Raw genomic sequence first — 55,202 nt, forward strand, 5'->3', positions numbered from 1 at the left:
GGTCTCGACGCCGAGTAGGTTTGCGGTCATGACGGACCGCACCCTGCTCGACGAGCTGATCGCCCAGGAGCAGCGCCTGGTCTTCGACGCCTTCAACGAGGACGTCGCCTGGGATCTCGGCCTCGCGTTGCGGGAAGCCGCAGCCGCCGCCCGCCTGCCGGTGGCGATCTCCGTGCGCCGCAACGCCAGCGGCTCTTCCATGCCGCGCTTCCCGGGGCCTCCGCCGACAACGACGGCTGGCTGGCCCGGAAGTACGCGGTGGTGGACCGCTACGGCTGCTCGTCCCTCCGCGTCGGAGAGCAGTTCCGGGTCGCGGGCAAGTCGTTCGACACCGACTCGCGGCTCGACCCCGGCGAGTACGCCGCCCACGGCGGCGCCTTCCCGATCCTGCTCCGCGGCACCGGTTGCATCGGCACGGTCGCCGTCTCCGGCCTGCCCCAGCGCGACGACCATCGTCTGGTCGTCGAGGCGCTCGAGCAGCTGCTGTACGGCGCCGCGGGCTGACGCTGTCTCAGGAGATGACGGCGTCGATCGTCTTCTTCAGGGCGCTCGGCTGCGAGGGCCGGGTGGGCGCCTTCTGCCGCGCCTCGACCATGGCGGCACCGATCTCCTGGAGGACCTTGCGGCCGAGGGCTTCGCGCACCTCGGGGAACCACTCGTCCTCCTCCTCCTTGATGTGGTGGCGCACGTTCTCGATGAGGACAGTCGTCTTGGCGGTGAAGCGCTCGTCGTCCGGCTTCATCGTGGACAGCTCCATCACCAGGACGTCGGCGACGTGGTGCTCCTCGTAGGACTCGAGGACGTCGTCCTCCAGCTCCGGGACGAGCTCGCGGACGCGCGGGTACATCACCTCGTTCTCGATGTAGGTGTGCACCGTCAGCAGCTCGATGATCCGGTCGACCAGGCGGCCCTTCGCCACGAAGGCGTCGTCGCCGGCGTCCTCGAAGTCCTTGAAGGTGCGCAGGATCTGCTTGTGGTCGTCCTTGAGCAGGACGATGGCGTCAGTGGACATGGTGGGTCTCCTCGGTGGTGGGGCTGGTGTCCGCGCGCGATCGTCGGGCGCGGACGTAGGCGGGCGCTCGGAGCCGTCGTACGGACGGGTACTGGCGAAGCCCAGGGATCTGGTGCTGCACGGGGTCGAACGAGATCGCGGTGTCGTCGCTGCGGGTCGTCGACAGCAGCAGCACCCCGAACAGGTGCCACTCCCCCGACGGCCGCGCCCACGAAAGGTCGTAGGACCCGGACTCGACGCCCTCCGCCGCGAGCAGCAGAGCACCCGAGTCGGTGTCGTAGGGCAGCAGCGTGGTCAGCGGCCGGCTGCGCGGCTGTCGGCTCGCCGTGAGCACGAAGCGCGTCACCCGGCCGAACCCGGTCGTGGCGAAGAGGATGTCCCCGTCGCCGGCGGCGGTCGGTATCCGTACGGCGAGGCCGTGGATGTCAGGCAGGCCCAGCGGCAACCCGATCGCGCGCGACCGGCGTACGACGACGTCGTCCTCACCCTCCTCGTCGATCCAGGCGACGCCGGTCGGGAGGTCGGAGCCGCAGCGGTAGATCCGGCCCATGACGACCTCGCCGTCGGGGTGGAGCGGCTTGCGGGCGGGGCGCAGCGAGGCGACACCCTGGGTGGCGGCGGCCAGGACCGTGCCGCCGACCGAGGATGCCGCCCGCCGCAGACTCAACTCAGCACCGTGCCGAACCGCTCCCAGACGCGGTGGGCACCCAGTGCGGTGTGGACCCCGGCGAAGACGGCCTCCGGGTCGTCACCGCCGAGGACACCCGGAGCGTCCGCCGCGACGCCGGCGACCTCGAGGGCGTCGATGCCGGCGCCCCAGGCACCGATCGCCTTCGCGTGCCGGAAGCACTCCTGCAGCAGCAGCGCCACGCGTGGGTCGAGCAGCGGCGCGCCTTCCTCGCCGGCCTTGCTGTCCCGGACGACGAGCGCGTCGGCGCCCGGCGCCGGACTACCCGCGACGAGCACGGCGTCGTACTCGACGGACCGGGTGGCGGCGAAGGTCCGCTGGATCGTCGTCCCGTCCGGCAGCTTGCCGCCGTACGGCGCGACGACGAGTGGGACCATGCCCGCCGCCGAGACGGCCGCGCGGACGGCGTCGAGGCCGCTCAGGTCGCCGTCAGGGTCGACGATGATCCCGATCATCCGACCGTCGGTCGGCCAGACGTCGCCGAGCTGCGACAGCGCCGGGCTGGGGTCGAGGTCGACCAAGGGCTCGCTCGGCTTCGGGGCAGGCAGCCCGAGGCCGGCCGCCACCTGGGCGCACAGGTCCGAGTCGATGTTGGCCAGCGCCAGGAGCTGGCGCTCCTTGACCGACTGCTCGAAGCACTTCGCGAGCTCGAACGTGTACGCCGCCACGATGTGCTCCTTCTCGACCGGGGTCATGCTGAGCCAGAATTGGCGCGCCTGGCTGTAGTGGTCGTCGTACGACGCCGGGTTGGCGCGGATCTTGACGGCATCGGCGACGTGGGCCGGGATGTCGACGAACGCCCCGTCCTTGGCGCCGCCCGCGAAGAACGGGCAGCCTCCGTCGAGCGAGTTCGGCTTGTACGGCGCCACCCCACCGTGGACGGCGTCCTGGTGGAAGCCGTCGCGCAGCATGTCGTTGACCGGCGCGTGCGGCCGGTTGATCGGGATCTGGTGGAAGTTCGGTCCCCCGAGCCGGGTGAGCTGCGTGTCGATGTAGGAGAAGAGCCGCGCCTGCAGCAGCGGATCGTTGGTGACGTCGATCCCGGGCACCAGGTTGCCGACGTGGTACGCCACCTGCTCGGTCTCCGCGAAGAAGTTCGTCGGGTTGTGGGTCAACGTCAGCAGCCCGATCGCCTGGACGGGCGCGAGCTCCTCGGGGACCAACTTCGTCGGGTCGAGCAGGTCGATGCCGGCGAACAGCTCGTCCGGGGTGTCCGGGAGGACCTGGACGCCGAGCTCCCACTGCGGGAAGGCTCCGGCCTCGATGGCGTCGTACAGGTCGCGCCGGTGGAAGTCCGGGTCGGTGCCCGCGAGCAGCTGTGCCTCCTCCCAGGTGAGCGAGTGCACGCCGAGGACGGGCTTCCAGTGGAACTTGACCAGCGACGTCTCGCCGTCGCTGTTGACGCAACGGAAGGTGTGGACGCCGAAGCCCTCCATGGTCCGGTACGAACGCGGGATGCCCCGGTCGGACATGTTCCACAGCGTGTGGTGCTGCGCCTCGGTGTGCAGGGACACGAAGTCCCAGAACGTGTCGTGGGCGCTCTGCGCCTGCGGGATCTCCCGGTCCGGGTGCGGCTTGCCCGCGTGGATCACGTCGGGGAACTTGATGCCGTCCTGGATGAAGAAGACCGGGATGTTGTTGCCGACCAGGTCGAAGGTCCCCTGGTCCGTGTAGAACTTCGTCGCGAAGCCGCGGGTGTCCCGCACGGTGTCCGCGGAGCCTCGTGAGCCGAGGACGGTGGAGAAGCGCACGAACACCGGCGTCTCGACGCCCTTGGCGAGGAAGCCGGCCTTCGTCACCGAGCGGGCGTTGCCGTAGCCGATGAAGGTGCCGTGAGCACCGGCCCCGCGCGCGTGGACGACGCGCTCGGGGATGCGCTCGTGGTCGAAGTGCGTGATCTTCTCCCGCAGGTGGTGGTCCTGCAGGAGCGTCGGGCCGCGCTCGCCTGCCTTGAGCGAGTGGTCGGAGTCGCGCAGGCGCGCGCCCTGAGACGTGGTCAGGAACGGGCCCTGGCCCGACACTGCCTCCGCCGGGGCGTCGGTCGGAGCGCCGGTCGCCGTACGACGGTCCGGTCCGGCCTGGTCGGGCTTGGGAGGCAGCGGCCCCCGGGGCTTGGTGGGCTCGGCGAGCGACGGCGTACCCGACCCCGGCGATCCGGGCACCGGCGGCGCCTCACGTTCGGCGAGCAGCTCGGCGGCCCGTGCCGCCGCACTCTCGACTGTTGCCTTGACGGCCTTCTTCACGGCCTTGGCCGGACTGCTGGCTTCCACGCTGCCTCCTGGGTAGGTACTGGCAGTACCCCCGCGACCGCGCACCGACCTCACCCAGAAGGGGGTGCATGCAACGAGGACCAGCGGGCACCGGATCAGTAGTGCTCACGCACGCACGACCGAGGCTCGGGAGGGCACCATGGCAGGCAAGCTCACGTTGTTGGCAGGATTCGGAGCCGGATACGTGCTGGGCGCACGCGCCGGACGCGGCCGCTACGACGAGATCGTCGGCAAGGCACGCGGCGTCTGGCAGGACCCCCGTGTCCAGGAGAAGGCAGGACAGGCCGAGCAGCTGGTCAAGGACAAGCTGCCCGGGACGTCACAGCCTGCGGCCTCGATGACGGCTGACTCCCCGGCGACGTCATGACCGACGCAGCAGTCAAGGAAGGCGCACACCGATGACGACCCATGTCAATGGCACCGCGGCGGAGAGCACCCAGAGTGCCGAGCAGATCGAGGCCGACATCGCCCGCACCCGCGCGGAGCTGGCGCACACCGTGGACGAGCTGACGGGTCGGTTCGACGTCAAGGCCCGCGTGCAGGAGCGCGTCCGGGAGGTTCGTGACCGGGCGACCGACGACCAGGGCCGCCCGACCCCGGGGACGATGGCCGTCGGTGGAGCAGCGCTCGCAGCCGTCGTGGCCATCGTGGCCACCGTTCTCTGGCGCCGGAGACGATGACGTCCACGCAGCCCGACGCGGAGGACAGGAAGGTCCCCGTCGAGCCGGACTCCGACATCAAGCCCGACTCCCCCACCGACCTGACCAAGCCGTCGTGGCTCTACATCGCACGCAAGACGGTGCGGGAGTTCTCCCAGGACCAGTGCACCGACCTGGCGGCCGCGCTCACCTACTACTCCGTGCTGGCGCTGTTCCCGGCAGCCATCGCGCTGCTGTCGCTCGTCGGCCTGGTCGGCAAGGGCCCCAAGACCGTCGACACGCTCCTCCAGATCCTCACCGACGTCGGCGCGTCGTCGGCCGCAGACACGCTCGAGCCCACGCTGACCGAGCTCAGCACGACTCCGAGTGCCGGCCTGGCCCTGGTCATCGGCCTGGCGACCGCGCTCTGGTCGGCGTCCGGGTACGTCGGGGCGTTCGGCCGTGGCATGAACCGGATCTACGAGGTCGAGGAAGGCCGCCCGATCTGGAAGCTGCGGCCGGTCATGCTGCTGGTCACCGTGATCACCGTCGTGCTGACCGCGGTCGTCGCGCTCGGCCTCGTCGTCACCGGCCCAGCCGCCCAGGCTGTCGGTGACGCCATCGGTGTCGGGTCGACCATCGTCACGATCTGGAACATCGCGAAGTGGCCGGTGCTGCTGGTGATCGTCGTCCTGATCGTGGCCCTGCTCTACTACGCGACGCCGAACGTCAAGCAGCCGAAGTTCAGGTGGATCTCTGCCGGCGCTGTCGTGGCGATCGTGGTCTGGCTCGTGGCGTCGGCGGCCTTCGGCTTCTACGTCGCGAACTTCTCCAGCTACGACAAGACCTACGGCTCACTCGCCGGCGTCATCGCCTTCCTGCTCTGGCTCTGGATCACCAACCTGGCGCTGCTCTTCGGAGCCGAGCTCGACGCCGAGCTGGAGCGCGGCCGCGAGCTCCAGGCCGGCCTGCCCGCCGAGGAGCTCATCCAGCTCCCGCCTCGCGACACCCGCAAGAGCGACAAGGCGCAGGCCAAGGAGCGCGACGACATCGAGCGCGGCCGACGGCTGCGCGCCACCCGCGGCGAGGACCGGTAACCGCCGTACCACGTCTCCGGAAGGAAGCAGATGCAACCCGAGCAGCACGCCACCAAGACCGCGAAGATCCTCTACCGACCCTGGGGACTCATCGGGAGCCTGGTCGGCGGCCTCATCGCCGGGCAGGTCTTCCAGCAGGTCTGGAAGCGCCTGGTCCCCGGCGACCAGGAGGACCCTCCGAAGCCGCTGCAGTCGGAGTATCCGCTCCCCCAGATCCTCGTCGCCGCCCTGATCCAGGGTGCGATCTTCTCCGTCGTACGAGCACTCATCAACCGCGGCGGAGCTCGGGTGTTCCAGCGCTGGACCGGCGAATGGCCGGGTGACTGACGGCCACCGGGCCGATCACGGAGAACAGGACGAAGGGGAGGTAAGGCAGTGGGAGGGGCAGTAGAGACCTATTGCGAGGACGAGGCGTGGCGCAACCGCATCCGCGGGAGCGAGCCGCTGCCCGGGACGTACACCACCCGCGAAGCAGCCCTCGAGGTTGCTCGCAACGAGGCGCGGATCCGCGGCGTGGACCATGTCGTACGCCGCGCCGACGGCACCGTGGCCGAGCGCAACCGCTACCCGCGCAGGTCCGAGGAGATTCCGGGCTGAGTCTCGCGCAGGCAGGTGTCGACGGCGCTGCCGCTCTTGCGGACCAGGGTGACGCGACACCTGTCAGCGGCCTCCTGGGCTGACAGCAGCGCGCGGCCGACCTCGCTCGTCACGTCCGTGACGGCAGTGAGGTCGACGATCAGGATGTCGCCCTTCCGGGCGTAGGTCAGCACCGCGTCACGGAGCCGGGTGGCGTCGTCGTCCCCGCACGACCCGGTCACCCGCAGGCGCCGATGCTGCGCCTCGTAGGACAACGTGCTCATGGCTCCACGCCTCCTCGCCCCTGGGAACAGACCCGGGATCCGCGACAGCGTGAGGGCGGCTCCCGAGGCCTGCCTCTTCCCTGCCCACAAGGTAACCGGACCCGCCGCCGCGAGAAATACCCTTCCGGGTGAAAGTGCGCCGATCACGCGATGCCTGGCCTCCGGCATGCGCCAGGCGTGGCGGGGTACCCCTCCCCCATGGCAGACCGAGAGCACACCCAGCAGCCAGTCGAAGAGCGACGCCCGGTCGAGGTCGACGGCGCGCCGTCGGAAGAGGACCTGTCCGGGGCCGACGTGGCTGAGCGAGTGGACCTCGACCCGGAGGAGCAGCTCAACCGCCCCGACCAACCCGACGCGAGTCCGGACGAGCGGCGGCAGTACGAGCACCCGACCGGCCCACCGATCGCAGAGACGGGCCGCCCCGAGGACCGATGACGGAGGCAACCACCGTCGAGGTGCTCCTCCGTCGACACGGCACGACGTACGCAGCGGACGCGGGAATCCGGCTCACGAACGAGCCGGCCCCGTTGTGGCAGCTGCTGGTGCTGACCCAGCTGCTCTCCGCGCGGATCACCTCCCACGTCGCCATCGCTCCCGCGCGGGAGCTGTTCCGGGCTGGCTACCGGACACCACAGGAGATGCAGGCCGCCTCGTGGCGGGAGCGCGTCCGTGCGCTCGGCCGCGACGGGGCCGTGGCCGAGGACGTGCGTCGTGGTTGAGGAAGCCACCCCTGGTCGACTGCGCGACCCGGTCTTCTGGAACGACGGCATCCAGCTCGTCAAGACCGGCCTGGCCGCGGTGCTCGCGTGGGTGCTGGCCACCGAGGTGTTCTCGCTCTCCCAGTCATTCCTCGCGCCGTGGGCGGCTCTGCTGGTCGTGCACGCGACGGTCTACCGGACGTTCTCCCGCGGCCTGCGGCAGGTGGGCGCGGCAGTCGCCGGCGTCCTGCTGGCCTGGGTTGTCGGCAACGCACTCGGGCTCGACACCGTCTCGGTCGCGCTGGTCATCGCGTTCGGCCTCGCGATCGGCGCACTCCCCTGGTTCGGCGAGGAGGCGATCACGGTCGCGGCGACCGCGATGGTCGTACTGACGACCGGCTTCTCGAGCGACGACTCGCTGCTGCTGGACCGGCTGAGCGACACGGCCATCGGCATCGTGGTGGGCCTGCTGGTCAATGCCGCGGTCTGGCCACCCTTGCGGCGTCGTACGGCGATCACGGCGATGAACCACATCGATGACGACATCGGCGAGCTGCTCGCCGACATCGGCGCACGACTGGTCGACGGTTGCGAGGACGAGGACGTCGCCGACTGGGTCGATCGCACCCGCTCGCTCGACGGCGACCTCGACCGCGTCTGGTCGCTGGTGCGGCAGGCGCAGGAGAGCAGCCAGATGAACCCCCGGCGCTCGGCCCGGGGCCTGCGCGATCCACGGCAGTGGCGCGCTCTCCTGCGTCGTATGGAGCAGGCGGTCGCCGAGACCCGGAGCATGGCACGCACGCTCGGCTACCACTCGGCAGGTCGCGCCCGGTGGCACCCCGTGTTCCGCGAGCGCTGGCCCGTCCTGGTCCGGGACGCCGGCCGCGCGTTCGCCGACGCCGACCCGCAGGCGATCCGCGAGATCCGCGAGCAGCTCAGTGCGTTGGTCGAGGAGGTCGGCGCCGTCGACCCGTCGTCGACGCAGTGGCCCGTGTACGGCGCGCTGATCATCAACCTGCGCAACACTCTCGATGCCATGGACGAGGTCGCCGCGGCCAACCCGCTCGGCCAGCCACCGCTTCCGATCGCGCCGTTGCAGCGGCTCGGGTCAAGCGGTCGTGCCCGGCTCCAGTCGCGCGCCGCCGGGGATGGTGACACCCGCCCCGATCCGTGAGCCACGGCCGACCAGGGCGATCGCGTCCGAGTCGTCCGGATCGGTGTCCCCCGACCCGACCTCCGCGCCCGGCTCCACCACGCAGTCGCGGTCGACGACCGACCAGTCCAGGCGCGCACCCTCCTGGATCCGCGTGTCCTGGAAGACGACGCTGTCGCGCACCAGCGCACCCTGCTCCACGACCACGCCCGGACCCAGGACGCTGCGGATGACGGTCCCGCTGACGGCCGCGCCAGGACTGAGCAGGCTGTCGGTCACCCGCGCCCCGTCCAGGACGCGCGCGGCCGCGCGCTGCTGCTGGTGGCCCATGATCGGCCAGTCCGGGTCGTCGAAGACCCCTAGGTCCCCGGTGATGACGTCGCGGTGCGCTGCGAGGTACTTGTGAGGCTGGCCCAGGTCCTTCCAGTAGCCCTTCATGGCGTGCTCGAACACCTTGCCGCGGCCCACGAGGCGCGGGAGCAGGTGCTCTCCGTAGTCGCCGAGACCGGTGTCGCCCTCACCGGCGTCGGCGCCCAGCTCGCGGTGCAGCTCCTCCAGGACACGCACGAGGGCAGCCGGCTCATAGACGCAGATCTCAGTCGCAACCGTCCCGGTGGTCGGCGACTCGGGCTTGTAGGCGAATCCGGTCACCCTGCCGTCGTCGTCGCTCTCAACCGTGGCGTGGTCGGTCGCCTCGGCGGTCGGGATGATGGTCGTGACGATCGTGCACTCGGCACCGGTACGGCGGTGCGTGGCGACGGCGTCCATCACGTCGAAGGTGTAGACGTGGTCGGCGCTCATCACGACCAGCGCCTCGGGCGCCTCGGCGACGACCTGGTCGCGGAACCGATAGAGCTCGTCGGCGTTGCCCTTCGCGAACCCCTCCTCGTCGGTGCCCCCGGTGCCCTCCTGAGGCATCAGCAGCCGCAGCCCTCCCCGGTTGCGATCGAGGTCCCACGGCCGGCCGTTGGCGACCTCTTCGCCGAGCCCGGCGCCCTGGAACTGCACCGACAGCCAGACATCGGTGATGCCGCTGTTGGCCAGGTTGGACAGCGGGAAGTCGACCAGCTGGAAGACCCCTGCGAAGGGAAGCGCCGGCTTGGCCCGCTCCCGCGTCAGGACGTCCATCCGGCCGCCGGCACCGCCGGCTTGGACGAGGGCGAGCACATGAGATCGGGCCACATCGGCACAGTGCCCGGGAGGCGCTCCGTGCACACGTGCCGACGGCATGGCGACCAGCGAGCGGGGTACCGCCGCCACGACGTCGTCGACCTGAGGAGATCCCATGCGCATCGGCTACTTCCTCTCCACCGAGGAGTACTCCCCCATCGAGCTCGTCGCCCAGGCGGCAGCCGCCGAGCGGGCCGGCTTCGCGGGTCTGTGGATCAGCGACCACTTCCATCCGTGGAACAACGAGCAGGGCAACAGCCCCTTGGTATGGAGCGTCATCGGGGCGATCAGCCAGGTCTGCGAGCTGCACGTGACGACCGCCGTGACCTGTCCGACAGTGCGAGTCCACCCCGCGATCATCGCCCAGGCGGCGGGCACCTCTGCCGAGCTGCTCCAAGGTCGCTTCACTCTCGGCGTCGGCACCGGCGAAGCCCTGAACGAGAGCATCCTGGGCGGGCCCTGGCCGCCGCTCGACGTACGTCTGGAGATGCTCGAGGAGGCCGTGGCGCTGATCCGCAAGCTGTTCACCGGCGAGGTGGTCACCGCACACGGCCGCTACTACTCGGTCGACCACGCCCGGATCTACAACGTGCCCGACACCCCGCCCGAGATCTACGTGTCGGCGTTCGGGCCCAAGGCCACGGAGGTCGCCGCGCGGATCGGCGACGGCTACATCGGCACGGCGCCGGACGCCGAGCTGGTCACGCGCTTCAAGGAAGCCTCGGGCGGGCGGCCCGCACAGGCCGGCGCCAAGGTCGCCTTCGCACCCACCAAGGAGGAGGGCTGGGAGCACGCGCACCGCCTGTGGCCCAACGCCGGGCTCCCCGGTGAGCTCGCGCAGATCCTCCCGACCCCGGAGCACTTCGAGCAGGCCACCGAGCTGGTGACCATGGAGTCCACGCGGAGCTCGGTGGTCGCGGGCAACGATCCTGCCGACCACCTCCGCCAGATCCAGGAGTATGCCGCCGCGGGCTACGACGAGCTCTACCTCGCCAACATGGGCCCGCACGCCCTGGAGATGATCGAGTTCTACGGCGAGGAAGTGTTGCCGGCTCTCGGCTGAGCTACCCCATCGTGGGCCGGTCAGTGCTCCACGACCTCCCCGGCCGCGTCGTCGGCACGCTCACCGTCCTCCGCCGTCTCCGGCGGTCCCTCGGTGCCGGCTTCCTCCTCCTCGGTCGCGACCATGATCGCGGTGATCTCCTCCCGGTCGTCCTCGGACGGGTAGCCCCAGCCCGGCTCGTAGCCGTACACGCACTCCAGCAGGCGTCCGTCGCTCAGGTTGTCGAGGATCTCGACGCTGTCGGGGCCGATCAGGGCCGGGTGCTCCACGCCGCATGTCTCGGACACCTTGAGCAGGTCGCGGCGCAGGGTCTTCACGTAGTTGGCCACCCGCTCGCCCTTCGAGATCGGGTCGAGCCCGTGCGCGAGCCAGGGACTCTGGGTCGCGACGCCGGTCGGGCACTCACCGGTGTGGCACTTCTGGGCCTGGACACAGCCGACGGCGAGCATCGCCTCCCGGGCGACATTGACCATGTCGACGCCGAGCGCGAACGCCACGACCGCGTTGTCCGGAAGGCCGAGCTTGCCGGCACCGATGAACATGACGTCCTCGTGCAGACCCTTCGCGGCGAAGACCGAGTAGACGCGGGCGAACCCGAGACGGAACGGCAGCGAGACCGCGTCGGTGAAGATGAGCGGCGACGCCCCGGTGCCACCCTCGCCTCCGTCGATGGTGATGAAGTCGACGCCGCGGCTGCGGTCCTCCATGAGGTCGGCGAGCTCGTGCCAGAACGTCATGTCGCCCACGGCCGACTTGATCCCGACCGGCAGCCCGGTCTCGGTGGCGAGGAGCTCGACGAAGTCGAGCAGCGTGTCGACGTCGTCGAACTCGGCATGCCGTGACGGACTCAGGCAGTCCACGCCCTCGGGCACGCCACGTGTCTCGGCGATCTCTGCCGACACCTTCGGGGCCGGCAACACTCCACCCAGGCCCGGCTTCGCACCCTGGCTGAGCTTGATCTCCAAGGCCCGGATCGGCGCCGAGGCGACGAGGTCCTTCAGCTTGGCGAGGTCGAACCGTCCCTGGTCGTCGCGGCAGCCGAAGTAGGCAGTGCCGATCTGGAACACCAGGTCGGCGCCGTTGCGGTGGTACGGCGAGACCGCGCCTTCGCCCGTGTTGTGCAGGCACCCGGCGGCGGCCGCGCCGCGGTTGATCGCCTCGATCGCGTTGCCTGACAGCGACCCGAAGCTCATACCGGAGACGTTGACGACCGACTCCGGCCGGAAGGCGTGCCGACGACCACGCGGCCCACCGAGCACTTTCGCGGCCGGGAGCCGCGCCTCCTGGCCGACCGCCCCGTGCGTCGGGTACGAGCGTCCGAACGTGCGGTGGTGCACGATGACGTTGCCCGAGCTGTGCTCGAGATCGTTGTCGCTCCCGAACCCGAAGTAGTTGTTCTGCAGCTTCGCCGACGCGTAGACCCACCGACGCTGGTCGCGACTGAACGGCCGCTCCTCGTCGTTGCCGGCCACGATGTACTGCCGGACCTCGGGTCCGATGGCCTCGAGCCAGAACCTGGCGTGACCGATCACCGGGAAGTTGCGCAGGACGGCATGTCGACGTTGGAGCAGGTCGTGCGCCGCGACCGCACCGAGCACCGCCGCCGGTGCGGCAGCCCAGATCCTCTTCATGCCTTCCGGTACCCAGCTAGCGCCTTGCCATCGCCGTGATCGCCTGGTCAGCACTGAGCGCGGGTTGGCGGTACTGCTCGCGCAGCGAGCCGATCGCGTGGTCGTGGAGGTCCCAGCGCACCGACGCGGTCGCGTCGACGACCAGTCCGACGCTCAGGTCTCGCGCGTACGCCTCGACCGCCGTCGCGGCGATGCACGACTCGGTGGACACGCCGCACAGGAGGAACGCCTCGACTCCCTCAGCCTCGAGCACGGCGGCCAGCTCGGGGTCGTTGAAGAAGTCGACCTGCAGGTCGACCATCACGACACCTTGCCAGGGGTGGTGTCTCTCCCGTCGCCATCTCGTTCGTCTGCGAGCGATCAGGGCTGGAAGACGACCTTGATGGTGCCGTCGGTCTTCTTCTGGAACTGCTCGTACGCCGCCGGCGCCTCGCTGAGCGGCAGGCGGTGTGTCGCGAACTGCTCCACGCCCAACGGGTCCGAGTCGTCGGTGAGCAGCGGCATGATGTCGTCGACCCACTTCTTGACGTTGGCCTGGCCCATCCGCACCTGCAGCTGCTTGTCGAACATCGTCATCATCGGCATCGGGTCGGCCTGTCCGCCGTACACCCCGATAATCGAGAGAGTGCCGCCACGGCGCACGCCGTCGATCGACGCGAACAACGCAGCGAGCCTGTCGACGCCGAGCTTCTGCATCATCGGCTGCGCCAGCTTCTTGGGCAGGAAGCCGACGAGCGTCTGCATCGCGGCGGCCGTCGGCGACCCGTGGGCCTCCATGCCGACCGCGTCGATGACGGAGTCCGCTCCCCTGCCGCCGGTGAGCTCGCGCACGGCGTCACCGACGTCGTCGACCTTCGTCAGGTCGATGACCTCGGCGCCGCGGCCGGCCACCCGGGCGAGACGCTCGGGCACCAGGTCGACGCCGATCACTCGGTAGCCGAGGTGCAGCCCGACCCGGGCAGACATGTCGCCGATCGGGCCGAGGCCCATCGCCAACAGTGTCCCGCCATCCGGGACGGCGGCGTACTGCACGGCCTGCCACGCCGTCGGCAGGACGTCGGACAGGAAGAGGAAGCGGTCGTCGCTCGGGCCCTCCGGCACCTTGATCGGCATGAAGTCGGCGTACGGCACCCGTAGGTACTCGGCCTGTCCACCGGGGATCTGCCCGTAGAGCTTGCTGTACCCGAAGAAGCCGGCGCCCGTGCCGTACTCGTGGTTCTGGGTGGTCTCGCACTGGCTGTAGAGCTGCTGGTCGCACATCCAGCAGTGCCCGCAGGAGACGTTGAACGGGAGGACGACCCGATCGCCGACTCGCAGGTCACCCACGTTGGAGCCGACCTCCTCGACGATGCCCATCGGCTCGTGGCCGACGATGTCGCCGGGCGTCATGAAGGGCGTCAGGGTCTCGTACAGGTGGAGATCGGAGCCACACAGTCCGGTCGAGGTGATCTTGACGATCGCGTCCGTCGGCTGCTCGATGACGGGGTCGGGCACCTCGTCCACTCGGATGTCGCGCCGTCCGTGCCAGGTCACTGCCTTCACTGCTGCCTCCACTGCGTTGAGAGTTGTCCTGGGGGTACCCGCGCCAGCGAGGACCATCCCTCAGGCAGCATCGACCGCGGCGAGCTCCCGCAGCTCACGCAGCACCCGGGACAGGAGCCGGGAGACCTGCATCTGGGTCACACCCAGCTCCTCACCGATCTCGGCCTGGGTCAGCCCCTCGACGAACCGCAGGTAGAGGATCAGCCGGTCGCGTGGCTTGAGCTGGCGCGTCAGCGTTCGCAGCAGGACCCGGGCCTCGGCAGCCTCGTACTCCGCGACCGCTCCGTCAGCCACCAGCCGGTCGCTCTCGGCGTCGCCGCCGAGGAGCTGCTGGTCCAGCGACACGGGCGCGAAGCACCCCTGCGCCTGGAACGCGGCATCGACGACGTCTATCGGGATGCCGAGCTGTACGGCGAGCTCGGCAGGCGTCCGCTCGCGACCTTCCGTGTGCGCGAGCTCCCTGTTGATCAGCGACTGCGCTTCCTGCACCGAGCGGGTCGGCCGGACCATCCAGCCGTGGTCGCGGAAGTAGCGCTTGACCTCGCCCTGGATCGTCGGAACGGCGAAGGTGAGGAAGTCCTCGGCCTTGTCCGGGTCGTACCGGCGCGCGGCGCCGACCAGCGCCAGGCAGGCGACCTGTTCCAGGTCGTCGATCGCTACGCCGCGACTTCGGTAGCGAGCCGCGATCGACTTGGCGACGGGCATGTTCTCGACGATGACCTCGTCGAGCAGCCGAGTGCGTTCGGCCGGCGCAGCATCGCGGGCCTGCGCCAGCAACCGGTTCGTGTGTGAGCGACGCTCGTCTCGGGCCCGACCAGGCGCGGCGGTCGCTGTGACCATGGCACTCATGATCGTCTCGTCCCCGGCCGCACTGGCCGCAAAACCAGCTGGCCCTCGCCCGGAAGGGTGATTCTTTTCCGGAGCCCTCTACGAGAGGTACGGCGTCCAGTCGGCGTCGACCAGCTCGGCGAGCGACGCCACGACGAGAGTCGCACCGGCATCGGCCAGCTCTCCCCGGCTGAACCCGCCGGTCAGCACGGCGACGCACCCCATCCCGGCCCGGTCGGCAGCCTCCACGTCGTACGGCGTGTCCCCGACGAAGACTCTCCGCTCGACCTCACCGATCCGGTCGAGGGTCGCCTGGACGAGGTCGGGCTCGGGCTTGGAGGCGTCGACGTCCTCGGAGGTGGTCAGCGCCTCGATCTGCTCGCCGATGCCCAGGAGGTCGATCGCCTCGCGCGCGAACTCCGGATCACCCGATGACGCGAGCGCGACCCGGTGGCGCGACGCGGAGAGCCGGCGGACCAGGTCGGCGGCACCCGGCAGCGGCCGGACCTCCGTACGGATCTCCAGGTACTCCTGGCGCCAGAAGTCCCGCAGCTTGTCACCGTGCTGCAACTCGGTCTCGTCCCCCGCCACGTGTGCGACGAGCTTGTCGCCGCCCATCCCGATGGCTCGGTGGAGGCGCCACAGCGGAGGCGTATCGCCGAGGCGGGCGAACGCCCGGTGCCACGCCAACGCGTGGTGGTAGGTCGAGTCCACCAGGGTCCCGTCGATGTCGAACAGCACAGCGTCCATGGGTCCTCCTCAGGCCGGCGCCGCGGCGTTCCAGTCCGACACCAGCTCCGGCTTCGGCTCGACACCGATCAGGTGGTCGCCGAGCGGGGCGAACACCTCGATCGCCCGCTCCCCCGCGACGGCGATCCCGATGTCGACGCCCTCGTCCGGCAGGTCCCAGATCCGCGCTGAGTCGACCTGGAAGTACTCACGCCGGTGGTCGACCAGGTCTCCGGTGTGCAACGCACGGATGATCTCGACCGCCTCGGCGAGCATGTCCTGACGGTCCTGGATCGCCGGCCAGCCTTCGCCGACGACGTGTTCGTTGAGGTTCTCGCCGCTGCCGAGGCCCAGGGTGAAACGGCCCTCGGCAAGGACCTGAAGGGTCGCGGCCTTCTGCGCGACGACCGCCGGGTGGTAGCGCAGGGTCGGGCACGTCACGTAGGTCATCAGGCCGACGCGCGAGGTCGCCTGGGCGACCGCGCCGAGCACTGTCCAGGCGTACGGCGCGTGCCCCTGCTCGGTCAGCCAGGGCGAGTAGTGGTCGCTCATCACCTCGAAGTCGAACCCGAGGTCCTCCGCGGCCACGGCGTACCGCACCAGCTCGCGCGGGCCACTCTGCTCGGTCATCAGGGTGTAGCCGAAGTTCGTCATGGCGACGCAGTACCCGCCCTGGCGTTCGGTCACTCCGTCGTCTACTCGGGCGACTCCAGGAACTCCTTGCTCTTCGCAATGGCGAATCCCCAGCCCTGCTCCAGCGTCGGCTTCGGCGGGATCGCGATCTCGTCTGCGTTGGTCACGACGTCGAGCAGGACCGGTCCGTCGTGCCTCAGAGCCTCGAGCACGGCGCCCTCGACCGCATGCGGGTCCTCGACCCGGATGCCCTTCAGACCGATGGCCTCGGCGACCCGGGCGAGGTCCGGGTTGTCGAGGCGGGTGCCGTACGGCGAGAGCCCGACCTGCTCCATCTCGAGCTTGACCATCCCGAGACTGCCGTTGTCGAAGACGACCAGCTTGACCGGCAGCTTCAGCGTGACCGCCGTGATCAGGTCACCGAGCAGCATCGTCAGGCCGCCGTCGCCGCAGAACGCGACGACCTGCCGCTGCCGGTCGAGCGCCTGGACGCCCAAGGCCTGCGGCATCGCGTTGGCCATCGAACCGAGGTTGAAGGAGCCGAGCAGGCGACGCTCTCCCCGCATCCGCACGAAGCGCGCCAGCCAGGTGGTCGCCATGCCGGTGTCACTGGTGAAGACGGCGTCGTCGGCTGCGTGCCGGTCGACGGCCGCAGCAAGGAGCTCGGGGCGGATCCTGCCCTCGGGGTTCTCGACCTTGCGCCGCAGCAGCCCGGATGGCTTGCGCTCGTAGTCCGGATCGGCGAGCTTCGCCTGCCGCTCGCGCCACGCCTCGTAGCTCGAGCGCGCCTTGTCGAGGAGCCCCGTGTCGGTCTTGGCCTCCAGGAGGGGCAGCAGCGCGGCGAGCGTGATCCGCGCGTCGCCGACGACCGGGTGGTCGACGGGGTGCCGCCGGCCGATGTGCTCCCCCGCACTGTCGACCTGCACGACGACCTTGCCGTCCGGGTAGAACTCCTTGTACGGGAAGTCGCTGCCGACCATCAGCAGCAGGTCGCAGCCGTCGAACGCGACCGCGCTGGCGTGGTTGCCGAGGAGTCCGGACTGCCCGACCTCGTAGGGGTTGTCGCGCTCGAGGCCCTGCTTGCCCTTGAGCGTCACGACCATCGGCGCCGACAGACGCTCGGCGACGGCGAGCACCTCGGTGCGGGCATCGCGAGCACCAGCGCCGACCAGCATCGTCACCGTGCCGGCCTCGTTGATCGCGGCGGCAGCTCGGGAGACGGACCGTGCCTCGGGCGGTACGGCGGGCCGGTCGGTCACGAACCGCGGCACCGGCGTGTGCTTCGGCAGGTCGAGTCCGCCGACGTCGCCGGGCAGCGTGAGCACCGCGACGCCACGCTCCTGGAGCGCGACGTTGCCGGCGCGCTCGATCAGGTCCGGCAGCTGCTCGACGTTGCTGATGGTCGCGGAGAAGACGGCGACGTCGGCGAACAGGACGTCGTTGTCGACCTCCTGGAAGAAGTCGCTGCCGATCTCGGCCCGGGGCACCTGGCCGCAGATGGCGAGCACCGGTGCCCGCGACTTCTTCGCGTCGTACAGGCCGTTGAGGAGGTGGATGGCCCCGGGTCCGACGGTGCCCATGCAGACGCCGAGCCGGCCCGTGAGCTGTGCCTGGGCACCGGCCGCGAACGCGCCGGCTTCCTCGTGCCGGACGCCGATCCACTCGACGGTGTCGTGGTGATGGATCGCATCGGTCACCGGGTTGAGCGCATCACCGACAACGCCCCAGACCTGGGTGACGCCGTGCTCGGCGAGGGCTTCGACCAGCAGCTCGGCAACAGTGGGCATGCGGTCATCGTTCCCGGATGCCGGAGGCAGCATGCACCTTCAGCTGCCGATGGACCCCACGGCGAAGGCGACCACGACCAGGGTGGTCAGCAGCGCGGCGGTCGCCTGGACGCCCATCAACGACTTGGCTCGGCTGGAGAGCGGCATCGTGTCGGTGGGGCTGAACGCGCTGGAGTTGGTGAGCGACAGGTAGAGGTAGTCGACGAAGATCGGGATCCACCCCGACGACACGCTCGAGGTCCGGCTGACCTCGGTGACGGCGTCGTCGTTCTCGTCCTGCGAGAAACGCCAGTCGGCGTCGGGGAGGTCGTCGCGCTCGGCTTCTCGGCGTACGACGGGGCCGCCGCGGTCGAGCTCCCAGTAGAGCAGCGCGAAGCCGATCACGTTGGTGAGCCAGATCTGCATCGCGGCGATGAGCAGGTGGCTGCCGCTGGCGCCTCCGGAGGACAGCTCGGAGACCAGCAGCCCGAGGGCCACCACGTTCGTCAGGATCACGACGGAGGACAGCGCGATGGACGCCCACCGTGACCAGCGTGTCTGCCGGGTCATCCGCCGAGGGTTGGTGACGAGGAGCGCGACGAGCAGGAGCACCTCGATCGCCGGGACCAGCAGCCGGTTCGTGAACAGGACGTCGCTCGGCAGCAGTGCGTAGACGACCGCGGCGACGACGACGGCACAGGCAGGCGGCAACCGGTTCTCGCCCGCCGCCGCGCGCCGCTTCGAGAGCTCCGAGCGCTGACTGTTCACCTGGTCAGCAAAGCATGACAGCCGGGTCCTTCCTCTCCGGCGCTCCGAGTCTCTCGGCCCGGCCTAGCGGGACCGAGGCACCTCCCACGCATCGTCGTCGACGCCTGCTGGGCAGCTGGGCCTCTCGAACAGCTGCTCGGCTCCTCCGGGCTGACCTCGTCAGAGGATGTAGAGCATCTCCTGGTACGTCGGGAGCGACCACAGGTCGTCGGCGACCAGACCCTCGAGCTCGTCGGCGGCGGCCCGGATCGATGCCATCGCGGGGAGCACGTTGTCACGGGCGAAGGCGGCCTCCTCGATGCCGCTGAGGTCGTGCAACTTGTCCACCGCCGAGGTCAGGTCGGCGAGGCCGGCCTTCAGGGCACCGATCGGAGCGGTGACGGCCCGGAGCGTCGACACGTCGGCCTCGACGCCGGCTGCGGTGAGCGCGGCGACGTTGGTGGCGAGCTCGGTCTGGTAGCGGATCGCGCTGGGGAGCACGATCGTGTTGGCGATCTCGAGGGTGAGGTTGGCCTCGACGCCCACGGTCAGCAGGTACTGCTCGATGCCGATCTCGTACCGGCTGTGCATCTCGCGCTCGCTGAAGACGGCGTACTTCGAGAACAGCTCGATCGCCTCGTCGGAGATCAGCTCCGGCAGCGCGTCGACGGTCGTACGCAGGTTCTTCAGACCGCGCTGCTCCGCCTCGATCGGCCACTCCTCGGAGTAGCCGTTGCCGTTGAAGATCACGGCGCCGTGGTCGCTGATGATCGTCGTCAGCAGCGACTGGACCGCCTCGTTGAAGTCGGTGCCGTCGGCGACCGCCGTCTCGAGGATGGTGGCGCAGTAGTCGAGGGCCTCGGCCATGATCGTGTTGATCACGACCATCGGGGCCGCCACCGTCTGAAGCGAGCCCGGCGCGCGGAACTCGAAGCGGTTGCCGGTGAAGGCGAACGGGCTGGTCCGGTTGCGGTCGCCCGGGTCCTTGGTCAGGTTGGGCAGCGTGTCCACGCCGATCGTGAGCGTGCCCTTCTCCTTCGACCGAGTGGCGCCGCCCTTGGCGATCTGGTCGAACACGTCGGCCAGCTGGTCGCCGAGGAAGATCGAGATGATCGCCGGGGGGGCCTCGTTGGCGCCGAGGCGGTGGTCGTTGGACGCGGAGGCGACCGACGAGCGCAGCAGGCCGCCGTACTTGTGCACCGAGCGGATCACCGCCGCGCAGAAGACGAGGAACTGGGCGTTGTCGTGCGGGTTGTCGCCCGGCACGAGCAGGCTGCCGAGCTCGGAGTTGCCCAGCGAGAAGTTCACGTGCTTGCCCGACCCGTTGACGCCGGCGAAGGGCTTCTCGTGGAAGAGGCACTCCATGCCATGCTTGCGCGCGACCGACTTGAAGGTCGTCATCAGCAGCTGCTGGTGGTCGGAGGCCTCGTTGGCGCGCTCGAACATCGGCGCGATCTCGAACTGGCCGGGGGCGACCTCGTTGTGCCGGGTCTTGGCGGGGATGCCGAGCTTGAAGAGCTCCCGCTCGGTGTCCATCATGAAGCCGAGCACGCGCTCGGGGATGGCACCGAAGTAGTGGTCGTCGAACTCCTGACCCTTGGGCGGCTTGGCGCCGAAGAGGGTGCGACCGGCGTTGATCAGGTCCGGGCGCGCCAGGAAGAAGTGGCTGTCGACCAGGAAGTACTCCTGCTCGGGGCCGCAGTAGGACACGACGTGCTCCGGGTCGGCGTGCCCGAAGAGCTTGAGCACGCGCTCGGCGTGCACCGCCATCGCCTGCTGCGAGCGCAGCACCGGCGTCTTGTGGTCGAGCGCCTCACCGGTCATCGAGATGAAGACCGTCGGGATGCAGAGCGTGTTGCCGTTCGGGTTCTCCAGGACGTACGCCGGGCTCATCACGTCCCACCCGGTGTAGCCACGGGCCTCGAACGTGTTGCGCAGGCCGCCGTTCGGGAAGCTGGACGCGTCCGGCTCGCCCTGGACCAGCGTCTTGCCGGAGAACGACGCGAACGCCGTGCCGTCCCCGACCGGGTCGAGGAAGCTGTCGTGCTTCTCGGCGGTCAGGCCGGTCAGCGGGTAGAAGACGTGCGCGTAGTGGGTCGCGCCCTTCTCCAGTGCCCAGTCCTTCATCGCCGACGCGACGGCGTCGGCCACGTCGGGGTCGAGCGGGGTCGACTTCTCGATCGTCGCGAGCACGGACTTGTAGACGGACTTCGGCAGGCGCTTCTGCATCACGCTGACGCTGAAGACGTTGGCACCGAAGATCTCGCCGGGCTCCTCGCCGGGATCGAAGCTGATCGCCGGCGGGACGTAGGACTCCACGTCGGAGATGGCCTGCTGACGGACCTTGTTCGCGCTCATTCGATGTGGCTCCCTCATCACGTACGCCGCTCCCCACGGCTGCTAGCGCGAACGTACGGGCGCCACGTGTCCGAATTGTTTCGTCGAGGTATCGCGCGCCGTCCGGCTGACGTGGCCTGCGCCACGCCCGGTACCTCATCCACCCGGGGTGATGCCCCCGGGCGCCGCCCGGCCAACGATGGAGCTCCTCGAGAGGAGGCCGGCGTGAACCTGCTCGTGGCCCTGGTCATCGCGGTCGCCGCCACCAGCGTGACCGTGACGGCGATGCTCGTCGTACGCCGGCGCGCGCCCGAGGGAAGCTACTTCACCGACGGGGATCGCGCGTCAGGCGTCTTCGGCGTGCTCGCCACCGGCTTCTCGGTGCTGCTCGGCTTCATCATCTTCCTGGCGTTCCAGTCGTACGACGAGTCGCGGTCGGGCGCCGAGTCCGAGGCGACCATCGTCGCGCAGCAGGTGCAGACCGCGCAGTTCCTCCCGGCCGACGCCTCCGTTGAGCTGACCGGCGAGCTGGCCTGCTACGCCAGGTCGGTGGCGGGTGTGGAGTGGGACGCGCTCGACGAAGGCACGCTCGGCAACAGGATCAACCCGTGGGGCGCCGCGATGTTCAAGACGATCGCGCAGGTGGACCCGAGGACCGACACCGAGCAATCGGCGTACGACCGCTGGATGGACCAGACGTCCGACCGCGAGCAGGCCCGGATCGACCGGGTGCACGGGGCCGAGGGCATCATCCCCGCGCCGCTGTGGATCGTGCTCTTCGTCATCTGCGGAGTGATCTTCGGGTACCTCCTGTTCTTCGCCGACCCGGGCGAGGGGCGGGTCACGCAGGGCATGCTGATGGGCAGCGTGACCGTCGTCATCACCCTGCTGATGCTGCTCCTGGCGTTCTTCGACCATCCCCACGGCGGCGGGGTCGGTCGGCTGCAGCCGACCGCGATGGAGCGCACGATCGGGCTCATCGACGCCCAGATCGAGGTCGCCGGCATCGACGTGACTCCCCCGTGTGACGATCGTGGCACCGCCAGCTGAGACTGCGCCGGAGCACCGGCGCAACTGGCAGGACGTCGTCGCGACCGTGCTGCTCGTGGTCGCTGCGGTCGCGACGTCGTGGAGCAGCTACCAGGCGACCAGGTGGAACGGCGAACAAGCGGCCGCCGCCGGGCGCACGAACGCGATCCGGATCGATGCGGCTCGTGCCCAGGGGCTGGCCGAGGCCCAGACCCAGATCGACGTCGCCACGTTCATCGCGTGGGCGGAGGCCGACCAGCGGGGCGACGAGACCACGGCAGGCTTCTTCCTCGACCGGTTCCGAGACGAGTTCCGCACGGCGTACGACGCCTGGATGGCGACCGATCCCGTCACCAACCCGGACGCCCCGAAGACGCCCTTCCCGATGAAGGAGTACCAGCTCGACGCCCGCCAGGACGCCGCGGAGCTCGACAAGGCGGCCGAGGCGTCCGCTGCCGAGGTACGCATCGACATCCAACGGTCGAGCAACTACGTCCTGACGGTCGTGCTGTACGCCGTCGCGCTGTTCTTCGCCGGCATGAGCACCCGGGTCGCCGCCGGACGGCTGCGGTGGGCGCTCGTCATCACCGGGTGGGCCGTCTTCCTCGGCGCGATCGCGTGGATCGCGACCTTCCCGGTGAGCCTGGCGATCTGAGCCGCTCAGGGAGACGATCACGCATCCAGCAGCCGCAGGGCCCGCGCTCGTCGTACTGCCTCGTTGCGGCGGTGCACGGCGAGCTTGCGCAGGATGCTGCGCACGTGGGTGCGCACAGTGTTGATCGAGACGAACATCGCCGTCGCGATCTCCTCGGTCGTCAACAGCTCCGCGAGGTGGCCGAGCACCTCCCGCTCCTTGGCGGTCAACGGCTCGACGAGGGCCCCGTCGAAGGCCGGGGCGCGCGGCAGCCGGTCGACCGGCGCGACGGCCACCAGCCGAAGCCGACCGCCACTGTGCGCGAGCAGGACCTCCAGGCTCGACGCCATCTCGGCGTCGAGCACCAGGGTCACCGGCAGCTCGACGTGCGCGTCGGAGGACGGGACGGCCGCGACGTGCTCGCGGATCATGGTGGCCATGCCGACACCCTTCCGCCGACGCGAGAGGTCGACATCACCCGCGGCGGGTAACTGCGAGCAGCGACCTACTCGGGGTCTTCCGCCCGCAGCTGTCGCACCTCCATCAGCTCGAGCCCGAGGGACTGCAGCCGCAGCAGGACGCCGTACAACGCGGCCTGGTCGGGCACGACACCTCGCAGCACGGTCTTGGTGCACATCACCTCAACCTCGAGGTACTCGAAGTCCGAGAGGAGGTCGGCCGGAATGGTGCCTCGGACGTGGATCTCGAAGGCCTTGGCCAGCACTCGCGTCACCTCCTCGGGTCCGAGGCACCCACCGTGACCCGACTCCCGTCGTCGGCGCGTCACCCGGGGCGGATGAACCGCCTGTGACGTCCGGTCGCAGTCCGCTAGTGTCCGAAGGACTGCCGGCGCGCAGGAGGGTGTGCCATGCATGGATCAGGGAGCACGACGTCTCCGCTACGGCGGGCGGCGTACGCCGACGTGCTCCCGACCAAGCTCGTGCCACCGAGCGTCCCGCCCTCCTTCGTCACCCGCCCGCGCCTGCACGATCAGCTGCAGGACGGGACGGCGCGCGCGCTGACGGTGGTGAGCGCGGGTGCCGGCTGGGGCAAGACTCTCGCCACCGCGCATTGGGCGACGACCGGCGCAGCCCCGGGCCCTGTCGGCTGGGTCTCGCTCGATCCTGCCGACGACGAGCCCAGTCGGTTCTGGACCTGTGTGGTCGCCGCACTGCGCGTAGCAGCGCCGTTCCCCTCCGACCACCCACTGACCACCCTGATGCCGGGTCTCGGCGGACCCGACGAGGGGTATCGCCGGGTGCTCTCCGAGCTGGCGACCCTGCCCACGACCGTCGTGCTCGTCCTCGACGACTTCCAGCTCATCACCGATCCGGTCGTGTTCGAGCAGCTCGGTGAGCTGTTGCGTCATCCGATCCCCGCGCTGCGTCTGGTGATCTCGACCCGCGCGGATCCACCGATCCCCCTCCACCGCCTCCGCGTCGCCGAGGAGCTCGCCGAGATCCGGCCCCGGGACCTGGCCTTCACCGACGACGAGGCGGCAGCGCTGCTCGCCGCGCACAAGATGCCGGTCGTCGCGGCCGACGCGAGCTCGCTGGTCGAACGGACCGAAGGGTGGCCCGCGGGCCTGCGGCTGGCTGCGCTCTTCCTGCGTCGCCCGGGGGCGGGGCACAGCGTGCAGGACTTCGCCGGCGCCGATCGGGCCGTGGCGACGTACCTCGGGGAGGAGGTGCTGGCCAGCCTGCCCGTCGAGGACCAGGAGTTCCTGCTGAGGACCTCGGTCGTCGAGCGACTCAGCGCCGAGCTCGCCGCGGTCCTCACCGGACAGCAGCATTGCCAGCGTCGGCTCGAGGACCTCGAGGAGTCGAACGCCTTCGTCATCGGCCTGGGTGCGGGTCGGGACTGGTTCCGCTACCACGCGTTGCTCCGAGAGATGCTCCAACACCGGCTCCGGGTCGCGGCGCCCGAGCTGGTGCCCGAGCTCCACGGCAGAGCCGCGAGATGGTACGCGGCACACGGCCAGCCACTGGAGGCATTGCGGCACGCCGCGGACGCCGAGGACTGGCCGTTGGTGGGCGAGCTGTTCGTGACCCAGGCCGCGCCGTTGTTGGTCTCGGCCGAGCGGAACCTGCTCGGTCAGCTGCTGGCGCGGATCCCCACCGACCACCAGTCCAGCAACGCCGATCTCGCGATGTGCGCGGCCGCTCGCCTCTACCTCGCCGGGCGGTTCGCGGACATGCGACCGTGCCTCGCGCTCGCGAGCGACCTCCTCGCGGCAACCGCTCCGAGACCACATGACGGGGCCTCCCGCCTCGCCCTACTGGTCCTCTCCACCGTGGTCGCCCGGTCGGACGGCGACATCACGGCGCTGCTCGCGGTGACGACCCAGGCGCTCGACCTGCTGGCTGAGCTCACCGCGGTGGTGCCTGCGGCCGAGGCCTACCGGGCGGTCGCCCTTGCGAACCACGGCACCGGGCTGCTGTGGTCGGGGGACGTCTCGGGCGCGCAGGCCTGCCTGCTGGACGCACTCGTGGCCACCGATGAGTCCGGTGTCGAGGTGACCCGGGTCAACGTGCTGTCACTCCTGGCGCTGACGGCCGCCGCGCTGGGCCGACCCGGTGACGGATCCGCGTACGCCGCCCGGGCGATCGGGGTGGTCCAGGCCCGCGGTTGGGCACCACTCCCCCAGGTGGCGACGGCGTACCTCGCCGAGGCCATGATCCGTCTCCAGCGGCACGAGCTGGACGATGCCGAGACCGCGATCGAGCGCGGCCTCGTCGCTGGGTACTGCGAGCCGGCGACCCGGCGGGCCCTCCTCCTGGCGGGCGCCCGTCTCGCCCTGTCAGCGGGACACGTCGACGACGCCCGCGACCGGTTGGCGCTGGCTCGGGCACTGGGAGCGGACAGCCTGACTCCGCCGTTCCTGACCCGCTGGCTGGCCATCACCGAGGCCGAGGTCGCACTGGCCTCCGGCCGGGCCGCCGAGGCGTCCGACCGGCTCGCGGCCGCCCTGCGCGACCGGGAGCCGCCGTACGTCCAGGAGCAGTGCCTGCTGGCTCGGGCGGCTCTGGCTCTCGGCGACGCCCGTGCGGCCGACGAGGTGCTGCGTCCGCTGCGCCACGACCCGGCGGGTCCCGACGCCACGGACGTCCCGGTCTGGCTGCTGACCGCCCTGGCGGCCGACCGCCTCCGCGAGGACAGCAGGGCCGTCGACGCTCTCGGTCGCGCCGTGGCGGCCGCCGGCCCGGACCGGATCTACCGTCCCTTCACCGCGGCCGGCCCGGAGCAGCTCGAACGGATGCTGCAGCGGCTGCAGGAGCTCCGGCCCGAGCTCAGTGGGACCGTCGACGCGCTGCTCGTCCTGCTCGGGCGAGGCGGACCGGACAACGTGGCGTCAGCACTGGCGGATCCGCTGACGGACCGGGAGCTGAGCGTGCTCCAGTTCCTGCCGACCATGATGACCAACGGCGAGATCGCGGCCGACCTCTATGTCTCGGTCAACACCGTCAAGGCCCACCTCAAACGGATCTTCCTGAAGCTGGACGTCACCAGCAAGCGGCAGGCGGTGCAGCGAGCGCGCGAGCTCGGACTGCTGCCAGGCGGACCGTCATGACCCGAGATGACACATGGGCGTAACCCACGGCCGGCAGGCGGCAGATAGCGTCTCCGCGACCGCGCACAGCGACCCCGTCGGGCCAGGCATCGAGAAGGTCACTGTCCGATCACGAAACGATAACGGCCCGTTCGTGGCATCATCCGTCCCCATGGAGGGTGTTCCCCAGCAGATTCGGCGCGCCGTCGTGGTCGAGGACGACCGCGACATCCGCGAGCTGATCATGCACACGCTCACCGACCTCGGTCTCGAGGTGACTGCGGTCGACAGCGGCCCTGCCGGTGTCGAGGCCGTGCGCGCGGTGAACCCCGCCCTGGTGACCCTCGACCTCGGCCTCCCCGGGATCGACGGGATCGAGGTCTGCCGGCAGATCCGCGAGCAGAGCGACGCCTACATCATCATGGTCACCGCTCGCTCCGACGAGATCGACCGTCTCCTCGGCCTGGAGACCGGCGCCGACGACTTCATGTCCAAGCCGTTCAGCCTGCGCGAGCTCCAGGCCCGGGTCAACGCGATGTTCCGCCGGCCGCGCCCGAGCGTGCTGGCCGACGGCGACGCTCCCGAGATGCTGGTGTACGGCGGGCTCCGGGTCGATCTCGATGCCCGGCGGGTCTACCGCGAGGGCGAGGAGCTGCTGCTCACCCGCACGGAGTTCGACCTGCTGACCGAGCTGATGCGCAGCCCCACCAAGGTCGCGACCCGCGAGGAGCTGCTCAAGGCCGTCTGGGGCACTCCCTGGATCGGCGACACGCACGTCGTCGAGGTCCACGTAGGCAACCTGCGCCGCAAGCTCGGGGGCTCCCGCTACATCCGCACCGTGCGCGGTGTCGGCTACCGGATGGAAGAGCCGGTCCCGCGACACTAGGCGGCCTGAGTGCCGAGCCCCCGCCCCCTGCGAGTGAGCCTCACCCGATGTGGTGAGAACCCGGCTATCGGTGGCCGTACCCGTTCTGAGCCAGGTCACCCACTTCGAAGGAACGTCACACCTGGTCGTGATGCGCGGCGAATCCGTGTTGGACGGCCCACGCGACCGCCTGGCTGCGACTGCGCACCCCGATCTTGCGGTACGACGTCCGGATGTAGGTCTTCACGGAGTTGATGCTCAAGAAGCACTGCCGAGCGATCTCGTCGTTGGTGAGCCCTCGGGCGATCCACGAGAGCACCTCGGCCTCACGATCGCTGAGACCCGCGTCGCCGCCGAGCCGGTGCGCTCGCTGCTCGGAGTCGCTGGACCCGACGACCGGATCGGGGCCGGCGTCCCCCATCTGCCAGCCCGTCGTCGCCGAGTCGACCGCGGCGAGCAGCTCGGCCTCCGTCACGTTCATCGAGAAGAACCCGTCGACCGAGAGGGCCAGTGCCTGCCCGAGGAGGTCGGGACGGAGATCGCGGCCGACCGCGAACACGACGCACGCCGTCTTCTTCACCAGGTGGTCGAGATCGTCCCCGTCGCTCTCCGAGAGGCCCGCCACGTCGTACAGCACCACGTCCGGCTCCTCGTGGTCCACGGTCGGTACGACGTCGACGACCTCGACGCGGTGGCTGTGTCGGCCGAGCATGGCGGTGAGACCCTCGACCACGATCGGGTAAGGACTCAGCACGGCCACCCTGGCCCTACCGTCGCTCATATCTCGATCGTTGCGCATCGCACGCGCCGTCAAACCTGCTGCCAAGATGGGCGCGTGCGTCGTGCCGTGGCCCCTCTCCTCGCCGTGACCGTGGCGCTCGTGCTCGCAGACTCCGCGGTGGTGACCCTCGCGCTGCCCGACATCCTCCGACACCTGGACGCGTCCGTCGCGCAGGTCGCCTGGGTGCTGATCGCGTTCAACCTGGTGCTGGGCCTCACTGCCGTGCCGGCGGCGGTGGTCTTCGCCCGGTCGCAGCCACGGGTCGTCAGCGCCGCCGGCATCGCGGTGTTCGCCGGCTCCTCGGCGTGGTGCGCGGTGGCGCAGTCGATCGAGGTGCTGATCGCGGCACGGTGCCTGCAGGCGCTCGGAGGCGCGCTGGCGCTGGTCGGGTGCCTGGAGCTCCTGGTCGCCGTGTACGGCGAGCGTCGCGGCGTCGCCGCGTGGGTCACCGCTGGTGTGGTCGGCACCGCCATCGGCCCGTTCGCGGGCGGAGTGCTGACCGAGGTGTTCTCGTGGCAGGCCATCTTCGTGGTCCAGGTGCCGTTCGCCGCGCTGGCGGTGCCGGCCGCGCTCGCCGTGGCCGCCACACCTGATCTCACGCCGGACCGTCACCGTCCCGCGCTGCGCCCCAACCTCACCCTCGCCCTGCTCTCGGCCGCGCTCACGGCAGCGCTCTTCCTGCTGGTCCTGCTCCTGGTCGAGGGCTGGCGCCAGTCGCCGGGGGTCGCGGCGCTGACGGTCTCCGTCGTACCGGTCGCGGCGCTCGCCGCACGCCCGCTCGCCCGCCTCCTGCGGCCCTCGCACGAGGTCGAGGTCGCGTCGGGCTGCTTCCTCATCGCCGGCGGGCTGGCCGGTCTCGCGATCCTGCCGTCGGCCGACCTCGTCTGGACGATCCCGCCCCAGGCTCTGATCGGCCTGGGACTCGGCCTGACGGTCGACCAGCTCACCTCCCGGGCGATGGAGATGCGCCTCCCGCGGGTCCGGCACGCGGCGTGGACGATCAGTGCTCGCCATGTCGGCGTGGTCGTGGGGCTGATGATCCTCACGCCGGTCTTCACCGCGGACCTGCAGGACGCCCAGGTGCCGGCCCAGGAGGCGATCACGTCCTTGGTGCTCGACGCCGAGCTGTTGCCGGAGGACAAGATCTCGATCGCCGAGGCGCTGGGCGGCGAGCTGTCGCAACAGCAAGGTCGGGTGCCGGACCTGTCACACGCCTTCGCGACAGCGGACCTGCCCTCCGAGGAACGCCCCGCGGCAGCACGGCTCGAGCGCGATCTCGACGCCCAGCTGGAGCGTGCTGCCACCTGGGCCTTCAGGGACTCGTTCCTGATCGGCGCGGGACTCGCGCTCCTCGCCCTGCTGACCGTGGTCTGGCCGCACCGGCGGAAGACGCCATGACCAGTCTCTCCCGCCTCATCGGTCTGCCCCTGGTCGCGCTGGTCCTGGTGTGCGGCGTACTCGGGGTCCAGGTCGCCAGCGGCGGCGGGACGTTCGAGCCCTTGCAGCCGGCCGACCCCTGCGCCGAACGCGCGGTCACCTCGCGTGCCGACGGCATCGACGGCCTCACCGAACGACTCGTGCTGCTGGGGATCGACGGCGCGGCCTGCAGCCTCGGCGTCACCCGCGAGGCGCTGACCCTGGAGCTCGCGCAGGCCGGCACCCGCACCGACGCCGAGATCGACGCCCTGCGCGAGGGTCTGCTGGCAGCCGTCCCGCGGATGAAGGACGACGGCTCGCTGCCGCCGGCGTCGGAGCTGGTCGACGAGGCGCTCGACAACGCGGACCTCAACGGTCTCCTCGAGACTGCGATCCGCGCGATCCCGGACTCGGTCGTCGACGCGGCCCTGAAGACCGACGACGTCCTCACCCGCGCGATCGACGACCTCGATCTCCGTGCACTCCTGGCGAACCTCGACAGTCGGGACGACCTCGACGCCCAGATCCAGATCGCGATCACCCAGGCCGTGAAGGACTCTCTCGCCGCGCGCCTTCGCGACCTGCTGTGACGGCTCGCGTCACTCCCAGAAGATGCGGTCCACGACGGCCCGAGCCAGCCGCGTGTAGCGCAGCTGGTCGTTGACCATCGCGTCGGAGGACCCGGGCGGGTAGCCCAGGATCGCGGCGACGGCAGCGCGCTCACGGAGGTCGCGCGGGAGCTCGTCGGCCGGCTTGCCCCGCACCAGGGTGACCGCGTTGCGGACGCGGCTCACCCGCCGCCAGCTCTGCTGGAGCACGGCCGCATCGTCCTCACCGATGAGGTCGGCGTCGCGAGCCGCGGCCAGGGCCTCGAGGGTGCGGGAGGTCCGCAGCCCCTCGACGGCGCCGGCGTACCGCATCTGGAGCAGCTGGATCGTCCACTCGATGTCGGCGAGGCCGCCGCGACCGAGCTTGAGGTGCGTGTGCGGGTCGGCACCACGGGGCAGCCGCTCCGAGTCGACCCGGGCCTTGATCCGGCGCACCTCGCCGACGTCGTCGAGCGAGATGCCCTCGGGCGGGTAGCGCAGCGGGGCGATCAGGTCCTCGAACCGCTGCCGCAGGTCGAGGTCTCCGACGACCGCGTCGGCCCGCAGGAGCGCCTGGGCCTCCCAGACCTTGGACCACTTCGCGTAGTAGGCGGCGTACGAGTCCAGGGTGCGCACGAGGGCGCCCTGAGTGCCCTCGGGACGCAGGGCGGCATCGATCTCGAGCGCGGGATCCGGTCCGGCGAGCGCGAGCAGCCGGCGCAGCTCGTTGGCGACCGCCTGGGCGTACGCCGAGGCGACCTGCGGCTCGACGCCCGGCAGCGGGTCGTGCACGAACATCACGTCGGCGTCGCTGCCGTAGGACAGCTCGAACCCGCCGTACCGGCCCATCGCGACGATCGCCATCCGCGTGGGCGCCTCGTCGAGGCCGCGCTGGGTCCGGGCCACCCGGCCGGCGACCGCCATGGTCGCCTCCAGGGTCGCGTCGGTGAGCCGCGAGAGCCCCGCGCCGACGTCGGCCACGTCGATCTGCCCGAGCAGGTCACCGGCGGCGATCCGGAGCAGCTCGCGCCGCCGGATGCCGCGGATCGCCTTGGCCGCCACCTCGGGCTCGTGGTGGCGCCCGACCAGCGAGAGCATCTCCTCGGTCAGGGCCTCGGCACTGAGCGGCTGCAGGTCGCCGGTCAGCATCCGGACGCCCTGAGGCTCGCGCTCCAGGAGGTCGGTGGCGTAGCGCGAGGTCGCGAGGATCCGGGCGAGTCGTTCGGCGACCTGACCCTCGTCGCGCAGGGTCGAGAGGTACCAGGGCGTCGAGCCGAGCGACTCGCTGATCCGCCGGAAGCCGAAGAGTCCCGCGTCCGGGTCGGGAGCGTCGGCGAACCACGACAGCATCGCCGGCAGCAGGGTCCGCTGGATCTGCGCCGTCCGGCTCAGGCCGGAGGTGAGCGCCTCGAGGTGCCGCAGTGCGGCGCGCGGGTCGGCGAACCCGAGCGCACCGAGGCGGCGTTCGGCGGCCTCCGGGGACAGCCGGGCCTCGTCGCCGGGGATCCGCGCGACGGCAGCGAGCAGCGGACGGTAGAAGAGCTTCTCGTGCAGCCGGCGCACCTCGCGCCGGTGGTGCTGCCAGGTCTTGTCGAGGATGCCGACCGGGTCCTTGAGGAAGTTCATGCTCCGGCCGAGCCGTCGCAGCGACGCCTCGTCGTCGGGGACGACATGGGTACGCCGCAGGCCGTGCAGCTGGATGCGGTGCTCCAGGGTGCGCAGGAACGCGTACGCCTCGTGCAGCGCCTCGCCGTCCTCGCGCCCGACGTACCCGCCGTCGGTCAGCGCGGCCAGCGCGCTGAGCGTCGTGGGCGCGCGGATCGCCTCGTCGGCGCGGCCGTGCACCAGCTGGAGCAGTTGGACGGCGAACTCGACGTCGCGCAGCCCGCCCGCACCGAGCTTGAGCTGGCGCTCCGCCTCGCGGGCGGGGATGTGGTCGACCACCCGGCGGCGCATCGCCTGGGTGTCCTTCACGAACCCCTCTCGCTCGGCGGCCGACCACACCATCGGGTCGACCGTCTCGACGAACCCCCGACCCAGCTCCAGGTCGCCCGCGACGGGACGCGCCTTGAGGAGCGCCTGGAACTCCCAGGTGCTGGCCCAGCGCTCGTAGTAGCCACGGTGGCTGGCGATCGTGCGCACCAGCGGCCCGGCCTTGCCCTCGGGGCGGAGGTTGGCGTCGACCGGCCAGATCGTGCCCTCACCGGTGTGGTCGGAGCAGACCCGCATCAGGTTGCTGGCCAGCTGGGTGGCGGCCTTCGCCGCGGCGTTCTCGTCGGCGCCCTCGGCCGGCGCGAAGGCGTAGATGACGTCGACGTCGGAGACGTAGTTGAGCTCGTGCCCGCCGCACTTGCCCATCGCCAGTACGGCGAGCCGGGCCAGAGCGGCGTCCGCACCGATCCGTTGCCGGGCGACGGCCAGGGCCGCCTCGAGGGTGCCCGCCGCGAGGTCGGACAGCTCCGCCGCGGCGTCGTCGACCCCGAGGTGGTGGGTCAGATCGCGAGCGGCGAGGCGCAGCAGCAGCCGGCGGTACTCCACGCGCAGCGCGTCCACGGCCGCTGCGTCGGGGACCGTGGCGACCGGGTCGGCGTCGGCGGCGTCGGCCCCGACTGCCGACAGCAGCGACTCGCGGATCGCCCAGGCAGCGGGCCGGGTCGACCCGAGGATCGGGTCGGTGAGCTCGCGCCAGTGCTCCGGGTGCCGGACCAGGTGGTCGGCGAGTGCCTCGCTCGCGCCGAGCACGCACAGCAGCCGCATCGCGGTTCCCTCATCGTCCACGAGGGCTGTGATCAGGGTGTCCGGGTCGTCGACGACGTCGCGCAGCCGCAACAGCCCGCCGAGCGCCGCATCCGGGTCGGCGGTGCGGCCCAGCAGCGCGAGCAACGGCTCGGCGGCGTCGCCGAGCAGGCCGAGCGAGGTGAGGGCGGCGTCGGAGTCCTGGAACCCCAGTCGCAGCAGGTTGCCCTTGCTGGTCGCCGCCCGCGTCATCGCACCAGACCCGCGAAGCTCTCGGCCAGCGGCCGCCAGGCCGCGTCGAGCTCGGCTCGGGCGGCGTCGATCTCGCGCAGGAGCGCGCCGGTGTCGATGCCCCGCGTCTCGTGGCTGCCCCGGTCCTCGTCAGCCCAGGGCCGGAGCACCGCGGCGTCGACCTCCGGGTGCAGCTGCACCCCCCACATCGTCGGGGCGTAGCGAGCCGCCTGCACCTCGCCGTACGCCGTCTCCGCGAGCAGGGTCGCATCAGCGGGCAGCGCGCTGACGATGTCGTCGTTCCACTGCACCCCACGGCGGGGCGAGGCGAGCGGACCCAGCAAGGCGTCCTGCGCTGCCGCGCCGGTCCAGCCGACGTCGAGCAGACCGACCTGCTGGCCGCGCGGGTTGCGCTCCACCCGGCCGCCGAGTGCGGACGCGATCAGCTGGTGGCCCAGGCAGATGCCGAGCGTCGGCAGGCCGCTCCCCCGCGCCTCGCGGACCAGCTCCTTCACGGGGCCGAGCCACGAGTGCATCGCGTCGTCGTCGGCGCCCATCGGGCCGCCGAGGATCAGCAGGCCGTCGTACGCCGCGAGGTCGGGCAGGTCGTCACCACCGTAGGGGCGGCGTACGTCGAGCGCGCAGCCGGCCTCCTCGAGCCAGGTGCCCATCAGCGCCGGCGGGCACTCGGCGTCGTGCTCGACGACGAGCACGCGCGGGCGCTCGCTCACCGCGGCTCCCGGTCAGGGGCGACCGTGACCACCAGCAGACCGATACCGGTCACGGCGGTCAGCAGGCCGATCCAGATCGGGATCAGCGGCACCGACAGCACGAGCGTGAGGACACCCGTGACGATGCACAGCCGCTTGGCGGTCTCGGCACCCGTGCGGGTGGCCTGCAGGGCGAGGCCGCCGACCACCGAGAGGACCAGGGCGATGCAGAGGACGATCACGCCGTAGCGGAGGTACGAGCCGAAGACCAGCGGCAGCCCCAGGAACACCAGGACAGCGGCGAACCCGAGGACGACGTACAGCAGCCGCCGGATGCTCTTGGCGCGATCGGCAGTCAGGAACTCCTCGTCGGTCATCACACCACCGGGAGCATGCGCTCCCGCTCGAAGGGCGAGACCTGGCCGCGGTAGTCGTCCCACTCGGCGCGCTTGTTGCGCAGGAAGAAGTCGAAGACCTGCTCGCCGAGGGTGTCGGCCAGCAGCTCGGAGTTCTCCGCGATGCCGATGGCGTCGTACAGGCTGCGCGGCAGCGGGTCGATGCCGAGGCTCTTGCGCTCGCGCTCCGAGAGCGACCACACGTCGTCCTCGGCCTCACGCGGCAGCTCGTAGCCCTCCTCGATGCCCTTCATCCCGGCAGCGAGCACGACGGCGTACGCGAGGTAGGGGTTGCAGGCGGCGTCCAGGGAGCGCAGCTCGATGCGGGTCGACTGGCCCTTGAGCGGCTTGTACATCGGGACCCGGATCATCGCGGAGCGGTTGTTGTGCCCCCAGCAGATGTACGACGGCGCCTCGGCGCCCCACATCATCCGCTTGTAGCTGTTGACCCACTGGTTGGTGACGACGCTGATCTCGTTGGCGTGCTTGAGGATGCCGGCGATGAACTGCCGCCCGGTGCGCGAGAGCTGGTACTCCGCTCCTGCCTCGAAGAACGCGTTGTTGTCGCCCTCGAAGAGCGAGACGTGCGTGTGCATGCCGGAGCCGGGGTGGTCGGTGAGTGGCTTGGGCATGAACGACGCCCAGATGTCCTGGCTCAGCGCCACCTCTCGGATCACGGTGCGGAACGTCATGATGTTGTCGGCCGTCGACAGGGCGTCGGCGTACCGCAGGTCGATCTCCTGCTGGCCCGGGCCGCCCTCGTGGTGGCTGAACTCGACGGAGATGCCCATCGCCTCGAGCATCGTGATCGCCTCACGGCGGAAGTCGGCGCCCATGGACTGCGCGGTGTGGTCGAAGTAGCCGCTGCGGTCGACCGGGACGGGCTCGGCGCCACCCTCGGGCAGGTCCTTGAAGAGGTAGAACTCGATCTCGGGGTGCGTGTAGAACGTGAACCCCTTGTCGGCGGCCTTGCTCAGCGTGCGCTTGAGCACGAACCGCGGGTCGGCGTACGACGGGGAGCCGTCGGGCATCACGATGTCGCAGAACATCCGGGCGGTCGACGGGCCCTCGCCGCTGCGCCACGGCAGGATCTGGAAGGTCGACGGGTCGGGTTTGGCGAGCATGTCGGACTCGTAGACCCGCGCGAAGCCCTCGATGGAGGAGCCGTCGAAACCGATCCCCTCCGCGAAGGCCTGCTCCAGCTCTGCCGGAGCGACCGCGACCGACTTCAGGAACCCGAGCACGTCGGTGAACCAGAGCCGGACGAAGCGGACGTCGCGCTCTTCAAGCGCGCGGAGTACGAAGTCTTCCTGCTTACCCATGGCCGCAGCCTATTGGCTGGTCGTGGCGGCCCCGGAAGTGCGTCGCCATGCGGCCAGCCCGAGGGCACCGAGAGCCAACGGGCCGCCGATGGTGAACACCCGCCAGACGACCAGTCCGGCGACCGCCGCAGCCTCGACCTCGGCACCCCCGGCCTGGACGACGGCGGCCAGCACGAGAGCATCCACGATGCCGATCCCGGAGAACGGGAAGAGCGTGAAGGGGTACGCGAACAGGTAGGCAATGGCGACCTCCACCACCGGCACCTCGCTCGAGTCGAGGCCCACGAACCGCAACGCCATGAGCAGCATCGTCAGGTCCACCACGAGCATGGCGCTGAGCGCCAGCAGGGAGCGCGGGAAGCCCCGTCGGAACCTCGCGGCGATGTCGATCCGGAACTGCACGCAGGCGGCGGCCCACGCCTCCGGGTCGACGCGCTTGCGGACCCGGTGCGCGGCCCGCCCCGCCGTCGTACCGACCTTGCGCGCGAGCGCCTCGCTGCGGATGACGAGCATCAGCCCCACGAAGATCCCGACCGAGATGGCGACGCTGATCAGGTCCGCCCAGCGCAGACCCACCTTCCCGCCGGTCGCGGCGAGCAGCACGAAGCCGACGACGGGCGCGCCGAAGCGGACGATGTAGAACGTCAGCGTGTTCATGAGGGTGCCCGCGAGGCCCTTGGCGACCGGGACGCCCCACGACGAGAACATCGCCATCCGCAGCGCGATGTCACTCGGTGGCGGCGCGATCGTCGACATCAGGATCGCGACCTGGTCGTTCTGCGTCGCGCGGTACGCCGAGACGCCAGGGATGTAGAGCGACAGCGGCAGCGCGTTGAGCACCTGGCGGACGACCAGGACCGCCAGCAGCAGCGGGATCTGCCACCAGGCGAGGTGCGTGAGCGCGTCCCACACCTCGCTCCAGTCGACGCGCCCGACCAGGCGGACCACCATGACGGTGGCCACGAGGGCCACCGCCAGGAGGACGGCTCGGACCAGCCAGGCAGGGCGCCCGACTGCGCGCTCGCTCAGAAGTCGACCGGTTCGCGGATGATCGGACAGGTCATGCAGTGGCCACCGCCGCGACCGCGGCCGAGCTCGGCGCCGACGATCGTGATCACCTCGACGCCCGCCTTGCGGAGCAGCGTGTTGGTGAGCGTGTTGCGGTCATAGGTGAAGACCACGCCCGGCTCCAGCGCGACGGCGTTGTTGCCGCTGTCCCACTGCTGCCGCTCGGACTGGTAGACGTCGCCGCCGGTGTCGATGACCTGGATCGAGGGCAGTCCCAGCTCGCGAGCCACGACGTCCACGAACTTCGCCGAGCCCTCGTCGCGCACCTCGACGCCGGGCGCCGAGTCCGACGGCATCAGCGTGAAGGTGTGCACCGCGTCCATGATCGTCGGGTAGAGCGTGACGATGTCGCGGTCGACGAACGTGAAGACCGTGTCCAGGTGCATCGCGGCCCGCAGCTTGGGCATGCCGGCGACGATCACCCGCGTCGCCGCGCCCTGGTCGAAGAGCGCCTTCGCGACCTGGGTGATCGCCTGACGCGACGTGCGCTCACTCATGCCGACGAGCACGACGCCGTTGCCGACCGGCATCACGTCGCCGCCCTCGAACGTGGCCTGACCCCAGTCCTGGTCCGGGTCTCCCCACCACACCTTCGAGCCGACGAAGTCGGGGTGGTACTGGTAGATCCCCTTGTAGATGAGGGTCTCTTCCTTGCGCGCCGGCCAGTAGAGCGGGTTCATCGTCAGGCCGCCGTACAGCCAGCAGGTCGTGTCGCGGGTGTAGAGCGTGTTGGGCAGCGGCGGCATCAGGTACTCGCGGGCGCCGGTCGACTCGCGCGCCAGGTTGACGTAGTCCGAGCGGAAGTCGTCGGGCAGGTCGTTGGTCGCGAGGCCGCCGATCAGGAACTCCGAGAGCTCCCGCTCCGGCAGCGACTCCAGGTAGCTGCGGGTGTCGTCGACCAGGCCGAGGCCGACCTGGTTGGGGACGATCTTCCGGTCCAGCAGCCAATCGCGGGCGCCGGGCACGGCAAGGGTCTGGGCGAGCACCTCGTGCAGCTCGACGACCTCGACCCCACGCTGGGTCAGCTTGTTGACGAAGTCGGCGTGGTCGCGCTGGGCGTTCTCGACCCACATCACGTCGTCGAACAACAGCTCGTCGTTGTTGCTCGGCGTGAGCCGTCTGTGTGCGAGGCCGGGTCGGCACACGAGCACCTTGCGGAGCCGGCCGACCTCCGAGTGCACGCCGTACGTGGATGCAGGACTGGTGGGCGAGACGCTCATGGAGTTCCTTTCTCAGAGGCTGATGCGGCCGGTCCAGAGCCCGATGACTCCGATGATGCCGCCGATGACGATGAGTGCGAACAACCCGATCTCCGCGGGTGAGAAGAGCCGGCGCCCGTGCTCACTTCGGGCCTTTACGTAGAGCAGCGACGCCGGCGCGAGAATCACCGTCATCAGCAGCACGAACTTCATGCCGGCCGCGTCGAAGAGGAAGATCGTGTACGCCGTGGCCGCGCCCGCCACGATCGTCTCCTTGCGGCGGGTGCCGGCCGAGACGCCGTCGTACGACTCCCCGGTCAGGCCGAGCTTGAGCGCGTACGCGGCGGCCAGGAGGTAGGGCAGCAGCGCGAGGCTGGTGGACAGGTCGAGCATGAAGTTCAGGGCGTCGGTGACGAAGAGCGTGAGGCCCAGCAGCCCCTGCACGGCGAGCGAGGTCACCACGAGGGCGGTGATCGGCGTACCGGCCTCGTTCTCCCGGCCCAGGAATTCGGGGAAGTCGTCCTGGCGGGCCGGGATGTACATGACCTCCGCCGCCATCAGCGTCCACGCCAGGTAGGCGCCGAGCACCGAGACCACGACCGCAACACTCATGAAGATCTCGCCCCAGTGCCCCACCTGCGACTCGAAGACGCTGACCATCGAGGGTTGCCGGGCACCGGCCAGCTCAGGCTGCGGGACGACCGCATAGCTCGACAGCGTGACGAGAGCGAAGATCGAGAGCACGCTCAGGAAGCCCATCACCGTCGCCTTGCCGACGTCCTCGCGCTTCTTGGCGTAGCGCGAGTAGACGCTCGCGCCCTCGATGCCGATGAAGACGAACGTCGTGATCAGCATCGTGTTGCGGACCTGCTCGTTGAGGTTGCCGAGGTCGCCGTACCCGGTGGCGGTCCAGTTGTCGGCGAAGACGCCCGCGTCGAAGTAGAAGAACATCACGACGATGAAGACCAGGATCGGGATGACCTTGAAGACCGTGACGATCTGGTTGATGACGGCGGCGTCGCGTACGCCCCGTGCGATCAGGTAGTGGAAGAACCAGACTCCAACCGTGCCGAGAGCGGCGGCGAGGATGGTGTCACCGTCACCGAAGCCGTCGAAGAACGCGCCGAGCGTGGCGCCGATGAAGACCCAGTAGAAGGTGTTGCCAGCGATCGAGCTGGCCCAGAAGCCGATCGCGGAGTTGAAGCCCGCGTAGTCACCGAAGCCCGCTTTGGCGTAGATGAAGACACCGGAGTCGAGCTCGGGTTTGCGGATCGCGAGCGTCTGGAAGACGAAGGCCAGCATCAGCATGCCGGTGCCGGCGATCACCCACGCGATCAGCGACCCGAGGATGCCGGTCGCGACGCCGAAGCGGGCCGGCAACGAGAAGACCCCCGCCCCGACCATCCCGCCGACCACCATGGCGGTCAGCGTCGGGACGCTCATCCTGGCGACGGCGCCCCCCGCGGGTGCCTCTTCCGTCTGAGTGCTCATGCGGGGTCCCTGCGGAAGTGTGGGCTGGAGAAGCGGAGCGGGGGAAGCCCGCAGTTTCGTGGGGGGTTCATGCGGGGTCCTCCTGGAGCTCGGTGGGCTCGATCTTCTCGATCTTGAATCCGGTGATGCCGTACAGGACGCTCAGTGCAGGACTGGCATAGCAGAAAACGGCGTACGGCAGGTAGAGCAGTGTCGACACGCCCAGGGTCGCGCCCATGAACGCTCCGCAGGAGTTCCACGGCACCAACGGCGACGTCACGGTGCCGCTGTCGGCAGCGAGCCGCGACAGGTTCGTGGGCGCCAGCCCGCGGCGGGCGAACTCGGCGCGGAAGATCCGGCTCGGCAGCACCAGCGCGATGTACTGGTCGCCCGCGACGACGTTGAGCCCGAAGCCGCAGGCGAAGACGGTGACGTAGAGACGCCCCGTCGTCGTCGCAGCGGCGATCATCGGGTGCACCAGCCGGTTGATCAGGCCGAACTCCTCGAGCATGGCTCCGAACGTCACCGCGCCGAGGATCAACCAGATGGTGAGCAGCATGCTGTCCATGCCGCCACGCGAGAGCAGCCGGTCGACGTCGGGGATGCCCGAGTTGATCGAGAACCCGTTGGCCATCGCCGACCAGACCGCCTTGAGGGACTCGACGACCACGTTGCCGCTGCCGGCGACGAAGTCGGCGTACACGTCGGGCTGGAGGAAGGCGCCGAGCACGCCCGCGAAGAGGGTAGCGGCCAGCAGGGCGAGCGACGCCGGCACCTTGCGGATCGACATGAAGGCGAGCAGTACGACGGGCAGCAGCGCCAGCGGGGTGATGTTGAAGATCTGGTTGAGCTTGTCGAGGTCCGAGGTGGTCTCGGCGTCGGTCACCGTGTCGGGACCGGTCACGCCCAGGATCAGGAAGACGACGAAGGCGATGACGAACGCCGGGATCGACGTCCAGATCTGGCGTTTGATGTGCTCGTAGACGTCGACCTTCACGATCTGCGCCGTCAGGATCGTCGTCTCCGAGAGCGGTGAGGTCTTGTCGCCGAGGTACGCACCCGAGATGACGGCGCCAGCAGTGATCGCCGGTGAGACCCCGATCAGCGTCGCGATGCCGACCAGACCCACGCCGATCGTGGCCGCCGTCGTCCACGAGCTGCCGATGCTCAGCGCGACGACGCCGCAGATCAGCGCGGTGGCGGCGTAGTACCAACCCGGCGAGAGCACCTGGATGCCGTAGTAAACGAGCGTCGGGATGGTCCCACTGAGGTTCCAGACGCCGATCAGGGCGCCCACGGCGAAGAGGATGAAGATCGCACTGGTCACCGACGCGATGGCACCCTTGCCGGCCTCCTGGACCGAGCTGAACGGGTGGCCGTTCTTCATCGCGATCAGCGCCGCGACCGCGCAGCACAGCAGCAGCGCGACCTGGATCGGCCCGTCGAGCGCGTCGAGGCCGAAGAGCGCCAGCGCCCCGGCGATCAGGCACGCCAGCGTCGCCAACGGCAGCAGCGCGTCGGCCAGCGTCGGCTCCCTGAGCCCACTCGGGCCCTCGCTCTGCGGCACGCTTCCTCCTGTGCCCGGCCACACATCCCCGAGCAGGACGATGGTGACCCAGGAGAGGTCCCACCGCCTCACCCGGTCCGGGCGAAACCGGCACCGCGGTGGTTGGGAGGCCGGGGGCGATCCCCGACATGATCGTACTGGCCGGTCACCCCGGCGAGGTACGGCGCTCTGGGTCCGTGAGCACGTTCTGCACCCGCTGCCACAGGTCCACACAGACGATCCCGCCACTCGCTCGGCCGCGTGGTTGCCATCATCCGTCTCTCCTCCTTCGACCGTTGCAGCGCGCGGGCGTGCACCCGCTCGCCCTTGCGGCGTGACTCAAACTCCGCGACCGACCCCAGCACTTGCGCCCGCAGGATGCCCTCGGCGGTGGTCAGGTCGATGTCGCCGCCGCCCATGTGCGCGACGATGCGCGCGTGGGGCACCCGTCGCGCCATGGGAGCGAGCAACGCGCCTTCAGCGCGGTGAGGACCCGAGCGGCAGCGTGGCGACCGTGTGCCACGAGTCCGGCTGATCGGTGCCGGCGATAAGGAGGCCATGATCGATGTGAGCGGTGAAGGGCAGCTTGCTGCTGACGTCGACCTCGGCCGCCCTGAGCTCCTTGGCGGAGCCCCGACGAGACTCACCGACGGTGAGGTGCGGTACGACGTCGTCGTGCTCGCCGCCGTACGGCTTGTGGGCAGGGAACTCGGCCGCGACGGCGCTCGTGAGGTCACGGAGCACCTGCGCACGGTCCGGCCTCAACCACAAGACGTCCTGGCCGAACCAGCCGCACTCGGTGAACGTGCAGTCGAAAGGAGCCGTCGCGGCGAAGACGGCCGCCAGTCGCGCGACCGCGGCGCCATCCACGTCCGAGGGCGCGACGAACGGGAAGAGGATGGTGATGTGGGCGGGCACGCCCCAGGGCGCGGCGGTGTCGAGGCGCATCCGGTGGTGCCCGACGACCGGCTCGGCAACGCTCACCGGGATGATCACCGCGGTCTGGCTCGGAAGGCTCACGTGGTCCTCAGAGTCCGTTGAGCTCGTCGACCACGTCGAAGAGGTCACCGCGGTCGTAGAAGTCGACGGCGACGTAGTTGGGCAGCAGGCCCCGCTCCCCTTCGCACTCGCGCGCTCGGGTGAGCAGCACGTCGCTGGCGTTGACCCGCTCGGCGTTGGTCACCTCGGCGGACTTGTCGGTGATCCAGTGGTTGAGCAGGAAGAGCGATGCGTCGGGGTTACCGCGGTTGGCGGCGCAGCTGCCCGGGGATCCCAGCTGAGCCGGGCGCCGGAAGAGGAACGGCGTGTCCTGAGACTGTTCGAAGCCCGGCAGTAGCCAGGGGTACGCCGTGCCACCGCCCTCGTTCTCCATCAGCACCACGAGACGCTTGCCAGACGCGATCATGGCGCCTAGTGTCGGCCAGTCGCCGTCGTCGGCCGGGGTGTAGACGGACGGGAGCAGTCCGGCCTGCTCGATCAGCTCGGCAGTGTCCGCGGGACTGACCTGGTCCTGCACGAAGAGCGTGACCACCTCGCGAGGATGCGCGTCGAGCCAGGTGCGCACCTCGCGCAGGCTCTCGAGCCACGGCGTCGCGCCCAGCTCGCACAGACCGTGGCACAGGTAGACCCCGACCGGTCCGCGCGGAGTGAGGCCGACGGCGTTCCGGAGTCGCAGCGCGCTGGCCACGGCCGCGTCGCCGAACGACTGTCGCGCCTCCGCGACGGCCGCGGCCCGATCCTCGTCGGTGTTGGCGATGACGCCGGCGCGGTCGGTGCCCCGGCCGTACCAGCTGTCGATCAGCAGCGCTCGTACGCCGTGGTCCAGCTGGTCGACGATGCCGTCGGGCTGCTCCGGGAAGAACCAGCCCTCGCTCGCGGCCGCCATCGAGTTGTGGGTCGCCGGGTAGGCGACCTCGTCGTACGCGCGGTCGCACAGCTCGACGTGCCCGTTGCAGGCGGCGCCCGGAGTCGGGCCGGCCGCCGCCAGGTCGTGGTCGGACGGGAGCGCGACGACCACGATCCCGACGACGAGAGCGACGGCGGCGCCGATCCCCCAGGTACGACGATGGTCGAGCCCGCGCACGAGCGCGACGAGCAACGACCCGGCACCCACGATGATGAGCACCGCACCCACCGCGACCAGCGCTGCCGTCACCACGCGGACCGGTTGAAGCACCAAGGCGACACCGAGGGCGACGACCACGGCGGCGTGGGCGGTGAGGGTGAGCAGTCCGGCAGCCGGGTCGAAGAAGGCTCGTACTCGCTCCAGGCTCAGCTGCGGGCGCGACGAGATGCCGGCCGCCACCGTCAGCAACCCGCCCAGCGCGACCGTGAGCGCGGCGGCCACCCAGAACGCCCCGACGAGCTCGCCCCAGACGGCGTTGCGCACGGCACCGTCGAGGGTGCCGGTGTCGCCACGGCCGGCCAGGACCCCGGCCACCACGAGCAGGCCGGCGACGACCAGCCCGGCGGCGGTCACGCCGACACCGGTGGCCCTGGCCGCCGCTCTCACCCGGAACCGCGCCGATCCGGCCAGCACCAGCAGGCCGAGCAACGGCCCCAGCCAGGAGAGGATCTGGACCAGGTGGGCGGAGTCGATCGCGTGGGGTGAGTACTCATGCCCGCCGAAGTCGGAGAGCAGCACGTCGAGGTCCGCCGGGATCGTGGCGTTCACCTCGGGAGCGGCCGCCGCGACGATGCCGATGACCACCGCGGCCACGTCGGCGAGCCGGAGCACGACGGCGTCGCTGTCGCCGAGCACCAGTGCGTCGTACAGCGGTGCGACCGCGGTCCGCACGACCGGCCCGAGCGCCGGGCTCGCGACGACGCTCGCGGCGGTCGACTCGATCAGCGGCCGCACCGCCACGAGGTCGGGCTGCTGCTCGAGCAGCCGATCGGTGAGGAGTACGGCGACCTGGCGCGCGACGTCCGGATCGGAGCGTACGGCGTCCACGTGCGACGCGAACCGGTCGGCGTCCAGCACCTCCCGGTTGACGACTCCGGCGACCACACCGACGGCGACGAGCAGCGTCCCGAGACAGATCAGGATGCTGCGCTTCACTCGCGCGGGACCGACTCGATCTGGGCCAGCCAGGCCGCCGGCCCGGCATCCGAGGGCATCCGCCAGTCGCCGCGCGGCGACATGGTGCCGCCGGAGCTCACCTTGGGTCCGTTGGGCAGCGCGGAGCGCTTGAACTGGCTCGAGAAGAACCGCTTCGTGAAGACCTCGAGCCAATGCCGGATCTCGCCGAGGTCGTACGACGTGCGCCGCTCGTCGGGGAAGTTCGGTGGCCACTCGCCGACCGAGGCGTCGCGCCACGCATGCCATGCGAGGAACGCGATCCGGCTCGGCAGCGCACCGCGGCGCAGCACGTGGAAGAGGGTGAAGTCCTGCAGCGCGTACGGGCCGACCGACGCCTCGGTCGACTGCGGCAGCTGGTCCTCGCGCGTCGGGATCAGCTCCGGGGTGATCTCCTGCTCGACGATCTCGAGGAGCACCTCGTTGGTGTCGTCCTCGAACTGGCCGCTCGCCGCGACCCAGCGGATCAGGTGCTGGATCAACGTCTTCGGGACTCCCGCGTTGACGTTGTAGTGCGACATCTGGTCGCCGACGCCGTACGTGCACCAGCCCAGCGCGAGCTCGGAGAGGTCGCCGGTCCCGAGCACGATGCCGCCGCGGTGGTTGGCCAGCCGGAAGAGGTAGTCGGTGCGAAGGCCGGCCTGGACATTCTCGAACGTGACGTCGTAGACCTCCTCACCCTCGGCGAACGGGTGGTCGAGGTCGGCCAACAGCTGGCGCGACGCGGCCTGGATGTCGATCTCCTCGAAGTGCACCCCGAGCGACTTGGAGAGCCGCGTGGCGTACGACTTCGTGGTCTCGCCGGTCGCGAAGCCCGGCAGCGTGAAGGCGTGGATGTCCTCACGCGAACGCCCGAGCCGGTCCATCGCCTTGGCGGCGACGATCAGCGCGTGGGTGGAGTCGAGGCCACCGCTGACGCCGATCACGACCTTGGGCTGGCCGATCGCGTGCAGCCGCTGCTCGAGCCCGGAGACCTGGATGTTGTAGGCCTCGTAACAGTCCAGGGCGAGCCGCTCGGCCTCGTCGGGCACGAACGGGAACCGGTCGACCTTGCGCAGCAGCCCGATGTCGCCGACCGGTGCCCGCAACTCGAAGGACACCGTGCGGAAGGCACCGATGCGGCCGTCGTGCGTACGCCGGTTGTCGTCGAACGTTCCCTGGCGCAGCCGGTCCTGCCGGATCCGGTCGAGGTCGACGTCGACCACCGTACGGCGAGCGCCCTCGGGGAACCGCTCGGACTCCCCCAGCAGGTCGCCGCACTCGTAGACCATCGTCTGGCCGTCCCAGGACAGGTCGGTCGTGGACTCGCCCTGACCGGCGGCCGCGAAGACGTACGCCGCCGTGCAGCGAGCGCTCGCGCTGCGGACGAGCAGCCGGCGATCCTCCGCACGCGCGACGGTGATCGGGCTGCCGGAGAGATTGGCGAGCACGGTGGCACCGGCGAGCGCGGCCTCGGCGCTCGGCGGGATCGGTACCCACATGTCCTCGCAGACCTCGACGTGCAGCCGCAGGCCGCGTACGTCGGTCGCCTCGAAGATGAGGTCGGGGCCGAACGGCACCTCGGCTCCCCCGAGCCGGATGCTGCTCCCCCGGCGGTCGTCGCCAGGAGCGAACCACCGGCGCTCGTAGAACTCGCGGTAGGTCGGCAGGTAGGACTTCGGCGCGACACCGAGCACCCGGCCGGCCTGGATGACGACGGCGCAGTTGATCACCCGGGTGCCGTGCATCAGCGGAGCGCCGACGACCAGCACCGGGCGCAGGTCCGTCGTACCGGCGACCAGCTCTGCGATCGCCTCCTCGACGCCCTGCAGCAGCACGTCCTGCAGGAAGAGGTCGTCGATCGAGTAGCCGGTCAGCGAGAGCTCCGGGAAGACAGCGACCGCCACACCCTCCTCGTGGCACTCCCGCGCCTGCTCGATGATCGCGCGCGCATTGGCGGCCGGGTCGGCGATGACGACCGGGAACGTGCACGCCGCGACGCGCGCGAAGCCCTGGGAGTAGGCGGAGTAGAAGTCCACGGTTCGAGTCTAGGGCTGCGCCGCCACGCTCATGACCCGAGCAGCCCGGTCGCGAAGACGGCGCTGAAGGACTTCTCCCAGCAGGAGATGCGCGACAGCGCACCGGTCTCGACATTCCAGGTCACGAGGTACTCCTTGGGAGATCCTTCGGGCAGCACCGTGAACGCCACGGTGTCGTCGTCGAGCCAGGCGACCGGCCGCAGCTCCTCCGCGTGCACGTAGTAGTCGTGGTCATCCGGCACCGGTAGGTAGCCGCGGGTCTCGAACGTCTCCCGGTCCACGGCGATGAGCCCGTCCCGGTCGGCCACGCCTCGCTCGTCATCGAAGAGCACGTTGGCGCGCGCGAAGGCGATCTCGTTCGTACCGACCGCAGGCAGGACCAGGCCGTCCAGCGGTCCGGTGGCCCAGCGCGCCCCCTCCCGGCCTTCGTGCCACTCGATGACCTGCCGGGGCACGGTGGCGACCACTGCCCCTTCCGGCCCGACTGCGAACTGACCAACGTCGAGAGGGAACGGCAGCTCCTCGACGTCACCGCTCGGCAGATCGACGCGGACCGCGCTGTTCCAGTCGCGGCCGATCAGGCCCGAGCCGTCTGGAAGCCAGGTCACCTGCGGCGCCTCGCCGGACACCCGCGTGTGCCGGACCTGCTCCCAGTCCCCGTCCAGGGTGCGCCAGAAGAACCCGCTGATCCCGACTGCGGCCAACTGCGTGCCATCGGGAGACAGCGAGACGATGCGCCTGTCGCCGAGCCCGTCCGGCAACGGCAGCTCGGCCATCACCTCGTCTCCACCTACCAACCGCGCCCGTTCACCGTCATCGAGCACGGCGACCGGGCGGGTCACGACACCGGGCACGAGAGACTCCATCACCCGGGGTACGCCGAGGTCGGTGACCGGCAGTCCCTCGACGGTTCGTGGGTCCCACACCGGCTGGATCCGGGACGGGTCGATGGCGGGCGCGGTCGCGACGCCCTGGGTGGGGCTCGGCGACGGGCTCAGCACCGGTGGCTGGTCGACCCGGGCGCCGCCGGTCGTGAGCTCGACGGAGACGACGACGGCCACCACTGCGGCGGCAGCGGCAACCGCGGCGACAACACCACGGTTGCGGGCTCGTCGGCGGCGGGCACCCGTCAGCGCACGAGCAGCCAGGTCGGGACCGTCGATCCGGTCCGTTGCCCGGTGCAGCAGGTCATGGAGCTCGGTCACGGTGGTCCTCCGATCAGGTCGAGCAGCTCGGGTGCGCCGTGGCGCAGGCGGGCGAGCGCCGCCGCGTTCTGGCTCTTGACAGTGCCGACACTCACGCCGAGGACGGCCGCGGTGTCGTGCTCACTGAGGTCGTCGAAGTGCCGCAGCACCACCACGGCACGCTGCTTGGGGGTGAGCCGGTCGAGCGAGCGCCGTACGACGAGGGCGGCCTCCGCATCGCTGGACACGGCCGCCAGCTCGCGGGGCGTCGGCATCGGGACGTCGCGTCGCCGGCGCCACCAGGAGATGTTGTCGCGCACGATGATCGTCCGGGCGTACGCCGTCGGGTTGCCGTCGTGCAGCCGCGCCCAGCGCAGCGCGACCTTGACGAGCGCCTCCTGCACGAGGTCCTCGGCCCGGTGGAGGTCACCGGTGAGCAGGTACGCCGAGCGCAGCAGCCGGCGCTCGGCACCGACCGCCCACGCGGTGAACCCCTGCTCGTCCATCAACCTCCTCGCCGCCCTGTCCCAGAGGGAGAACGCTCGCAGCATGCTCTCGGGTTGGGGCGACTTCCGATGAGTTCTCCGGACAACCCCGGTCTGAGCCGTATGCCCGAGATCAGCACCTGCCTGTGGTTCGACGACAACCTGATGGAGGCGGTCGAGTTCTACACGAACGTCTTCCCGAACTCCGAGGTCCGCGGAGTCTCCCACTACGATGACGGCCGCGTGCTGGCCGCGGAGTGGACTCTCGACGGCCAGCCCTTCCGCGGCATCAACGGCGGGCCGGTCCATGCCGGCTTCACGGAGACGATCTCGCTGAGCGTCAACTGCGCCGACCAGTCCGAGGTCGACTACTACTGGGACACCCTGGTGGCCGGCGGTCGCCCGGACAGCTGCGCGTGGCTCAAGGACCGTTTCGGCCTCTCCTGGCAGATCGTGCCGGTGCGTCTGTACGAGCTGCTGTCGGACCCAGATCCCGTGCGTGCCCAGGCGGCGACGGCGGCGATGATGGAGATGCAGAAGATCGTCATCGCCGACCTCGAGGCTGCCGCCGCCCGTGCGTGACGAGGCACACAGGGTTCGAACCGTCGTACCGGGACTAGCCTGAACAACGGTCCGTGGACTCCATCAGGGAGCCGCGAGATGACGTTTCAGGGAGAGAACATGAGCGAGGAGACGGCGCCGTACGGCACCGGTCCGGCCAAGCAGCAAGGGGCGGCTGCGATCAAGCGGATCCGCACCCACCACCTGCGCGAGATGAAGCAGCGCGGCGAGAAGTTCGCGATGCTCACGGCCTACGAGCAGTACGCCGCGCAGACCTTCGACGAGGCCGGCATCGAGGTGCTGCTGGTCGGCGACAGCGCGTCCAACAACGTCTTCGCCAACGAGACCTCGCTGCCGGTGACGGTCGACGAGCTGATCCCGCTCGTCCGTGCGGTCACCCGCTCGGCACATCGCGCTCTGGTCGTGGCTGACCTCCCGTTCGGCTCCTACCAGGCCTCCCCGGAGCAGGCCTATCTGACCGCCGTGCGGTTCATGAAGGAGGCCAACGCGCACGCCGTGAAGCTCGAGGGCGGCGCCGAGATGGCCCCTCAGGTCCGCAAGCTCACCGAGGGCGGCATCCCGGTGATGGCCCACATCGGCTTCACCCCGCAGTCCGAGCACAACCTGGGCGGCTACCGGGTGCAGGGACGCGGCGACGCCGCCTCGCACGTCATCGCCCAGGCGAAGGCGATGGAGGAGGCCGGCGCGTTCGCCGTCGTGATGGAGATGGTCCCGGGCGACGTCGCCGCCGAGGTGACCGCCGCGGTCGGCATCCCCACCATCGGTATCGGGGCCGGCCCCGGCTGCGACGGGCAGGTGCTGGTCTGGGGCGACGCGTTCGGCTTCCGCACCGGCAAGATGGCCCGCTTCGTCAAGCAGTACGCCGACGTGCACGGCGTACTGCTCAAGGCGGCGCAGGAGTACGCCGCGGACGTGAAGGCAGGGACGTTCCCGGCTGACGAGCACACGTTCTGAGGTCGAGGCCGGTCCTCACCCGTTAGGGTGAGGACCGGCCGGAGCGTGGGTCTCCGCACGTACCAGGAGATCCCCATGTCGCGCGCCATCGCCTGCCTGCTCGCACTCGTCCTGAGCCTGACCGGGCTCGGTGCCGCGAGCGGAGCCGCCTCCGCCGCCCCGGGCGACGGGTACATCACAGGCATCGTCACCGGCACCGCCCAGCAGCCGCTTGCGGACGTGTGGGTCAACGCCTCCGTGTGGAACCCGAGCACGGACGAATGGGACCAGCTGGACGCGGTGCAGACCAACGCCTCCGGTCAGTACCAGCTCGGACCCGTGGCCGCGGGCACCTACCAGCTCAGTTTCGACGCCAGCGCGCCGTACGCCTACGGGTTCCTCGACGGCATCGTGGTTGCCCCCGGGCAGACGGTCACGCAGAACGTCCAGCTCGTCGTGGGCGGCAGCATCTCCGGCACCGTCACGAATCAGGCCGGCAACAACGTCGACGGGGTCTACGTCGTCGCGTGGCGGTGGGATGCCGTCGAGATGTACTGGACACAAGCCGGGATGGCCCTCACCTCCCTCGGAGAGTACGACCTGAGGCAGCTCACCCCCGGTCGGTACCGGGTCGAGTTTCAGCCGACCGTCCACCAGCCGGAGTTCTGGAACAACGCCTCGTCGCTCCAGACCGGGAGGGACATCAGCGTCGCCTCGGGCCAGGCGGTCGGCGGCATCAACGCCCAGCTGGACGACGGCGTGTCGCTCAGCGGCATCGCGACCCGCGCGGACGACTCCCAACCGGTCTCCGGCGTCCGGGTCGTCGCGCACCGGTGGAACTCGGTCACGAAGGCGTGGGACCAGCGGGCGAACGCCATCAGCGCCGGCGACGGCTTCTATCGCCTCCGCGGTCTGGCCCCCGGCACGTACCGGCTCGAGTTCTGGTACCCCGGCGACGCCTACACGAGGGAGTTCTGGCCGGACGCCGCCAGCCTGGAGACCGCCACCAGCTTCACCATCGGCACCGAGGACATCTGGGACAGGGACGTGGTGCTCTCCACCGACCCGTTCCCCGCGGTCACCAACGTCGTGGCTCCGACGGTCACGGGTACCGCCCAGGTCGGCCAGACACTGACCGCAAGCACCGGGGCGTGGGCGCCGGCCACCGGCCTGTCCTTCACCTACCAGTGGCTGATCGGCGACCGCCCGATCGACGGAGCGACGTCCTCGACGTTCACCCCAGCGACCGGGGTCGGCAAGACCGTCCGGGTCTATGTGGGCGCCGTCAAGGCGGGCCACACCACCGCCTTCACGATGTCCGCAGCCAGCGCCGCCCTGCTCCCGCCGGCGGTCGTCAACACCACACTCCCGAGCATCTCCGGCTCGCCGCGCGTCGGGACGACCGTGACCGCCTCGCCCGGCACCTGGAACCCCAGCGACGCGAGCCTCGGCTACCAGTGGCTCATCGACGGTCTACCCGTCACCGGGGCGACCTCCTCGTCGTACGCCGCCACGCCGAGCGACCTCGGGCGCTCCCTCAGTGTGCGCGTCACGGCCAGTGCATCCTCCTGGCTCCCCACCGCAGCGACGTCGGCCGCCGCCAAGGTCGCGCCAGGCGTGCTCACGGCCACGGTGAAGCCGAAGGTGACCGGCAAGCCCAAGAAGAAGGCCGTCCTCAAGGTCTCGACCGGGCGCTGGTCGCCTGCCGCCGTCAGGGTGAAGCTCCAGTGGTACGCCGGCGCGAAGGCGATCCGCAAGGCCACCACTGCCAAGCTCAAGCTCGCCGGCAAGACCCTCAAGGCGGTCCGCAAGAAGGCCATCTCGGTCAGGGTCACCGTCACGGCTCCGGGCTACACGACCGTGGTCACCCGACTGAAGATCCGCGGCAAGGTGCAGTGACATCGACGCGGTGACATCTGTCATGGGGAGGCCGTGACGCGCGTGTGGGGGCCCTGACGCCGATCGTGGCCACGCTGGAGGCATGACCACTTCACCCTCACCCAGGTCGCGGCGGTCCGCCTCGACGGCGTGACGAAGTCCTTCGGCGCCGTCGAGGCCGTGCTGACCGCCGAGGGCAACGCTGGTTGTGATCCTCCGGGGGATGTCATACGGACGGAGCATCCGCTTGCTCCATCCGCATGACGTCCCGCGGGAGATGCGGACCACCAAGGCTCCACAGCTGCCGCCTCCGCACGCCTGTCCACAGGCATCCCTGGTGGCATCTGCACCCGCGAGCGGACTTGTTCAGGCTGCCGTGCATGCCCCGACAGGTCCCGTACGACGACGCTCGGTTCGTCGCTGCCCGCCGCCTTGCCTCCGCCCAAGGCGGGGTGGTCTCCCGACCTCAGCTGTACAGCCTCGGCATCACTCGATGGGAGATCCGAGGCCAGGTGCGAGGCCACCGGTGGCAGCTCATCGGAGATCAGTCGGTCCAGCTCGGCAACGGAGACCTGTCTTCGTTCGGCGAGCAATGGGCCGCCGTCCTCCAGGGCGGACCCCGTGCGTGTCTCGACGGCGGATCCGCGCTGATCGCGGCCGGCCTCGAGCGGTACACGATGGACCGCGTCCGGGTCTCCGTCCCTCGCGGTGCCCGAGTCCGCCGCAACCGTCGGTTCAACATCCGGCAGACCCGTCGGTGGGCAGAGCACGACATCGTCCGCGCGGGAGTCCCCCGCACCCGTCCGGCCACCGCCGCGATCCGGGCTGCCCTGTGGGCACGCACCGACCGGGAGGCGACGTACGTCCTCCTGCTCGCGGTGCAGCAGAGACTGACCGACGCGACCTCGGTCGGCAGCGAGTTGCTCCGGATCCGCCGAGACCGACGGCGGCTCCTCCTCCACTCGATAGTGAACGAGCTGCTCGACGGGGCCCAGACGCTCGGGGAGATCGATATCGCGGTCCTGCTTCGTCAGCGTGGGCTGCCGCCCCCGACGCGACAAGCGCTGCGCCGCGACCGACGGGGCCGCTACTTCCTCGACCTCTATTGGCCGGCGTACCAACTGGTCGTCGAGATCGACGGTATCCACCACGCGTGGATCGAGAACCTCGTCGGTGATGCCTTACGCCAGAACGCCCTCGCCCTTGACGGCGACACCGTGCTGCGGATCCCGCTGCTCGGATTGCGCCTCCAGCCGGACGACTTCCTGGATCAGATCGAGGACGGACTCCGCGCCGGCGGGTGGGCTGCCGCTGCCTGAGGGCGCCACGAGGACGTCATGCGCGCGGAGCATCCGCTTGCTCCGTCCGCATGACGTCCCGCGGGGAGATGCCATTGCGTGGTGATCTCACGTTCGGTGGGTACGGTCCCAGGCATGCGCTCCCTCCTCCTCGGATCCGTCACAGCCCTGGTCACAAGTCTCGCCCTCACCATCGCCGCCGCACCGGCGACCGCCGAGCGGCCCGACCACCAGTCCAGCGAGCGCGCGGCGTACCCCGCGCTCAAGGTGAAGCGGCTGGTGACCGGCCTCGACAAGCCGTGGGACGTCCGCTCCCTCGGCGGCGGACGGCTCATCTTCACCCAGCGCGACCGGGCAACGCTCACGGTCTGGGCGAAGGGGCACAAGCACGGGGTGAGGTTCCCCAGCAGCGAGGTCTGGGTCAGCGGCGAGACCGGACTGATGGGCCTCGAGGTGGACCCCGGCTTCGCGAAGAACCGCCGGATCTACACCTGCCAGGGCGCCACCACGAGCGGCGGGCACGACGTACGCGTCATCGCCTGGCGACTCAACGCGAAGGCGACCAAGGCGACCAAGGTCCGCCAGCTCATCGGCGGCTTCCCCAGCAGCTCCGGGCGGCACGGCGGGTGCCGGCTGCTGATCGACAGCGCCGGCTCGATGCTCGTCGGCACCGGCGACGCCGCGATCGGCACCAACCCCCAGGACAAGCAGTCCCTCGGCGGCAAGACGCTGCGGCTCAACCGGTTCACCGGCGCACCCTGGCCCAGCAACCCGTTCGCGAAAGCCGAGAGCCGCAACCAGCGCTACGTCCACACCTACGGCCACCGCAACGTGCAGGGTCTCAGCCAGCGCGCCGACGGCAGCCTGTGGTCGATCGAGCAGGGCACCGGCCGCGACGACGAGGTCAACCGACTCGTCAACGGCGGCGACTACGGCTACAACCCGGTGCCGGGCTACAACGAGTCGGTACCCATGACGGACCAGTCGCTGCCGGGCAAGCAGATCGACGCCGCGTGGAGCTCCGGCGACCCGACGCTGGCCACGTCCGGAGGCGGCTTCGTCTACGGCAAGCGTCTCGGCGCGTACGACGGCACCCTGGCCGTGGCCGCCCTCAAGGCCGAGCAGGTGCTGTTCCTGACGCTGTCGAAGAGCGGCACGCTGAAGCGGGTCCAGGTGCCCGACGCGCTGCGTCGGTACGGACGGATCCGCACCGTGGTCGACGGCCCTGCGTCGTCCTTCTACGTGACGACGGACAACGGCGGCGGCACCGACGTGATCCTGCGGGTGCGCCCGCGCGGCTGACCCTCACTTGGCGCGATCAGGCATGCTGCCACCGTGGACGCGCAGACGCTGACCAACCTCCTGCTCGTCCTGGGGTTCATCCTCGTCGGTGGAGTCTTCGCCGGCACGGAGATCGCCCTGGTGTCGTTGCGCGACGGCCAGATCAACGCGATCGCCGAGAAGGGCCCGCGCGGCGCCAGAGTCGCCAAGGTCGCCCGCGACCCCAACCGGTTCCTCGCCGCGGTGCAGATCGGCGTCACCGTGGCCGGCTTCTTCTCGGCGGCGTACGGCGCCTCGACGCTCGCGCCCGACTTCGCGCCCGTGCTCGAGCGGGCCGGGCTCGGTGAGAGCGCCGCCTCGACCGCATCGGTGATCTTGCTGACGCTCTTCATCGCCTACCTCTCGCTCGTGCTCGGCGAGCTGGTGCCGAAGCGCCTGGCCCTCCAGCGATCCCAGGGCGTGGCGTACGTCGTCGGCGGTCCGCTCGACCGGTTCGCGATCCTGATGCGCCCGGTCGTCTGGCTGCTGTCGGTGTCGACCAACGGGATCGTGCGGCTCTTCGGAGGAGACCCATCCGCGACGTCGGAGGAGCTCAGCGACGAGGAGCTGCGGTTCCTCGTCGACCAGCACGAGGGGCTGGCCGACGACGAGCGCAAGATCCTCACCGACGTGTTCGACGCCGGCGGCCGATCGCTGAGCGAGGTGATGCGCCCCCGCCGCGACGTCGCGTTCCTGACCATCGACTGCTCGGTCGCGGAGGCGATCAACGCAGCGATGTCGAACCCCTACTCGCGGTTCCCGGTGATCGGGACCAGCCAGGACGACGTCCGCGGCTTCCTGCACGTGCGGGACCTGCTCGGCGCCGACCCGAGGCGCGGCATCCGCGGCCTGACCCGCGAGATCCTCCACCTGCCCGCCACCAACCGGCTGCTGCCGTCGCTCGCCCGGATGCGCGACGAGGGCCGCCACATCGCCGTCGTCGTCGACGAGTACGGCGGCACGGACGGCATCGTGACGCTCGAGGACCTCGTGGAGGAGCTCGTCGGCGACATCCGCGACGAGTACGACGAGGCCGCGCCCGAGACCGCACCCGACGTCGTGGACGCCGGCCTGACCATCGAGGAGTTCGCCCGAGTGAGCGGCGTCCCCCTCGAGGACGGCCCCTACGAGACCGTCGCCGGCTACGTCATGCACCAGCTCGGCCGGCTCGCCGAGGTCGGCGACACCGTCGTCGTGGGCGAGCACCAGCTGGTCGTCACCGAGGTCGACCGGCACCGGATCACCCGCGTCAGCGTGCGCCCGAGCTCGTAGCTCCGGCCATCTCGACCCGCTCGGACAGATGCGGAACGACCGCTCCCGAAAGCCCTCCCCGCCCTTCGCATCGCACTGATCCTCGCCGCACCTGGCAAGACCCTCAAGGCCGCAGCGGGCAAGGCGATCAGCGTCCTCGTGACCGTCTCGGCCCCCGGCTACGGCACCGTCTCGACCACGCTCGAGGTCAAGGGCGAGCTGAAGCGCAAGTAGGCCTCACGCGGTCCAGCCCCACCAAGCGCCGCCCGCGGAGACGACCGCGAACCACAGCACGATGGCGAAGACCGCCACCCACGGCACCAGGCGTGGGTGCGGCGTCCACCACGCACATGCGAGCACCAGCAGCAGCACCCAGACAGCGAGCAGCAGCACGACCCCCCACCACGGGGCGAGCAGCCCGCTCGCGGCGTACAGGAAGAAGGCGCAGGCCATCCCGGCCATGCCGACGAATGGCCAGGGCGATGCCCTGGTCTCCCGGAGGTCGGTCGTCATACCGTCAGTCGTCGTTCCATTTGGGGTCGTTGTCCCAGTCCTCGTTGCGCTGCTCGGCCTTCTCCAGCGCGTGCTGCGCGTCCTCGCGAGTGGGGTACGGCCCGAGCCGGTCGATCGACGGGCATACGTTCTCACCGGTCTCCACCGTGTGGTGCTTCACACAGAACCAAAAGTCGCTCATGCCGGGAACGTACCCCCGAACTAGTGACCCGGATTTGAGATCCGCTGCATAAGTCGTCCGAGGCTGCTGAGGATCTGTT

Annotated in this window: 55 protein-coding genes (1 of these 55 only partly in view); 23 read left to right on the forward strand and 32 right to left on the reverse strand. The window is 70.3% G+C overall.

From position 1 onward, the window contains the following. On the forward strand, window positions 1-18 hold the 3' end of the coding sequence (locus tag ABEA33_RS21820; protein WP_345529157.1) for a response regulator. Its footprint begins 648 nt before the window's first position; only the last 18 of its 666 coding nucleotides appear in the window; its start codon lies beyond the left edge, outside the window; its stop codon occupies window positions 16-18. Window positions 19-108: 90 nt separating this feature from the next. Further along, window positions 109-504 carry a heme-degrading domain-containing protein gene (locus tag ABEA33_RS21825; RefSeq protein ID WP_345529216.1) on the forward strand — a complete coding sequence of 132 codons (396 nt, stop codon included), beginning with the start codon at window positions 109-111 and terminating at the stop codon, window positions 502-504. Window positions 505-511: 7 nt separating this feature from the next. Here ABEA33_RS21825 and ABEA33_RS21830 read toward each other — a convergent pair whose 3' ends face one another. Genes ABEA33_RS21830 through ABEA33_RS21840 form a run of 3 tightly spaced genes read right to left on the reverse strand, consistent with a single transcriptional unit; the run spans window position 512 to window position 3,970 of the window. After that, window positions 512-1,012, reverse strand: a complete 501-nt coding sequence (locus tag ABEA33_RS21830; RefSeq protein ID WP_345529159.1) for a hemerythrin domain-containing protein — start codon at window positions 1,010-1,012, stop codon at window positions 512-514. Continuing rightward, entirely contained in the window at window positions 1,002-1,679 is a 678-nt protein-coding gene (locus ABEA33_RS21835; RefSeq protein WP_345529161.1) for a hypothetical protein, read from the reverse strand. The genes ABEA33_RS21830 and ABEA33_RS21835 overlap by 11 nt, the downstream gene beginning before the upstream one ends. Beyond that, window positions 1,676-3,970: a catalase gene (locus tag ABEA33_RS21840; RefSeq protein WP_345529163.1), complete on the reverse strand. Its 2,295-nt coding sequence runs from the start codon at window positions 3,968-3,970 to the stop codon at window positions 1,676-1,678. The genes ABEA33_RS21835 and ABEA33_RS21840 overlap by 4 nt, the downstream gene beginning before the upstream one ends. A gap of 139 nt (window positions 3,971-4,109) precedes the next feature. Between ABEA33_RS21840 and ABEA33_RS21845 the strand changes: the two genes are divergently transcribed. Genes ABEA33_RS21845 through ABEA33_RS21865 form a run of 5 tightly spaced genes read left to right on the forward strand, consistent with a single transcriptional unit; the run spans window position 4,110 to window position 6,302 of the window. Then, window positions 4,110-4,337: a hypothetical protein gene (locus ABEA33_RS21845; RefSeq protein WP_345529165.1), complete on the forward strand. Its 228-nt coding sequence runs from the start codon at window positions 4,110-4,112 to the stop codon at window positions 4,335-4,337. Between the two features lie 31 nt (window positions 4,338-4,368). Continuing rightward, a complete protein-coding gene (locus tag ABEA33_RS21850) occupies window positions 4,369-4,650 on the forward strand; it encodes a DUF3618 domain-containing protein (RefSeq protein WP_345529167.1) in 282 nt (93 codons plus the stop codon). Beyond that, complete coding sequence (locus tag ABEA33_RS21855; protein ID WP_345529168.1) at window positions 4,647-5,705, forward strand: YihY/virulence factor BrkB family protein; 1,059 nt, start codon at window positions 4,647-4,649, stop codon at window positions 5,703-5,705. Before ABEA33_RS21850 ends, ABEA33_RS21855 begins: the two co-directional genes overlap by 4 nt. Window positions 5,706-5,735: 30 nt before the next feature. Next, window positions 5,736-6,032 carry a DUF4235 domain-containing protein gene (locus tag ABEA33_RS21860; RefSeq protein WP_345529169.1) on the forward strand — a complete coding sequence of 99 codons (297 nt, stop codon included), beginning with the start codon at window positions 5,736-5,738 and terminating at the stop codon, window positions 6,030-6,032. Between the two features lie 48 nt (window positions 6,033-6,080). Next, window positions 6,081-6,302 carry a DUF2188 domain-containing protein gene (locus ABEA33_RS21865; protein WP_345529170.1) on the forward strand — a complete coding sequence of 74 codons (222 nt, stop codon included), beginning with the start codon at window positions 6,081-6,083 and terminating at the stop codon, window positions 6,300-6,302. Here the strand turns inward: ABEA33_RS21865 and ABEA33_RS21870 are convergent. Next, window positions 6,269-6,565, reverse strand: a complete 297-nt coding sequence (locus ABEA33_RS21870) for a hypothetical protein (RefSeq protein WP_345529171.1) — start codon at window positions 6,563-6,565, stop codon at window positions 6,269-6,271. The genes ABEA33_RS21865 and ABEA33_RS21870 overlap by 34 nt on opposite strands. A 198-nt stretch (window positions 6,566-6,763) precedes the next feature. Here ABEA33_RS21870 and ABEA33_RS21875 point away from each other — a divergent pair, with 198 nt between their 5' ends. From ABEA33_RS21875 to ABEA33_RS21885, 3 genes are read left to right on the forward strand one after another with little or no spacing between them, the layout of a single operon-like run. Next, complete coding sequence (locus ABEA33_RS21875; RefSeq protein WP_345529172.1) at window positions 6,764-7,000, forward strand: hypothetical protein; 237 nt, start codon at window positions 6,764-6,766, stop codon at window positions 6,998-7,000. Then, window positions 6,997-7,284, forward strand: a complete 288-nt coding sequence (locus ABEA33_RS21880) for a hypothetical protein (protein ID WP_345529173.1) — start codon at window positions 6,997-6,999, stop codon at window positions 7,282-7,284. The genes ABEA33_RS21875 and ABEA33_RS21880 overlap by 4 nt, the downstream gene beginning before the upstream one ends. Continuing rightward, window positions 7,277-8,437 carry an FUSC family protein gene (locus ABEA33_RS21885; RefSeq protein WP_345529174.1) on the forward strand — a complete coding sequence of 387 codons (1,161 nt, stop codon included), beginning with the start codon at window positions 7,277-7,279 and terminating at the stop codon, window positions 8,435-8,437. The genes ABEA33_RS21880 and ABEA33_RS21885 overlap by 8 nt, the downstream gene beginning before the upstream one ends. On the opposite strand, the gene ABEA33_RS21890 is transcribed toward ABEA33_RS21885, so the two are convergent. Continuing rightward, entirely contained in the window at window positions 8,372-9,703 is a 1,332-nt protein-coding gene (locus tag ABEA33_RS21890) for a glucose-1-phosphate adenylyltransferase family protein (protein ID WP_345529175.1), read from the reverse strand. The genes ABEA33_RS21885 and ABEA33_RS21890 overlap by 66 nt on opposite strands. On the opposite strand from ABEA33_RS21890, the gene ABEA33_RS21895 reads away from it, so the two are divergent. Next, window positions 9,702-10,649 (forward strand): TIGR03557 family F420-dependent LLM class oxidoreductase, encoded by a 948-nt coding sequence (locus ABEA33_RS21895; RefSeq protein WP_345529176.1) that lies wholly within the window; start codon window positions 9,702-9,704, stop codon window positions 10,647-10,649. The two genes, ABEA33_RS21890 and ABEA33_RS21895, sit on opposite strands and share 2 nt — an antisense overlap. A 20-nt stretch (window positions 10,650-10,669) precedes the next feature. On the opposite strand, the gene ABEA33_RS21900 is transcribed toward ABEA33_RS21895, so the two are convergent. The 9 genes from ABEA33_RS21900 to ABEA33_RS21940 form a co-directional block, all read right to left on the reverse strand. Beyond that, a complete protein-coding gene (locus ABEA33_RS21900; protein ID WP_345529177.1) occupies window positions 10,670-12,280 on the reverse strand; it encodes a glutamate synthase-related protein in 1,611 nt (536 codons plus the stop codon). Between the two features lie 16 nt (window positions 12,281-12,296). Beyond that, entirely contained in the window at window positions 12,297-12,581 is a 285-nt protein-coding gene (locus ABEA33_RS21905; RefSeq protein WP_345529178.1) for a cysteine hydrolase family protein, read from the reverse strand. A 59-nt stretch (window positions 12,582-12,640) separates the two neighbouring features. Further along, entirely contained in the window at window positions 12,641-13,822 is a 1,182-nt protein-coding gene (locus ABEA33_RS21910) for a zinc-dependent alcohol dehydrogenase (RefSeq protein WP_345529179.1), read from the reverse strand. Between the two features lie 60 nt (window positions 13,823-13,882). Continuing rightward, entirely contained in the window at window positions 13,883-14,671 is a 789-nt protein-coding gene (locus ABEA33_RS21915; RefSeq protein ID WP_345529180.1) for a sigma-70 family RNA polymerase sigma factor, read from the reverse strand. A 78-nt stretch (window positions 14,672-14,749) separates the two neighbouring features. Next, the gene (locus tag ABEA33_RS21920) at window positions 14,750-15,400 is read right to left on the reverse strand and encodes an HAD family hydrolase (RefSeq protein ID WP_345529181.1); all 651 of its coding nucleotides are present in this window, start codon (window positions 15,398-15,400) and stop codon (window positions 14,750-14,752) included. Between the two features lie 9 nt (window positions 15,401-15,409). After that, complete coding sequence (locus tag ABEA33_RS21925; protein ID WP_345529182.1) at window positions 15,410-16,066, reverse strand: TIGR03557 family F420-dependent LLM class oxidoreductase; 657 nt, start codon at window positions 16,064-16,066, stop codon at window positions 15,410-15,412. Between the two features lie 8 nt (window positions 16,067-16,074). Further along, on the reverse strand, window positions 16,075-17,799 hold the full coding sequence (locus tag ABEA33_RS21930; RefSeq protein WP_345529183.1) for a thiamine pyrophosphate-dependent enzyme: 1,725 nt from the start codon (window positions 17,797-17,799) through the stop codon (window positions 16,075-16,077). 39 nt (window positions 17,800-17,838) lie between these two features. Further along, the gene (locus ABEA33_RS21935; protein WP_345529184.1) at window positions 17,839-18,546 is read right to left on the reverse strand and encodes a hypothetical protein; all 708 of its coding nucleotides are present in this window, start codon (window positions 18,544-18,546) and stop codon (window positions 17,839-17,841) included. Between the two features lie 159 nt (window positions 18,547-18,705). Next, a complete protein-coding gene (locus ABEA33_RS21940; RefSeq protein ID WP_345529185.1) occupies window positions 18,706-20,883 on the reverse strand; it encodes a glutamine synthetase III family protein in 2,178 nt (725 codons plus the stop codon). Between the two features lie 204 nt (window positions 20,884-21,087). Here ABEA33_RS21940 and ABEA33_RS21945 point away from each other — a divergent pair, with 204 nt between their 5' ends. Both ABEA33_RS21945 and ABEA33_RS21950 read left to right on the forward strand, forming a co-directional pair. Beyond that, complete coding sequence (locus ABEA33_RS21945; protein ID WP_345529186.1) at window positions 21,088-21,912, forward strand: bestrophin-like domain; 825 nt, start codon at window positions 21,088-21,090, stop codon at window positions 21,910-21,912. Further along, window positions 21,896-22,546: a hypothetical protein gene (locus tag ABEA33_RS21950; protein ID WP_345529187.1), complete on the forward strand. Its 651-nt coding sequence runs from the start codon at window positions 21,896-21,898 to the stop codon at window positions 22,544-22,546. Before ABEA33_RS21945 ends, ABEA33_RS21950 begins: the two co-directional genes overlap by 17 nt. Window positions 22,547-22,563: 17 nt before the next feature. On the opposite strand, the gene ABEA33_RS21955 is transcribed toward ABEA33_RS21950, so the two are convergent. Continuing rightward, window positions 22,564-22,965 (reverse strand): helix-turn-helix transcriptional regulator, encoded by a 402-nt coding sequence (locus ABEA33_RS21955; RefSeq protein WP_345529188.1) that lies wholly within the window; start codon window positions 22,963-22,965, stop codon window positions 22,564-22,566. Between the two features lie 65 nt (window positions 22,966-23,030). Then, a complete protein-coding gene (locus ABEA33_RS21960; protein ID WP_345529189.1) occupies window positions 23,031-23,258 on the reverse strand; it encodes a hypothetical protein in 228 nt (75 codons plus the stop codon). Between the two features lie 135 nt (window positions 23,259-23,393). Between ABEA33_RS21960 and ABEA33_RS21965 the strand changes: the two genes are divergently transcribed. Together ABEA33_RS21965 and ABEA33_RS21970 are read left to right on the forward strand one after the other, a co-directional pair. Next, window positions 23,394-26,096, forward strand: coding sequence for a winged helix-turn-helix domain-containing protein (locus ABEA33_RS21965; RefSeq protein WP_345529190.1), 2,703 nt, complete (start codon window positions 23,394-23,396; stop codon window positions 26,094-26,096). Window positions 26,097-26,247: 151 nt separating this feature from the next. Beyond that, window positions 26,248-26,961 (forward strand): response regulator transcription factor, encoded by a 714-nt coding sequence (locus ABEA33_RS21970; protein WP_345529191.1) that lies wholly within the window; start codon window positions 26,248-26,250, stop codon window positions 26,959-26,961. A 115-nt stretch (window positions 26,962-27,076) separates the two neighbouring features. On the opposite strand, the gene ABEA33_RS21975 is transcribed toward ABEA33_RS21970, so the two are convergent. Further along, window positions 27,077-27,721, reverse strand: coding sequence for a helix-turn-helix transcriptional regulator (locus tag ABEA33_RS21975; RefSeq protein ID WP_345529192.1), 645 nt, complete (start codon window positions 27,719-27,721; stop codon window positions 27,077-27,079). 54 nt (window positions 27,722-27,775) lie between these two features. Here ABEA33_RS21975 and ABEA33_RS21980 point away from each other — a divergent pair, with 54 nt between their 5' ends. Both ABEA33_RS21980 and ABEA33_RS21985 read left to right on the forward strand, forming a co-directional pair. Then, window positions 27,776-29,119, forward strand: coding sequence for an MFS transporter (locus ABEA33_RS21980; RefSeq protein ID WP_345529193.1), 1,344 nt, complete (start codon window positions 27,776-27,778; stop codon window positions 29,117-29,119). After that, complete coding sequence (locus ABEA33_RS21985) at window positions 29,116-29,727, forward strand: hypothetical protein (RefSeq protein WP_345529194.1); 612 nt, start codon at window positions 29,116-29,118, stop codon at window positions 29,725-29,727. The genes ABEA33_RS21980 and ABEA33_RS21985 overlap by 4 nt, the downstream gene beginning before the upstream one ends. A 9-nt stretch (window positions 29,728-29,736) precedes the next feature. On the opposite strand, the gene ABEA33_RS21990 is transcribed toward ABEA33_RS21985, so the two are convergent. From ABEA33_RS21990 to ABEA33_RS22050, 13 genes are all read right to left on the reverse strand, one after another. Continuing rightward, window positions 29,737-32,712, reverse strand: a complete 2,976-nt coding sequence (locus ABEA33_RS21990) for a bifunctional [glutamine synthetase] adenylyltransferase/[glutamine synthetase]-adenylyl-L-tyrosine phosphorylase (protein WP_345529195.1) — start codon at window positions 32,710-32,712, stop codon at window positions 29,737-29,739. Next, window positions 32,709-33,422, reverse strand: coding sequence for a type 1 glutamine amidotransferase (locus tag ABEA33_RS21995; protein WP_345529196.1), 714 nt, complete (start codon window positions 33,420-33,422; stop codon window positions 32,709-32,711). Before ABEA33_RS21995 ends, ABEA33_RS21990 begins: the two co-directional genes overlap by 4 nt. Next, window positions 33,419-33,778, reverse strand: a complete 360-nt coding sequence (locus tag ABEA33_RS22000) for a hypothetical protein (protein WP_345529197.1) — start codon at window positions 33,776-33,778, stop codon at window positions 33,419-33,421. Before ABEA33_RS22000 ends, ABEA33_RS21995 begins: the two co-directional genes overlap by 4 nt. Continuing rightward, complete coding sequence (glnA, locus tag ABEA33_RS22005; RefSeq protein ID WP_345529198.1) at window positions 33,778-35,118, reverse strand: type I glutamate--ammonia ligase; 1,341 nt, start codon at window positions 35,116-35,118, stop codon at window positions 33,778-33,780. The genes ABEA33_RS22000 and glnA overlap by 1 nt, the downstream gene beginning before the upstream one ends. Window positions 35,119-35,127: 9 nt before the next feature. After that, window positions 35,128-36,090, reverse strand: a complete 963-nt coding sequence (locus ABEA33_RS22010; RefSeq protein ID WP_345529199.1) for a lysylphosphatidylglycerol synthase domain-containing protein — start codon at window positions 36,088-36,090, stop codon at window positions 35,128-35,130. A 53-nt stretch (window positions 36,091-36,143) separates the two neighbouring features. After that, entirely contained in the window at window positions 36,144-37,406 is a 1,263-nt protein-coding gene (locus ABEA33_RS22015) for an arginine deiminase (RefSeq protein WP_345529200.1), read from the reverse strand. Between the two features lie 12 nt (window positions 37,407-37,418). Beyond that, window positions 37,419-38,876, reverse strand: coding sequence for a basic amino acid/polyamine antiporter (locus ABEA33_RS22020; protein ID WP_345529201.1), 1,458 nt, complete (start codon window positions 38,874-38,876; stop codon window positions 37,419-37,421). A 67-nt stretch (window positions 38,877-38,943) separates the two neighbouring features. Then, window positions 38,944-40,422: a Na+/H+ antiporter NhaC gene (gene nhaC, locus ABEA33_RS22025; protein ID WP_345529202.1), complete on the reverse strand. Its 1,479-nt coding sequence runs from the start codon at window positions 40,420-40,422 to the stop codon at window positions 38,944-38,946. Between the two features lie 456 nt (window positions 40,423-40,878). After that, complete coding sequence (locus ABEA33_RS22030) at window positions 40,879-41,421, reverse strand: 2'-5' RNA ligase family protein (protein ID WP_345529203.1); 543 nt, start codon at window positions 41,419-41,421, stop codon at window positions 40,879-40,881. Window positions 41,422-41,428: 7 nt separating this feature from the next. Further along, window positions 41,429-43,462 (reverse strand): phosphoinositide-specific phospholipase C-related protein, encoded by a 2,034-nt coding sequence (locus tag ABEA33_RS22035; protein ID WP_345529204.1) that lies wholly within the window; start codon window positions 43,460-43,462, stop codon window positions 41,429-41,431. Next, window positions 43,459-45,498: an NAD(+) synthase gene (locus tag ABEA33_RS22040; protein ID WP_345529205.1), complete on the reverse strand. Its 2,040-nt coding sequence runs from the start codon at window positions 45,496-45,498 to the stop codon at window positions 43,459-43,461. Before ABEA33_RS22040 ends, ABEA33_RS22035 begins: the two co-directional genes overlap by 4 nt. A gap of 29 nt (window positions 45,499-45,527) precedes the next feature. Then, window positions 45,528-46,703, reverse strand: a complete 1,176-nt coding sequence (locus tag ABEA33_RS22045) for a hypothetical protein (RefSeq protein WP_345529206.1) — start codon at window positions 46,701-46,703, stop codon at window positions 45,528-45,530. Next, window positions 46,700-47,188 carry a SigE family RNA polymerase sigma factor gene (locus ABEA33_RS22050; RefSeq protein WP_345529207.1) on the reverse strand — a complete coding sequence of 163 codons (489 nt, stop codon included), beginning with the start codon at window positions 47,186-47,188 and terminating at the stop codon, window positions 46,700-46,702. The genes ABEA33_RS22045 and ABEA33_RS22050 overlap by 4 nt, the downstream gene beginning before the upstream one ends. Before the next feature lie 69 nt (window positions 47,189-47,257). On the opposite strand from ABEA33_RS22050, the gene ABEA33_RS22055 reads away from it, so the two are divergent. The 6 genes from ABEA33_RS22055 to ABEA33_RS22080 all read left to right on the forward strand — a co-directional run bounded on the left by ABEA33_RS22055 (window position 47,258) and on the right by ABEA33_RS22080 (window position 54,450). Next, window positions 47,258-47,749, forward strand: coding sequence for a VOC family protein (locus tag ABEA33_RS22055; protein ID WP_345529208.1), 492 nt, complete (start codon window positions 47,258-47,260; stop codon window positions 47,747-47,749). Window positions 47,750-47,848: 99 nt separating this feature from the next. Continuing rightward, complete coding sequence (gene panB / locus ABEA33_RS22060; RefSeq protein WP_345529209.1) at window positions 47,849-48,703, forward strand: 3-methyl-2-oxobutanoate hydroxymethyltransferase; 855 nt, start codon at window positions 47,849-47,851, stop codon at window positions 48,701-48,703. A gap of 75 nt (window positions 48,704-48,778) precedes the next feature. Then, window positions 48,779-50,581: a carboxypeptidase regulatory-like domain-containing protein gene (locus ABEA33_RS22065; protein WP_345529210.1), complete on the forward strand. Its 1,803-nt coding sequence runs from the start codon at window positions 48,779-48,781 to the stop codon at window positions 50,579-50,581. 359 nt (window positions 50,582-50,940) lie between these two features. Beyond that, window positions 50,941-51,879, forward strand: coding sequence for an endonuclease domain-containing protein (locus ABEA33_RS22070; RefSeq protein WP_345529211.1), 939 nt, complete (start codon window positions 50,941-50,943; stop codon window positions 51,877-51,879). A gap of 114 nt (window positions 51,880-51,993) precedes the next feature. Beyond that, window positions 51,994-53,160 carry a PQQ-dependent sugar dehydrogenase gene (locus ABEA33_RS22075; protein WP_345529212.1) on the forward strand — a complete coding sequence of 389 codons (1,167 nt, stop codon included), beginning with the start codon at window positions 51,994-51,996 and terminating at the stop codon, window positions 53,158-53,160. 33 nt (window positions 53,161-53,193) lie between these two features. Further along, window positions 53,194-54,450 carry a hemolysin family protein gene (locus ABEA33_RS22080; RefSeq protein WP_345529213.1) on the forward strand — a complete coding sequence of 419 codons (1,257 nt, stop codon included), beginning with the start codon at window positions 53,194-53,196 and terminating at the stop codon, window positions 54,448-54,450. Between the two features lie 216 nt (window positions 54,451-54,666). Here ABEA33_RS22080 and ABEA33_RS22085 read toward each other — a convergent pair whose 3' ends face one another. After that, window positions 54,667-54,942: a hypothetical protein gene (locus tag ABEA33_RS22085; RefSeq protein ID WP_345529214.1), complete on the reverse strand. Its 276-nt coding sequence runs from the start codon at window positions 54,940-54,942 to the stop codon at window positions 54,667-54,669. A 4-nt stretch (window positions 54,943-54,946) separates the two neighbouring features. Beyond that, window positions 54,947-55,123: a hypothetical protein gene (locus tag ABEA33_RS22090; RefSeq protein WP_345529215.1), complete on the reverse strand. Its 177-nt coding sequence runs from the start codon at window positions 55,121-55,123 to the stop codon at window positions 54,947-54,949. Window positions 55,124-55,202 lie beyond the last annotated feature (79 nt).

This window comes from Nocardioides endophyticus (assembly GCF_039543845.1).
Lineage (GTDB): Bacteria > Actinomycetota > Actinomycetes > Propionibacteriales > Nocardioidaceae > Nocardioides > Nocardioides endophyticus.

Bases quoted from the DNA above. Each gene is read 5' to 3' on its own strand.
- ABEA33_RS22015 (WP_345529200.1), bottom strand. From the start codon at position 37,406: ATGAGCGTCTCGCCCACCAGTCCTGCATCCACGTACGGCGTGCACTCG.
- ABEA33_RS21930 (WP_345529183.1), bottom strand. From the start codon at position 17,799: ATGCCCACTGTTGCCGAGCTGCTGGTCGAAGCCCTCGCCGAGCACGGC.
- ABEA33_RS22070 (WP_345529211.1), top strand. From the start codon at position 50,941: ATGCCCCGACAGGTCCCGTACGACGACGCTCGGTTCGTCGCTGCCCGC.
- ABEA33_RS21895 (WP_345529176.1), top strand. From the start codon at position 9,702: ATGCGCATCGGCTACTTCCTCTCCACCGAGGAGTACTCCCCCATCGAG.
- ABEA33_RS21860 (WP_345529169.1), top strand. From the start codon at position 5,736: ATGCAACCCGAGCAGCACGCCACCAAGACCGCGAAGATCCTCTACCGA.
- panB (WP_345529209.1), top strand. From the start codon at position 47,849: ATGAGCGAGGAGACGGCGCCGTACGGCACCGGTCCGGCCAAGCAGCAA.
- ABEA33_RS21845 (WP_345529165.1), top strand. From the start codon at position 4,110: ATGGCAGGCAAGCTCACGTTGTTGGCAGGATTCGGAGCCGGATACGTG.
- ABEA33_RS22090 (WP_345529215.1), bottom strand. From the start codon at position 55,123: ATGAGCGACTTTTGGTTCTGTGTGAAGCACCACACGGTGGAGACCGGT.
- ABEA33_RS22085 (WP_345529214.1), bottom strand. From the start codon at position 54,942: ATGACGACCGACCTCCGGGAGACCAGGGCATCGCCCTGGCCATTCGTC.
- ABEA33_RS21900 (WP_345529177.1), bottom strand. From the start codon at position 12,280: ATGAAGAGGATCTGGGCTGCCGCACCGGCGGCGGTGCTCGGTGCGGTC.
- ABEA33_RS21870 (WP_345529171.1), bottom strand. From the start codon at position 6,565: ATGAGCACGTTGTCCTACGAGGCGCAGCATCGGCGCCTGCGGGTGACC.
- ABEA33_RS21920 (WP_345529181.1), bottom strand. From the start codon at position 15,400: ATGGACGCTGTGCTGTTCGACATCGACGGGACCCTGGTGGACTCGACC.
- ABEA33_RS22000 (WP_345529197.1), bottom strand. From the start codon at position 33,778: ATGACCGACGAGGAGTTCCTGACTGCCGATCGCGCCAAGAGCATCCGG.
- glnA (WP_345529198.1), bottom strand. From the start codon at position 35,118: ATGGGTAAGCAGGAAGACTTCGTACTCCGCGCGCTTGAAGAGCGCGAC.
- ABEA33_RS21855 (WP_345529168.1), top strand. From the start codon at position 4,647: ATGACGTCCACGCAGCCCGACGCGGAGGACAGGAAGGTCCCCGTCGAG.
- ABEA33_RS22065 (WP_345529210.1), top strand. From the start codon at position 48,779: ATGTCGCGCGCCATCGCCTGCCTGCTCGCACTCGTCCTGAGCCTGACC.
- ABEA33_RS21940 (WP_345529185.1), bottom strand. From the start codon at position 20,883: ATGAGCGCGAACAAGGTCCGTCAGCAGGCCATCTCCGACGTGGAGTCC.
- ABEA33_RS21850 (WP_345529167.1), top strand. From the start codon at position 4,369: ATGACGACCCATGTCAATGGCACCGCGGCGGAGAGCACCCAGAGTGCC.
- ABEA33_RS21880 (WP_345529173.1), top strand. From the start codon at position 6,997: ATGACGGAGGCAACCACCGTCGAGGTGCTCCTCCGTCGACACGGCACG.
- ABEA33_RS22075 (WP_345529212.1), top strand. From the start codon at position 51,994: ATGCGCTCCCTCCTCCTCGGATCCGTCACAGCCCTGGTCACAAGTCTC.
- ABEA33_RS21875 (WP_345529172.1), top strand. From the start codon at position 6,764: ATGGCAGACCGAGAGCACACCCAGCAGCCAGTCGAAGAGCGACGCCCG.
- ABEA33_RS21830 (WP_345529159.1), bottom strand. From the start codon at position 1,012: ATGTCCACTGACGCCATCGTCCTGCTCAAGGACGACCACAAGCAGATC.
- ABEA33_RS22055 (WP_345529208.1), top strand. From the start codon at position 47,258: ATGAGTTCTCCGGACAACCCCGGTCTGAGCCGTATGCCCGAGATCAGC.
- ABEA33_RS21990 (WP_345529195.1), bottom strand. From the start codon at position 32,712: ATGACGCGGGCGGCGACCAGCAAGGGCAACCTGCTGCGACTGGGGTTC.
- ABEA33_RS21970 (WP_345529191.1), top strand. From the start codon at position 26,248: ATGGAGGGTGTTCCCCAGCAGATTCGGCGCGCCGTCGTGGTCGAGGAC.
- ABEA33_RS22050 (WP_345529207.1), bottom strand. From the start codon at position 47,188: ATGGACGAGCAGGGGTTCACCGCGTGGGCGGTCGGTGCCGAGCGCCGG.
- ABEA33_RS21905 (WP_345529178.1), bottom strand. From the start codon at position 12,581: ATGGTCGACCTGCAGGTCGACTTCTTCAACGACCCCGAGCTGGCCGCC.
- ABEA33_RS21890 (WP_345529175.1), bottom strand. From the start codon at position 9,703: ATGGGATCTCCTCAGGTCGACGACGTCGTGGCGGCGGTACCCCGCTCG.
- ABEA33_RS21975 (WP_345529192.1), bottom strand. From the start codon at position 27,721: ATGAGCGACGGTAGGGCCAGGGTGGCCGTGCTGAGTCCTTACCCGATC.
- ABEA33_RS21955 (WP_345529188.1), bottom strand. From the start codon at position 22,965: ATGGCCACCATGATCCGCGAGCACGTCGCGGCCGTCCCGTCCTCCGAC.
- ABEA33_RS22020 (WP_345529201.1), bottom strand. From the start codon at position 38,876: ATGAGCACTCAGACGGAAGAGGCACCCGCGGGGGGCGCCGTCGCCAGG.
- ABEA33_RS21915 (WP_345529180.1), bottom strand. From the start codon at position 14,671: ATGAGTGCCATGGTCACAGCGACCGCCGCGCCTGGTCGGGCCCGAGAC.
- ABEA33_RS21985 (WP_345529194.1), top strand. From the start codon at position 29,116: ATGACCAGTCTCTCCCGCCTCATCGGTCTGCCCCTGGTCGCGCTGGTC.
- ABEA33_RS21965 (WP_345529190.1), top strand. From the start codon at position 23,394: ATGCATGGATCAGGGAGCACGACGTCTCCGCTACGGCGGGCGGCGTAC.